Annotated in this window: 48 protein-coding genes (1 of these 48 only partly in view); 19 read left to right on the top strand and 29 right to left on the bottom strand. The window is 67.7% G+C overall.

Translation table 11 applies throughout. The features are described 5' to 3' along the window. The 3 genes in view from SNE35_RS15295 to SNE35_RS15285 are tightly spaced (at most 2 nt apart) and all read left to right on the top strand, a layout consistent with a single transcriptional unit that may run on beyond the window. Positions 1-1176 carry the 3' portion of a cation:proton antiporter gene (locus SNE35_RS15295; protein ID WP_320423777.1) on the top strand. It extends 45 nt beyond the left edge of the window, so the window shows 1176 of its 1221 coding nt (coding positions 46-1221); its start codon lies beyond the left edge, outside the window; its stop codon occupies positions 1174-1176. Further along, entirely contained in the window at positions 1173-2291 is a 1119-nt protein-coding gene (locus SNE35_RS15290) for a YbdK family carboxylate-amine ligase (RefSeq protein WP_320423776.1), read from the top strand. Before SNE35_RS15295 ends, SNE35_RS15290 begins: the two co-directional genes overlap by 4 nt. 2 nt (positions 2292-2293) lie before the next feature. Then, entirely contained in the window at positions 2294-3079 is a 786-nt protein-coding gene (locus SNE35_RS15285) for a gamma-glutamyl-gamma-aminobutyrate hydrolase family protein (protein ID WP_320423775.1), read from the top strand. Here SNE35_RS15285 and SNE35_RS15280 read toward each other — a convergent pair. From SNE35_RS15280 to SNE35_RS15245, 8 genes are all read right to left on the bottom strand, one after another. Beyond that, positions 3076-4191 carry a Fic family protein gene (locus SNE35_RS15280; protein ID WP_320423774.1) on the bottom strand — a complete coding sequence of 372 codons (1116 nt, stop codon included), beginning with the start codon at positions 4189-4191 and terminating at the stop codon, positions 3076-3078. The genes SNE35_RS15285 and SNE35_RS15280 overlap by 4 nt on opposite strands. 61 nt (positions 4192-4252) lie before the next feature. Then, positions 4253-5692: a caspase family protein gene (locus SNE35_RS15275; RefSeq protein ID WP_320423773.1), complete on the bottom strand. Its 1440-nt coding sequence runs from the start codon at positions 5690-5692 to the stop codon at positions 4253-4255. Positions 5693-5732: 40 nt separating this feature from the next. Beyond that, positions 5733-16262: a two-partner secretion domain-containing protein gene (locus tag SNE35_RS15270; protein ID WP_320423772.1), complete on the bottom strand. Its 10530-nt coding sequence runs from the start codon at positions 16260-16262 to the stop codon at positions 5733-5735. 24 nt (positions 16263-16286) lie between these two features. Then, complete coding sequence (locus tag SNE35_RS15265) at positions 16287-17957, bottom strand: ShlB/FhaC/HecB family hemolysin secretion/activation protein (protein ID WP_320423771.1); 1671 nt, start codon at positions 17955-17957, stop codon at positions 16287-16289. A 175-nt stretch (positions 17958-18132) separates the two neighbouring features. Beyond that, the gene (locus SNE35_RS15260) at positions 18133-18690 is read right to left on the bottom strand and encodes an OmpA family protein (RefSeq protein ID WP_320423770.1); all 558 of its coding nucleotides are present in this window, start codon (positions 18688-18690) and stop codon (positions 18133-18135) included. A gap of 185 nt (positions 18691-18875) precedes the next feature. Further along, complete coding sequence (locus SNE35_RS15255) at positions 18876-19757, bottom strand: DUF3667 domain-containing protein (RefSeq protein WP_320423769.1); 882 nt, start codon at positions 19755-19757, stop codon at positions 18876-18878. Further along, positions 19754-20302 (bottom strand): PAS and helix-turn-helix domain-containing protein, encoded by a 549-nt coding sequence (locus SNE35_RS15250; RefSeq protein WP_320423768.1) that lies wholly within the window; start codon positions 20300-20302, stop codon positions 19754-19756. Before SNE35_RS15250 ends, SNE35_RS15255 begins: the two co-directional genes overlap by 4 nt. Next, on the bottom strand, positions 20299-20700 hold the full coding sequence (locus SNE35_RS15245; RefSeq protein ID WP_320423767.1) for a PaaI family thioesterase: 402 nt from the start codon (positions 20698-20700) through the stop codon (positions 20299-20301). Before SNE35_RS15245 ends, SNE35_RS15250 begins: the two co-directional genes overlap by 4 nt. 97 nt (positions 20701-20797) lie before the next feature. On the opposite strand from SNE35_RS15245, the gene SNE35_RS15240 reads away from it, so the two are divergent. The 6 genes from SNE35_RS15240 (at position 20798) to zwf (ending at position 28798) form a co-directional block, all read left to right on the top strand. Next, positions 20798-21505: a CoA transferase subunit A gene (locus SNE35_RS15240; protein ID WP_320423766.1), complete on the top strand. Its 708-nt coding sequence runs from the start codon at positions 20798-20800 to the stop codon at positions 21503-21505. A gap of 3 nt (positions 21506-21508) precedes the next feature. After that, the gene (locus SNE35_RS15235) at positions 21509-22147 is read left to right on the top strand and encodes a CoA transferase subunit B (protein ID WP_320423765.1); all 639 of its coding nucleotides are present in this window, start codon (positions 21509-21511) and stop codon (positions 22145-22147) included. Positions 22148-22311: 164 nt separating this feature from the next. Next, positions 22312-24066 (top strand): DUF1800 domain-containing protein, encoded by a 1755-nt coding sequence (locus SNE35_RS15230; RefSeq protein WP_320423764.1) that lies wholly within the window; start codon positions 22312-22314, stop codon positions 24064-24066. A gap of 14 nt (positions 24067-24080) precedes the next feature. Further along, positions 24081-25457, top strand: coding sequence for a DUF1501 domain-containing protein (locus SNE35_RS15225; RefSeq protein ID WP_320423763.1), 1377 nt, complete (start codon positions 24081-24083; stop codon positions 25455-25457). A gap of 46 nt (positions 25458-25503) precedes the next feature. Further along, positions 25504-27288, top strand: a complete 1785-nt coding sequence (gene ggt / locus SNE35_RS15220) for a gamma-glutamyltransferase (RefSeq protein ID WP_320423762.1) — start codon at positions 25504-25506, stop codon at positions 27286-27288. 55 nt (positions 27289-27343) lie between these two features. Next, the gene (zwf, locus tag SNE35_RS15215; protein WP_320423761.1) at positions 27344-28798 is read left to right on the top strand and encodes a glucose-6-phosphate dehydrogenase; all 1455 of its coding nucleotides are present in this window, start codon (positions 27344-27346) and stop codon (positions 28796-28798) included. 6 nt (positions 28799-28804) lie between these two features. Here the strand turns inward: zwf and SNE35_RS15210 are convergent, their stop codons facing one another. Together SNE35_RS15210 and SNE35_RS15205 are read right to left on the bottom strand one after the other, a co-directional pair. Then, positions 28805-29296, bottom strand: coding sequence for a disulfide bond formation protein B (locus SNE35_RS15210; protein ID WP_320423760.1), 492 nt, complete (start codon positions 29294-29296; stop codon positions 28805-28807). Positions 29297-29303: 7 nt separating this feature from the next. Beyond that, positions 29304-29771: a RidA family protein gene (locus SNE35_RS15205; RefSeq protein ID WP_320423759.1), complete on the bottom strand. Its 468-nt coding sequence runs from the start codon at positions 29769-29771 to the stop codon at positions 29304-29306. A gap of 98 nt (positions 29772-29869) precedes the next feature. Here SNE35_RS15205 and SNE35_RS15200 point away from each other — a divergent pair, with 98 nt between their 5' ends. After that, positions 29870-32278 carry a DNA internalization-related competence protein ComEC/Rec2 gene (locus tag SNE35_RS15200; protein ID WP_320423758.1) on the top strand — a complete coding sequence of 803 codons (2409 nt, stop codon included), beginning with the start codon at positions 29870-29872 and terminating at the stop codon, positions 32276-32278. Here the strand turns inward: SNE35_RS15200 and SNE35_RS15195 are convergent. Beyond that, a complete protein-coding gene (locus SNE35_RS15195; RefSeq protein WP_320423757.1) occupies positions 32230-33180 on the bottom strand; it encodes an AraC family transcriptional regulator in 951 nt (316 codons plus the stop codon). The two genes, SNE35_RS15200 and SNE35_RS15195, sit on opposite strands and share 49 nt — an antisense overlap. An 83-nt stretch (positions 33181-33263) precedes the next feature. Here SNE35_RS15195 and SNE35_RS15190 point away from each other — a divergent pair, with 83 nt between their 5' ends. Both SNE35_RS15190 and SNE35_RS15185 read left to right on the top strand, forming a co-directional pair. Further along, positions 33264-33818 (top strand): RNA-binding protein, encoded by a 555-nt coding sequence (locus SNE35_RS15190; RefSeq protein WP_320423756.1) that lies wholly within the window; start codon positions 33264-33266, stop codon positions 33816-33818. A gap of 49 nt (positions 33819-33867) precedes the next feature. After that, entirely contained in the window at positions 33868-34239 is a 372-nt protein-coding gene (locus SNE35_RS15185) for a hypothetical protein (protein ID WP_320423755.1), read from the top strand. A gap of 8 nt (positions 34240-34247) precedes the next feature. On the opposite strand, the gene SNE35_RS15180 is transcribed toward SNE35_RS15185, so the two are convergent. From SNE35_RS15180 to SNE35_RS15125, 12 genes are all read right to left on the bottom strand, one after another. Continuing rightward, positions 34248-34724 carry a DUF2269 family protein gene (locus SNE35_RS15180; RefSeq protein ID WP_320423754.1) on the bottom strand — a complete coding sequence of 159 codons (477 nt, stop codon included), beginning with the start codon at positions 34722-34724 and terminating at the stop codon, positions 34248-34250. Then, a complete protein-coding gene (locus SNE35_RS15175; protein ID WP_320423753.1) occupies positions 34721-35086 on the bottom strand; it encodes a DoxX-like family protein in 366 nt (121 codons plus the stop codon). The genes SNE35_RS15180 and SNE35_RS15175 overlap by 4 nt, the downstream gene beginning before the upstream one ends. Continuing rightward, positions 35068-35934 carry an NAD-dependent epimerase/dehydratase family protein gene (locus tag SNE35_RS15170; RefSeq protein ID WP_320423752.1) on the bottom strand — a complete coding sequence of 289 codons (867 nt, stop codon included), beginning with the start codon at positions 35932-35934 and terminating at the stop codon, positions 35068-35070. Before SNE35_RS15170 ends, SNE35_RS15175 begins: the two co-directional genes overlap by 19 nt. A 5-nt stretch (positions 35935-35939) precedes the next feature. Next, positions 35940-36395: a thiol-disulfide oxidoreductase DCC family protein gene (locus tag SNE35_RS15165; RefSeq protein ID WP_320423751.1), complete on the bottom strand. Its 456-nt coding sequence runs from the start codon at positions 36393-36395 to the stop codon at positions 35940-35942. Positions 36396-36453: 58 nt separating this feature from the next. After that, positions 36454-36987 (bottom strand): GbsR/MarR family transcriptional regulator, encoded by a 534-nt coding sequence (locus tag SNE35_RS15160; protein ID WP_320423750.1) that lies wholly within the window; start codon positions 36985-36987, stop codon positions 36454-36456. A gap of 50 nt (positions 36988-37037) precedes the next feature. After that, the gene (locus SNE35_RS15155) at positions 37038-38726 is read right to left on the bottom strand and encodes a putative bifunctional diguanylate cyclase/phosphodiesterase (protein ID WP_320423749.1); all 1689 of its coding nucleotides are present in this window, start codon (positions 38724-38726) and stop codon (positions 37038-37040) included. Positions 38727-38816: 90 nt separating this feature from the next. After that, a complete protein-coding gene (acnB, locus tag SNE35_RS15150) occupies positions 38817-41408 on the bottom strand; it encodes a bifunctional aconitate hydratase 2/2-methylisocitrate dehydratase (RefSeq protein ID WP_320423748.1) in 2592 nt (863 codons plus the stop codon). A gap of 29 nt (positions 41409-41437) precedes the next feature. After that, the gene (locus tag SNE35_RS15145) at positions 41438-41863 is read right to left on the bottom strand and encodes a type II toxin-antitoxin system VapC family toxin (protein ID WP_320423747.1); all 426 of its coding nucleotides are present in this window, start codon (positions 41861-41863) and stop codon (positions 41438-41440) included. A gap of 7 nt (positions 41864-41870) precedes the next feature. Then, positions 41871-42116 carry an AbrB/MazE/SpoVT family DNA-binding domain-containing protein gene (locus tag SNE35_RS15140; RefSeq protein ID WP_077038149.1) on the bottom strand — a complete coding sequence of 82 codons (246 nt, stop codon included), beginning with the start codon at positions 42114-42116 and terminating at the stop codon, positions 41871-41873. 119 nt (positions 42117-42235) lie between these two features. Further along, the gene (locus SNE35_RS15135) at positions 42236-42976 is read right to left on the bottom strand and encodes a hypothetical protein (protein WP_320423746.1); all 741 of its coding nucleotides are present in this window, start codon (positions 42974-42976) and stop codon (positions 42236-42238) included. A gap of 109 nt (positions 42977-43085) precedes the next feature. Continuing rightward, positions 43086-44069 (bottom strand): HpcH/HpaI aldolase/citrate lyase family protein, encoded by a 984-nt coding sequence (locus SNE35_RS15130; protein WP_320423745.1) that lies wholly within the window; start codon positions 44067-44069, stop codon positions 43086-43088. 67 nt (positions 44070-44136) lie between these two features. Beyond that, a complete protein-coding gene (locus SNE35_RS15125) occupies positions 44137-45126 on the bottom strand; it encodes a malate dehydrogenase (protein ID WP_320423744.1) in 990 nt (329 codons plus the stop codon). Positions 45127-45318: 192 nt separating this feature from the next. On the opposite strand from SNE35_RS15125, the gene SNE35_RS15120 reads away from it, so the two are divergent. From SNE35_RS15120 to gltA, 7 genes are all read left to right on the top strand, one after another. Beyond that, positions 45319-46095, top strand: coding sequence for a GntR family transcriptional regulator (locus SNE35_RS15120; protein ID WP_320423743.1), 777 nt, complete (start codon positions 45319-45321; stop codon positions 46093-46095). A 123-nt stretch (positions 46096-46218) separates the two neighbouring features. Beyond that, the gene (sdhC, locus tag SNE35_RS15115; protein WP_320423742.1) at positions 46219-46665 is read left to right on the top strand and encodes a succinate dehydrogenase, cytochrome b556 subunit; all 447 of its coding nucleotides are present in this window, start codon (positions 46219-46221) and stop codon (positions 46663-46665) included. Positions 46666-46687: 22 nt separating this feature from the next. Beyond that, positions 46688-47047: a succinate dehydrogenase, hydrophobic membrane anchor protein gene (gene sdhD, locus SNE35_RS15110; protein WP_320423741.1), complete on the top strand. Its 360-nt coding sequence runs from the start codon at positions 46688-46690 to the stop codon at positions 47045-47047. 5 nt (positions 47048-47052) lie between these two features. Beyond that, complete coding sequence (sdhA, locus tag SNE35_RS15105) at positions 47053-48858, top strand: succinate dehydrogenase flavoprotein subunit (RefSeq protein ID WP_320423740.1); 1806 nt, start codon at positions 47053-47055, stop codon at positions 48856-48858. Between the two features lie 12 nt (positions 48859-48870). Then, positions 48871-49572 carry a succinate dehydrogenase iron-sulfur subunit gene (locus SNE35_RS15100; protein WP_320423739.1) on the top strand — a complete coding sequence of 234 codons (702 nt, stop codon included), beginning with the start codon at positions 48871-48873 and terminating at the stop codon, positions 49570-49572. A 23-nt stretch (positions 49573-49595) separates the two neighbouring features. Next, positions 49596-49877 (top strand): FAD assembly factor SdhE, encoded by a 282-nt coding sequence (locus SNE35_RS15095; protein WP_320423738.1) that lies wholly within the window; start codon positions 49596-49598, stop codon positions 49875-49877. Between the two features lie 34 nt (positions 49878-49911). After that, complete coding sequence (gltA, locus tag SNE35_RS15090; RefSeq protein WP_320423737.1) at positions 49912-51222, top strand: citrate synthase; 1311 nt, start codon at positions 49912-49914, stop codon at positions 51220-51222. Between the two features lie 108 nt (positions 51223-51330). On the opposite strand, the gene SNE35_RS15085 is transcribed toward gltA, so the two are convergent. The 6 genes from SNE35_RS15085 to SNE35_RS15060 form a co-directional block, all read right to left on the bottom strand. Further along, positions 51331-52548 (bottom strand): hypothetical protein, encoded by a 1218-nt coding sequence (locus SNE35_RS15085; RefSeq protein ID WP_320423736.1) that lies wholly within the window; start codon positions 52546-52548, stop codon positions 51331-51333. Next, positions 52548-53894, bottom strand: a complete 1347-nt coding sequence (locus SNE35_RS15080) for a PilX N-terminal domain-containing pilus assembly protein (protein ID WP_320423735.1) — start codon at positions 53892-53894, stop codon at positions 52548-52550. The genes SNE35_RS15085 and SNE35_RS15080 overlap by 1 nt, the downstream gene beginning before the upstream one ends. Then, entirely contained in the window at positions 53876-54595 is a 720-nt protein-coding gene (locus SNE35_RS15075) for a PilW family protein (RefSeq protein WP_431312743.1), read from the bottom strand. Before SNE35_RS15075 ends, SNE35_RS15080 begins: the two co-directional genes overlap by 19 nt. A gap of 44 nt (positions 54596-54639) precedes the next feature. Then, positions 54640-55200 carry a pilus assembly FimT family protein gene (locus tag SNE35_RS15070; protein WP_320423734.1) on the bottom strand — a complete coding sequence of 187 codons (561 nt, stop codon included), beginning with the start codon at positions 55198-55200 and terminating at the stop codon, positions 54640-54642. A gap of 41 nt (positions 55201-55241) precedes the next feature. Next, on the bottom strand, positions 55242-55715 hold the full coding sequence (locus SNE35_RS15065) for a type IV pilin protein (RefSeq protein WP_320423733.1): 474 nt from the start codon (positions 55713-55715) through the stop codon (positions 55242-55244). Positions 55716-55799: 84 nt separating this feature from the next. Next, on the bottom strand, positions 55800-56318 hold the full coding sequence (locus SNE35_RS15060) for a GspH/FimT family pseudopilin (RefSeq protein ID WP_320423732.1): 519 nt from the start codon (positions 56316-56318) through the stop codon (positions 55800-55802). Positions 56319-56343 lie beyond the last annotated feature (25 nt).

Below are 56343 nucleotides of genomic sequence, written 5' to 3'. Positions count from 1 at the left end.
CATCCTGACCTGCTGTTCTGGATCGCGCTGATCCTGCTGGCCGGTGCTTTGCTGGGCGACCTGGTGCAGCGCATGCTGCGCCTGCCGCGCATCATCGGCTACTGCGCCGTGGGCCTGCTGGTCGCGACTTTCGGCAAGGGACTCGGAGACGGCCTGCTGCTCGGCACGGACCGATTGATCGTCGACCTCGCGCTGGCGCTGCTGTTGTTCGAGCTGGGCAGCCGAGTGTCGCTGCGCTGGCTGCGCAACAACCCCCATCTGCTGCTGACCAGCGTGCTGGAATCGCTGCTGGGCTTCTGGGCGATCTTCGCGACGCTGTCCTGGTTCGGCTTTCCGCCCAAGGCGGCGCTGGCGGGCTCGGCGCTGCTGGGCGTCAGCGCCGCCGCGGTGATCGGCCGCGTCGCCACCGAGCTGAAGACGGCCGGCCAGGTCACCGAGCGCATGCTGGTGCTCAGCGCGCTGAACACGCTGTATGCGGTGCTGCTGCTCAAGCTGGTCAGCGGCTGGCTGCACCTTGATCAGCAGGGTGACTGGATCCAGGGTGTGGCGCTGCCGCTTTACACCTTTGCCGGATCGCTGGGCATGGCTGCGCTGCTGGCGGCGGCCGTCGCGGTGGTGCTAAGGCGTTTCGAGTTGCGGGACGAGAACACCGTGCTGTTGCTGCTGGGTCTGGTGCTGCTGTCGGTGACGGCCGCGCGGCTGCTGGGGCTGTCCACGCTGCTGGTGCCGCTGCTGGCGGGCGTGCTGCTGCGCAATACCAGCGAGCGGCCCTGCATCTGGCCGCGCCACTTCGGCACCGCCGGCGGCGTGCTGGTGCTGATGCTGTTCGTGATTGCCGGTGCCGCCTGGTCGTTCTCCGCACTGGGGGCCGGCGTGGCGCTGGCCGCCGCTGCGCTGCTGGCGCGTTGGCTGGTCCGCTCGGCGGTGCTGGTGGGCCTGGCGCATTTCAGCGGCATCAGCCTGCGCCAGGGCGCGGGCCTCGCGCTGACCTCATGGCCGATCTCGGCCACCTCGCTGGTGCTGCTGGCCGAGCTGCGGCTGTCGCACCCGGTGCTGGCGCAAGACCTGACCCCGGTCGTGTTGTCGGCTATCGCGCTGATGGCCCTGCCGGGGCCTGCGCTGGTGCAGGCGGGCCTGTGGATCGCACGTGAATATCGAACGGAGAAGAACCGATGAGTCTGGGCGCATTCGCCGATTCGCGCTCGCTGACGATGGGTGTGGAGCTTGAGCTGCAGATCGTCAACCACCACGATTACGACCTGGCCCCAGCCTCGGGCGACCTGCTGCGCCTGATGGAGAAGGTCAAGCTGCCGGGCGTCGTCACGCCAGAGATCACGGAAAGCATGATCGAGCTGTGCACCGGCATCTGCGTGGACCACGCGCAGGTGCTGGCCGAGCTGACCGAGACGCGCGATGCGCTGGTGGCCCGCGCGGACAAGCTCAACATCGGGCTGTGCGGCGGCGGCACGCATCCGTTCCAGCACTGGAGCGAGCGCCGCATCTACGACAAGCCGCGCTTCCATGAGATCTCGGCGCTGTACGGCTATCTCTCCAAGCAGTTCACGATCTTCGGCCAGCACGTGCACATCGGTTGCCCCGGGCCGGACCAGGCGCTGGTGCTGCTGCACGGCCTGTCGCGCTTCATTCCGCACTTCATCGCGCTGTCGGCCTCGTCGCCCTTCGTGCAGGGCACCGATACCGGCTTCGACTCGGCGCGGCTGAACTCGGTGTTCGCCTTCCCGCTGTCCGGCCGCGCGCCCTTCGTCAATCGCTGGGAAGACTTCGGCGTGTTCTTCGACAAGATGACCCGCACCGGCGTCGTCAAGAGCATGAAGGACTTCTACTGGGACATCCGGCCCAAGCCCGAGTACGGCACGATCGAGGTGCGCGTGCTGGACACGCCGCTGACGATCGAGAAGGCCGCCGCGCTGGCCGGCTACGTGCAGTGCCTGGCGCGCTGGCTGCGCATCGAGAAGCCCTTCGAGCCCGCCGAGGACGACTACCTGCCCTACACCTTCAACCGCTTCCAGGCCTGCCGTTTCGGCCTGGACGGTACCTTCGTCGACCCGAAGACCGGTGAGCACCGCACCCTGCGCGACGACATCGAGTCGACCCTGAAGGCGCTGGAGATCCACGCGATGGAGCTGAAGGCCGAGGGCGCGATCGCGCTGATCCGCAGCGAGCTGGCTGGCTTCGGCAACGACGCCGCCTGGCTGCGCAGCATCCAGGCCAAGGAGAACCTGCTGCCGGAGGTGGTGCGCCGGCAGTGCCTGCGTTGGGCGGGTCACTAGCCATGAGCGAGCCTGCGCCATTACGGATCGGGCTGTCGGCGCGGCTGATGCACAAGCCGCCCGCCGAGCTGGGCTTTCGCAACAAGACCTTGCAGTACCTCGAGCAGGCGATCGCTCACTGGATCATGGCCCACGGCGCAATGGCGCTGATGCTGCCGACGCTGGGTTTCGACGCCGAGGTGGACCGCCGCCGCGTCACCGTGCGCCACTATGTCGACGCGCTGGACGGCCTGGTGATGCAGGGCGGGGCGGACGTCAGCCCCACCAGCTACGGCCAGCAGCCGATGCGGCCCGAATGGTCGGGCGACATCGCCCGCGACCGCTACGAGATGGAACTGCTGGAAGGCTTCCTGGCCCAGGGCAAGCCGGTGCTGGGCATATGCCGCGGCTGCCAGCTGATCAACGTCGCCTACGGCGGCTCGCTGTACCAGGACATCGCCACGCAACTCGCCGAGGCCAAGGCCCACGTTGACGCCGAACTCTACGACCAGCATCACCACGACATCGTCTTCGAGCCCGGCTCGCGGCTGGGCGAGCTCTACACGGGCTATAACGGCGGCCGCGTCACCAGCATCCACCACCAGGCGGTCGACCGCCTCGGCGGCGACCTGGTCGTTGAAGCCCGCGCCACCGAGGACGGCATGGTCGAGGCGATCCGCGCCACCGGCTCCTGCTTCGTCGCCGGCGTGCAATGGCACCCGGAGTTCCACGCGATCAACCCGGAACTGCTCAGCGGGGAGCCTTTGATGAACGGCTTCCTGGACTGCGCCCGGGCCGCCGCGCGTTAGTTCAACTCGTAGCTGGTGCTGCGGCCTCCCGCCGATGACTTGCGCAGCACGCCGCGCACCAGCAGTTCGTTGATGTCCCGCAGGGCCGTGTCCGGCGAGCATTTGGCGATCTTCGCCCACCGGCTGCTGGTGAGCTTGCCGTCCAGGCCATCGAGCAACTGGTTGATCAGGTGTGTCTGCCGTTCGTTCAGCGGCGGGCCAGCCAGGCGCTGCCAGAAGCGTGACTTCGCCAGCACCACGTCAAGCGTCAATTGCGCTTGGTCGACCGCGCGATGCAGCGCGGCGAGGAACCAGGCCAGCCATTCGCTCACGTCCAGTGTTCGCTTCTGCGTGCGTTCGAGGATGTCGTAATAGCTCTTGCGTTCGCGCTGGATCTGGGCGGAGAGGCTGTAGAAGCGCTGCGGGCTGCCGTCGGCACGGGCCAGGAACAGGTCGCCGATGGCACGCGCGATGCGGCCGTTGCCGTCATCGAACGGGTGCAGCGTGACAAACCACAAGTGGGCGAGGGCAGCCTTGATCAGCGCCGGCTCGCCCGATGTCGGGTCGTTGGCCCAGGCGATGAAGCGCGCAGTCTCCTGCGGCAACTGCAGGGCGGGAGGCGCTTCGAAATGCACGCGCTGCCGTCCTTCCGGGCCGGACACCACCTGCATCGGCCCGCCCGCGTCGTCGCGCCAGCGGCCGACGCCGATCCGGGTCAGGCCGGAATATCCGGTGGGAAACAGGGCGGCATGCCAGCCGAACAGGCGTTCTTGGGTCAACGTGGCGGCGGCGCTGGCGGTGGCATCGAGCACCATCTCGACCAAGCCTTCGACGTGCCGATCGACGGGTGCCAACGCGCCGATGTCCATACCCAGCCGACGGGCGATCGATGAGCGCACCGAATCGACCTGGAGATGCTCCCCTTCGATCTCGCTGGTCTTGATCACATCTTCGGTCAAGGCCGACAGGCTGGCCTGGTCACGCAGGTTCAGGCCGACGTCGGCCAGCCGACCGATCAGCATACCCTGCGCGCGGCTGACCTCGGCCAACGGCTGTGTCAGCGCTGGGAGATCGAAGCGCCATTGCGGCCAGTCGTCGGCCTGCCAGATGTATTTGTATTCGCCGCATTCCATGCGGCGATTGTGCGGTGCAATCGCCGCACGGGCAAATCAATCACCGCATGAGCTGCGGCGACTACTTCCGCACGTTGTCCAGCGTCGGCGGTGGCGTGTAGCCCAGTTCGCGGGCGCGGCTTTCCCACTGCGTGGACAGCAGCGGCTGGTTCTGGCTGCGGTAGTGGAGGGCGAGGTCGTAGCTGGCGATGCCGTTGCCCAGGGCGGCGGCGAGTTGCAGCCAGCCCTCGTAGCGGTTCATCCAGTTCGGTGTGTCGCGGCGGGCCTTCTGCAGGTTGCCCAGGCGGGCGGCGGCGTCCTTGTCGCCGCGGCCGGCGCGGTTGAGGTCGCGCTGCAGGTCTTCGTCGTCGGCTTGCGTGCCGGGCAGGTCGAAGGCGGTCTTGAACAGGCGCACGTCGTTGCGGCGCAGCGCCTTCAGCGATTCGGCGGCGCCGCCGCGAGCGACCTTGGCCGTCGCCGCATGCGGGCTGGCCGGATGAGCCTTCAGGAAGGCGTCGGCGGCCTGGATCACATCGGCCGGCCAGACGGCCGCGGTCACCTTCTGCCAATCCTCTTCCTCGACGACTTCATCGGGCTGGGTTGGCGGAGCGGCCGGTGCGATGCCGCGCGGTGCCAGCGTGCAGGAGGTGCGGGTGCTGTCGGCGATGAACGAATCCTGCGCCAAGTTGCGGATCGCCTGCACCGGGAAGTTCAGCATGGTCTCGCGCACGTCGGTGCGCACCAACTGGAACAGGTCGCGGAACTGCGTCTGGTCGGCCGTGCTCTCCATCAGCTTGACCAGCGAGGCGGTGTAGAAAGTGCTGCGATTGGCGTCGGCCGGCGCGACTGCCGGGCGGCCGGCGCCGGTGGAGAAGGCGATCAGACAGTCCGGTGGCGCGACGACCTGGTTGAGGCCGCCGTCGGCCCCGGCCTTCAGGCTGGTGCGGCAGGCGTCGACGACGGCGACGATCGTGCCGCCCTTGCGCGGCGGGATCTTCAGGATCACGTCGTCGATCAGGCGCACGCTGCCGCCGCGCAGCGCGTCGGGCTTGCCGGAGGGGTCCAGGCCGGCGGGCAGCAGCAGGTTGGTCGCATCCACCTGGATGCCGTGGCCGGAGAAGTAGAAGAACAGCGTGGCGTCCGCTGGCGCGGCGGCGGCCTTGGCGATGAAGTCGTCCAGCGTCTTGCGCGAAGCCGGCAGGTTGCCGTTGAGCGCGTCGCTGACCTCGAAGCCGCGCTTCTCCAGCACGTAGCCCAGGTCATGGACGTTCTTCGGGATCGGCGGCAGGTCGAAGGGCGCTGGGTATTCGCTGTTGCCCATCAGCAGCGCGAGGCGCACTTCCTTCTGCGCCTGCAGCAGGTCGGTCGAAGCGGTGGCGGAATCAGCGGCGGCGAAGGCGGCGCGGCTGACGAGCGGGCCGCCGAACAGACTGCCCAGGCCGGCCAGCATCGAGCTTTGCAGGAGCTTGCGCCGGTGTGGCGCGATCGGGGAGGTCTGGGATAGCGAGGACGTGGACTTCATGAGGGTCGCCTGCAGCCTTTTGTAGAGTCTGATCCTAAACCTAGGGATTGCAAGAGGAATTCTCACAGCTCGGCGGTGCCTGGACGCCCCCCGAACCGGTGGTTGCCGCGCGACCGGGGCCGACCTCGGCAATCACGCCCGAACGCAGCCGCACGGTCACGTTTTCGGTGCGGACCGCTTCCTCGAAGCGGTCGCGCCGCGACGATTCCGACACCGCCGTCACCGAGGACAGCGCGCTGGTCAGCTGCGGCACCGCCGGCAGCACGTTGTTGTAGAAGACCGGGATCTCGCCGGACTTGCCCGCGCCGTCGTGGAACAGGCTGTAGCCGCCCGCACCCGATTCGGGGCCCAGCAGGAAGATGGCCGTGCTGCCCTGGGCGCCGGCCAGCGGCCGCACGGTCAGGAAGCCGGAATCCGGCCCGTCGGTGCGGTTGCCGATGGAACGGGCGCCGATTGACACGTGGATGCCGGCATCGCCGCCCGCGCCGAAGCTGAAGCCCTGGTCGAATGCGCCGGGCAGCAGGTTCAGCAGCAGGCCCGGCTGCGACAAGGTGGTGCCGGCGGCGACGTTGTCGTAGGGCAGGCGGGCCGCGATGACGGAACTGCCGGTGGTGGCGAGCTTGGCGGCGCTGATCTCGATCACGTCGGCCTCGATGCCGCTGCCCGCGATGTTCAGCTGCTGGCCGGCCAGCTTCACGATGCTCTGGATGCCGACGTTGCCCTGCACATTGGCCGACCAGGCGGTGTTGAACGCCGCGCCGCTGAGCACTTGCACGCCGCCGGCGATCTGATTGCTTTCCTGGTTCAGGTTGATCGACCCGAGCGCGCTGACCGTCAAGGTGGCGCCTTCGGCGATGTTCAGGATGCTGCCATCCCCCTGGGTCAGCGTGGTTTCGGCGAAGGCCAGCGACTTGTCCGTCAGCGGGATCACGGCCGTCGGGGTGGCCTCCGCCTTGGCCGCGTCAGGCGCGGCGCGGGCGACCAGCGCCAAGGTGCCGCCGGTCTGCGTCAGCGTGCCCTGCAAGGTCAGGTGCTCGGCGCTGATCTGGCCGCCGTTGGCGAGCTGGACCGTGCCCAGGGTGAGGTCCTGTGGCGCCATCAGCTGGACGCTGTCGGCGCTGATGTTCAGCGGCTGGCTGCCGAGCTGGTTGCTGCTCTGCAGTGCTTCCAGCGCGCCGCCGGCCTGCAAAGTGATCGGCGTAGCGCTGGCGATGATCAGGCCACCGCCGTAGCGCTGGCCGGCGGCCGTGGTGACGTTGCCGTTGACGGTCACCGCGCCATCGGCGGACAGCGAGGCGATCGTCTCGTTGCCGGCCAGTGTCAGCGTCGCGCCGGCCGCCACGTTGACGGCAGAGGCGTCCGGCAGCCGTTCGGCGCCGGCCGTCAGCAGCGCGCCGCCGCTGACCTGGGTCGTGCCCGCGTAGGCGTTCTGCGTGCTGCCCAGCGTCAGCTGACCCTGGGTCAGCTCGAGGCCGCCGCTGCCGGTAACGGCGTTGTCCAGGCTCACCGCATCGCTGCGGGCAAAACGCAGCAGGCCGCGGTCGTCGACCGCGCCGCTGCCGAGGCTGCCGCTGGTGGCGTTCGCGCCGCCGCTGCCGATCTGCAAGGTGCCGGCCTCGATCAGTGTGCCGCCGGCGTAGGTGTTGTCGCCGGTCAGGGTCAGCGTGCCGGCGCCTTGCTTGGTGAGGCCGCCGCTACCGATGAGGGTGCCGGCGAACAGGCTGTCGGCACCATCGCCGCCGAGCGCCAGGCGCGCGCCGTTGTCGAGCTGCGCCTGGCCCGGGCCGGTGAGGCTGGCGATCGTCTCATCGGCCAGCAGGTTCAGCCGCGCGCCGGCGGCGAGGGCGACCTGCGCCGTGTCGGCCAATGCCGCGCCGCCGCTCAGCTGCAGGGTACCGGCGTCGATGGCGACCGCGCCGGTGAAGCTGTTGGTGCCGCTCAGCAGCAGCGTGCCCGTGCCGGTCTTGGCGAGACCGCCGCTGCCGGTGATGCTGCCGGCGAAGGCGCTGTCCGCGCCGCCGGCACCGATCGTCAGCAGCGTGCTGGCGTTGCTGAGTTCCACCGTGCCGGCGCCGTTCAGCGCGCTCAGGGCGAGTGCCTGACCGGTGCTCAGCGATGCGCCGGCCGCGACGTTCAGCGTGGTGTTGACGGGCAGGGCGTTCACGCCGGCCAGCAGCAGGCGGCCGGCGTCGACGCGGGTCTCGCCGCGCCAGTCGCCGGTGCCCGACAGGGTCAGCGTGCCCGTGCCGGCCTTCGTGACGCCACCGGCCGCGCCGGTGATGCTGCCGGCGAAGGCGCCGTCCTGCACGCTCGTATCCACCGTCAGGCGGGCATCACCCAAGGTCACGGCGCCGCTGCCCAGTAGCGCGCCGATCGTTTCGTCGCCGGCCAGGTTCAGTGTGGCGCCGGTGCTGATGTCCAGCGCGGTGCCGTCCGCCTGCGCCTGGCCGCCGGCCAGCACCAGAGTGCCGGCCTGCAGCAGGGTCGTGCCGCTCTGCGTGTTGGTGCCGGACAGGGTCAGCGTTCCGCTGCCGAGCTTGGTCAGGCCACCGCTGCCGTCGATGCTGCCGGAGAAGGTCGTCGAGCTCTGATCGGCACCGGCCGCGAGGCGGAAGCTGCCCAGCGCCACCCGGCCGCTGCCGGCCAGTGAGCCGATCGTCTGGTCGGCACCCAGCTGCAGCAGCGTGCCGGTGACCAGCGTGAGGGCCGAGTTGGCCGACAGCGCGCCGTCCGCCAGCAGCGTGCCGGCGTTGACGAGCGTGGCGCCGTGGCGCGTGTCGCTGCCGGAGAGCTGCAGCAGGCCGTCGCCGGTCTTGGTGAGGCTGCGTGCGCCGCCCGTCTCGGCAACTGCGCCGGCCAGCTGCAGGCTGGCGCCGCTGCCGACTTCGAAGATCGTGTCCGCGCCCAAGGTCAGCGCGCCGTCGATGCGGCTGCTGCCGCTGGCGCCGCGGATCAGGCCGCCGTCGGCCAGCAGCGCATTGCTGAAGTCCGCGCCATCGCGCAGCTCCAGCGTGCCCGCGGGGCCCAAGGTCAGCGTGCCAGGGCCCAGATGGGCGCTGGCACCGCTGAGCACCAGCGTGCCCGATTGCAGATCCGTGCCGCCGAGGTTGCCCAGGCCCGTACCGACGATCAGCACGCCGCTGCCCTGCTTGACCAGCAGCGCCGTGCCGGTGAAATCGCCGCTGAACTGGGCCGTGCCGGGCAGGCTGACGCTCAGCGTGTCGGACACATGGGCCTCGGTCAGCGTCATGTCGTTGGCGTCGACCAGGGTCACGTGTGCGGCGGCCGGCAGGGCGATCGTGGCGAAGTCGTTGGCTACCGTGTCGAGCACGATGTCGCCGCTGCCGGCATTCAGCGTGCTGAGGCCATCGACCTGCAGTGCGCCGCTCTGGCCGATGTTGCCGCCGTCGGTCTCCACGCCCAGCGTGCCGTAATGGCCACCGGCCAGGGTGACGCCGCCCAGCGCGACGAGGCTCAACTGCGCCGCATCGCCGCTCACGACGAGGCCATCGGCCCGCGTGTCGACATCGCGCAGGCTCACGCTGCCGAAGCCAGGTCCGCCCGCTGCGAGCCGCGCGGTGTTGAGATCGTTGTCGGCAGTGCCCAGGTTCGCATCGAGCGGCGCCGAGCCGGTGGCCGTCAGCGTCAGGTCGCCGCTGACGCTGATCGCGCCGAGCTGGCTGATGCCGCGGCCGCTGGCCAAGTTCAGCGTCGTGTAGCTGCCGCCGGTCAGCACCAGCGGGCCGTCGCCACTCAGGTTCAGCAGCACGGCGTTGCCGCCGACCGTCAGCGTGCCGGTGCCCGACAGCGTGGCCGACTGGAATGGTGTCGTGCCGCTCAGCTGCACGCCGCTGCCGTACTGGTTGGCCGTATCGGTCAGAACCACCGTCGCGGCCGTGCCGGCCGAACTCAGCGTGCTCAGGCCGCCGATGGTCAGCGTGCCGCCTTGGGCGATGCTGCCCGCGGCCTGCAGGTTCAGTGCGCCACCGATCGTGGAGGCCGACAGCAGGATGTGGTCCCCGGCCAGCGTGGCATCGCCCGCTGTGTTCAGTGCGATCGTCTTGCCGTTGAGGACATTGGCCTGGTCCAGCGTGATCGAGCTGCCGGTGAAGCTGTTGCCGTCGGCATTGAGCGTCAGCGCCGCGGTCTGCGTGATCGCGCCGCTGGCGTTGACGACCAGCTTGCCGCCGATGCTGCTGGTGCCCAGCGTGATCGCATCGCCGGCCAGCGTGACGTCGCCGCCGCTGGCGAGCGCGAGGCTCTTGCCGCCGAAGACGTTGCCGACCTGGTCCAGCACGATCGCCTGCGCAGCCGAGAAGCTGCTGCCGTCCGCACCCAGTGTCAGCGCGCCGGTCTGCGTGATGCCGCCAGTGCTGGCATCGAGCACCAGCTTGCCGCCGACGCTGCTGGCGGCCAGCACGATGGCGTCGCCCGTCAGGGCCGAGTCGCCACCGCTGGAGAGGGTGACGGTCTTGCCGTTCAGCACATTGGCGGCGGTCAGCGAGATGTCTTGCGCGGCGCTGAAGCTGCTACCGTCGGCGCCCAGTGTCAGTGCGCCGGTCTGGCCGATGCTGCCGGTGCTGGCGATGGCCGTCAGCTTGCCACCGATCGTGCCGCCCGCCAGCCCGAAGGCATCGGCGGTCAGCACGGTATCGCCTCCGCTGTTCAGGGCCACCGTGTGGCCACCGAACTGGTTCGCCAAGGTCAGCGCGATGGCCTGGCTCGCCGTGAGGCTGCTGCCATCGGCACCGACCGAGAGCGTGCCGGCCTGGCCGATATTGCCTGCCGTCGCGTTGGCGACTAGCTTGCCGCCGATGGTGCTGGCGCCGAAGTACAGCACGTCGGCTTTGACACTGACGTCACCGCCGTTGGTGCTGAAGGCGATCGACTTGCCGCCGAAGAGGTTGGCCTGCGTCAGCGCGATCGCGCGGCCCGCACCGCTGGTCGTGAAGAGGCTGCCGTCGGCGCCCAGGCTCAGCGCGCCGGTCTGCGCGATGGCGCCGGAGACAGCCGTAGCGGTCAGCTTGCCACCGATCGTGCTGGCGGCGAGGGTGAGGCTGTCCGACTTGACCGCGACGTTACCGCCGCTGCTGAAGGCCACGTCGTGCGTGCCGAACTGGTTGGTGCTGGTCGATAGATCGATCGCGCCGCTGGCGCCGAAACTGCTGCCGTCGGAGCCGAGCTGGATCACGCCGGTCTCGGTGATGTCGCCGCCGGTGGCCGTGGCGGTCAGCTTGCCGCCGATGTTGCTGGCGGCGAGCTTCAGCGTGGCGGACTTGACGGCGACGTTGCCGCCGCTGGTGAACGCCAGGTCATGCGTGCCGAAGAGGTTGGTGCTGGTCGACAGGTCGATCGCGCCGCTGGCACTGAAGCTGCTGCCGTCGGCACCGAGCTGGATCGCGCCGGTCTCGGTGATGCTGCCCGCGGTGGCCGTGGCGGTCAGCTTGCCGCCGACAGTGCTGGCGGCCAGCTTGATCGCATCGGCTTTGACGGAGGTGTCGCCACTGCTGTGCAGCTCGATGGTCTTGCCGTTGAAGACGTTCGCCTGGGTCAGCAGGATGGCCTGGTTCGTGCCGGTGGTCGTGAATTTGCTGCCGTCGGCGCGGAGCGTCAGCGCGGCGGTCTGCGTGATGGCGCCGGTATTGGCGCTCAGCGTCAGCTGGCCGTCGACGTCGCTGGCGGCGAGCTTGATTGCATCGGCCGTCAGCGAGGCGTTGCCGCCGCTGGTGTTCAGCGAGACCGTATGACCGTTCAGCAGGTTGGCCTGCGTCAAGGTGATCGCCTGGTTGGCCGCGCTGGTGGTGAAGGTGCTGCCGTCGGCGCCGACCGAGAAGGCGCCGAGCTGGCTGATGCTGCCGGTGTCCGAGATCAGTACCAGCTTGCCCGGCAGGCTGGTCGCGGCGGCGGGCATCTGGATGCTGCCGACGTTGCGCAGCGCCAGATCGCCGTGGGTGGTGAACGTATCGCCGCCAGCAGCTAGGCCGGCGAGGCTGTTGGCCTGGGTGGACAGGTCGATCGACTGACCGGCGGCCACCGTGAAACTGCTGCCCGAGGCACCGGTCGTGACCCCACCGCTTTCGCTGATGCCGCCACTGGTCGTCGTCGCCTGCAGCGTCGTGCCGATCTGCGAGGTGGCGAACTTCAGCGCATCGGCGTTGATGGTGGTGGTGCGGTTGCTGGCGAAGGCTACGGCGTTGGTGCCGAAGGCGTTGTTGCCCGAGAGCGCGATCGTCGCGCCGGTGCCGTTGGCAGTGAAGCTGCTGTCGCCGTGGATCGTGATCGCGCCGGTCTGGCTGATGCCGGTCGTGCCAGTGGCCGTGGCGACGAGGCTGCCGACGTTGCTGGTGCCGAAGTTGAGCCGGTCGGCCGAGACCTTGGTGGCGCCGCTGCTGGAGAAGACGGTGTCGAAGCCGCCGAAGACATTGGTGCTCGTCGACAGGTCGATGCTGCCGCTGGCGCCGAAGGTGCTGCCGTTGGCGCCGAGCTGGATCACGCCGGTCTCGGCGATATTGCCGCCGGTGGCCGTGGCGGTCAGTTTGCCGCCGATCGTGCTGGCGTCGAAAGTGAGGCTGTCGGACTTGACGGCGACGTTGCCGCCGCTGGTGAAGGCCACGTCGTGCGTGCCGAACTGGTTGGTGCTGGTCGACAGGTCGATCGCGCCGCTGGCACCGAAGCTGCTGCTGCCGGCGCCAAGCTGGATCACACCGGTCTCGGTGATGTCGCCGCCGGTGGCGGTAGCGGTCAGCTTGCCGCCAATGTTGCTGGCGGCGAGCTTCAGCGTGGCGGACTTCACGGCGACGTTGCCGCCGCTGGTGAACGCTAGGTCATGCGTGCCGAAGAGGTTGGTGCTGGTCGACAGGTCGATCGCGCCGCTGGCGCCGAAGCTGCTACCGTCGGCGCCGAGCTGGATCGCGCCGGTCTCGGTGATGTCGCCGCCGGTGGCTGTGGCCATCAGCTTGCCGCCTATGGTGCTGGCGGCCAGCTTGATCGCATCGGCCTTGATCGTGGTATCGCCGCTGCTGTGCAGCTCGACGGTCTTGCCGTTGAAGACGTTGTCCTGGGTCAGCAGGATGGCCTGGTTCGTGCCGCTGGTCGTGAATCTGCTGCCGTCGGTGTGGAGCGTCAGCGCCGCGGTCTGGGTGATGGCGCCGGTGTTGGCCGTAAGGATCAGCGGGCCGCCGACGTTGCTGTCGGCCAGCTTGATCGCTTCGGCCGTGAGCGAGGCGCTGTCCGCGCTGTTGCTGGTGTTGGTGTTCAGCGAGACCGTGTGGCCGTTCAGCAGGTTGGCCTGCGTCAAGGTGATCGTCTGGTTGGTCGCGCTGGTGGTGAAAGTGCTGCCATCGGCGCCGACCGAGAAGGCAGCAACCTGGCTGATGCTGCCGGTGTCGGAGGTCAACACCAGCTTGCCCGGCAGGTTGGTGGCCGCGGCGGGCACCTGGATGCCGCCGACGTTGCGCAGCGCCAGGTCGCCATGGGTCGTGAACGTATCGCCGCCGCTGGCTAGGCCCGCGAGGCTGTTGGCCTGGGTGGACAGGTCGATCGACTGCCCGGCGGCCACTGAGAAGTTGCTGCCCGACGCGCCGGTCGTGACCGCGCCGCTCTCGCTGATGCCGCCGCTGGTTGTCGTGGCCTGCAGCGTCGTGCCGATCTGCGAGGTGTCGAAATTGAGCTGGTCGGCCGAGACCGTGGTGGTTCCGCTGCTTGTGAAGGCCACGGCGTTGGCGCCGAAGACGTTGGCGCCGGAGAGCGTGATCGTGGCGGCGCTGAAGCTGCTGGCACCGTGGATCGTGATCGCGCCGGTCTGGCCGATGCTGGTCGTGCCGCTCGCGGTGAGGCTGCCGACGTTGCTGGTGTCGAAATTGAGCTGGTCAGCGGAGACCGTGGTGGCACCGCCACTGGTGAAGCGCACGGCATTGGCGCCGAAAGCGTTGGCGCCGGACAGCATGATCGCGGCGGCGTCGAAGCTGCTGGCACCGTGGATCGTGATCGCGCCGGTCTGGCCGATGCCGGTCGTGCCGGTCGCGGTGGCGCTGAGGCTGCCGACGTTGGTGAGATCGAAGTTGAGTTGGTCGGCCGAGACCGAGGTGGCACCGCTGCTGCTGAAGCGCACGGCATTGGCGCCGAAGGCGTTGGTGCCGGACAGCGTGATCGCGGGGGCGTTGAAGCTGCTGGCACCGTGGATCGTGATCGCGTCGGTCTGGCCGATGCCGGTCGAGCCGGTCGCGGTGGCGGCGAGGCTGCCAACGTTGGTGAGGCCGAAGTTGAGCTGGTCGGCCGAGACCGTGGTGGCTCCGTCGCTGTTGAAGCGCACGGCATTGGCGCCGAACGCGTTCGTGCCGCCGAGCGCGATCGCCGCGCCGGTTGTAGTGTTGGCCGTGAAGCTGCTGGCGCCATGGATCGTGATCCCGGCGCCTTGGCCGATGCCGACTGCGCCGGTGGCCGTCGCGCTGAGGCTGCCGACGTCGGTGAGGCCGAAGTTGAGTTGATCGGCCCATACGGTCGTCAGGCCCGCGCTGGTGAATGAGACGGCGTTGGCGCCGAAGACATTGGCTCCGGGCAGCGTGATCGTCGCGCCGGCGGCGCTCGCGATGAAGCTGCTGGCACCGTGGATCGTGATCGCGCCGCTCTGGCCGATGCCGGTCGTGCCGGTGGCCGTCGCGCTCAGGGCGCCGACCTCGGACTGACCGATATTGAGCCGATCGGCGGATACCGTCGTCAGGCCGCCGCTGTTGAAAGCGACGGAATTGGCGCCGAAGAGGTTGGCGCCGCCCAGCGTGATCGTCGCGCCGCTACCGGTCGTCGTGAAACTGCTGTTCTGGGCACCGACCGACAGCGCGCCGGTCTGCGTGATGTTACCGGTCGTCGTCACGCTGATCGCGCCGCCCGTCGCCGTGATCGCCGGCAGCGCCATCGCACCGGTGCCCTCGAGGGTGATGTTGGCGCCGGCGAGGCTGGCGGTACCTGTGAAGCTGATGCCGCCGGTGCCGGAGGCGGCCGAGCCGCCATTCGAGGTGAACGTGTGGTTCGCTGATAGCACCAGGTCGCCTTTGACGCTGATCGGGGTGCTGACGGCGATGTTGTTACCGGCCTGCAGGGTCAGGGAGTGGCTACCGCTGGCCACGTTGATCGCTGTGCTGACCGTGATGTTGTTCGTGGCCTCGAGCAGCAGGTCTGCGTTGGCGAGGCGAGCCTGCACGGTCGCCGCGGTGATCTGGCTGTTGACTCCGTTGAAATCGAACCAGTTCACCGTGTTGCCGGTGAGGTCGTTGGCCGGCGGCGCCGTGCCGTCCAGGTTGGCTACGCTGCCGATGGTCAGATTCAGTGGGTCCAGCAGCAGGCTACCCGTGCGTCCCAGCGGCGCAAGCAGGTCCGCGTCACCTACAAAATTCAGGAACTGCCGCCCGGATACTTCCGCCGAACCGCCGTTGCCGCCCTGCGGGCCGCCTCGGGCGGAGAGCTGGCCGTAGTAGTTGGTGGCGTCTTCCGACCAGACCACCACCGTGCCGCCGTCGCCCTTGTCGAGCGCATCGGCAGTCAGGCGCGCGGTGCTGGTCACCCAGGTCTTGCTGGCGTTGTGCTCGGTGCCTTCACCGTGGAAGCCGCCGCCAAGCTCAATGCTGCCGCCGCCGGCCATTCCGTTGGCGTCGATGCTGCCGGACAGGGCTAGCTTGTCGCCCAGGATCGTGGCGCTGCCGCCGTGCTCGCCGGCGCCACTGCCAGAGACGTCGACGCGCCCAGCGATGCTGGTGACACCGTCGCTACCGCCGTCGATGACGACCTTGCCATTCTTCACCCCCAGCGAGCGAGCCTGGACGATGCCGTCCATGTTCAGCACCGTGTCGGCGAAGCCGGCGCGAGCCTGGGCGCGTAGCTCGGCCGTGCCACCGTCGGCCTTTAGCGTGCCGAGCATCTGCAGCCGTGCGGCCAGGTTGTCGTTGCGGACGTCGAAGAAGATCAGGCCGTCGCCCTCGACGTCCACCCGCACGCTGCTGGCCGCGGCCAGGCCCACGCGCTGGGCTTCGAGCGTGCCGGTCACCGTCAGCTGCGGTGAGACGAGCGCGATCGTGCCGCCGGGCGCGGAGATGGCGCCGTCGGCCTGCAGCAGGCCGGGCGTGGCCGCGCCGGCGTCGAGCTGGATGCGGCCGGCCAGGAAGTCCTCGTTGCTCAGGTTCAGCGTGCTGGCGAGGAAGCTGCCGGTGTCGATGCGCGAGCCGGCGCCCAGCAGGATGCCGCGCGGGTTCAGCAAGAAGACGCGGCCGTTGGCCTGGATCTGGCCGAGGATCGTCGAGGGGTTGTCACCGATGACGCGGTTCAGCAGCACCGCGCTGGCGCTGGGCTGATCGATGCGCACGATCTCGCCGCTGGCGACGGAGAAGCTGTTCCAGTCGATGATCGCCTTGCTCGTGCCTTGCTGGATATCCAGGCCGTTCGGGCGCGACTGCAGCGTGGCCTGGCCGTAGACGACGGTGCCGCCCTGCGGCGTGGCGAACGACAGGCCGGGTGCACCGACGAGGCAGGCCGCCAGGGCCAGGAGCTTCAGGCGCGGACGCCGCGTGGTTTGGCGGTTCATGCGGAGCTTCATCGTGAAACCTCTTCAGAAGAACCAGGTGCCCTGCAGGTACAGGCGCACCCTCGATTCGTCGGCCGCTGCGACGGCCGTGTTCTCGCTGCCCAGGCGCGAGGCGATGCTCATGCGCAGCGCGTAGGCGGCGGGCCGAGCCCAGACCAGCGAGAAGCCGGCGTCATAGAGCGAGGCGGTGTTGACGTAGCTCGGGTCGCGCGGAATGCGCGAGGCGTCCTTGCGCAAGGTGATGCGGGCGCCGTCGACGAACACGCCCAGCACCAGCTCGCGCGCAAAGCGGCCGAACCAGGCCTCGGGCGGCAGCCAGCGCAGCTCGGCAGAGACGATGGTCCCGCTGTCGCCGGTGCCGTCGCCGGGGCCGTAGCCGCGCAGGCCGTCCGGGCCGCCGGCGCGGAACTGCTCGGTCGAGTCGAGGTTGTTCATCGCCAACTGGCCGCGCAGGTTGAAGTAGCCGAGCAGCCGGCCTTCGACGATGCTCTGCAGCCGCGAGTACGCGTAGCTGAACTTGCCGAAGTTGTCGTCGTCGTCCGAGCCCGAGGGCTTCTGCTTGGCGAAGCTCAACTGGCCATGGCTGTAGTTCAGCTCGAAGGTGTTGACGGCGCCACCCAGCAGGCTGTCGCGGAAGTCGCCGGTGATGCCCAGCACGCCGTCGCGGATCGTCTTCTTGGTGTCGATCGCGGAGATCGTGTCGTCGTAGCGTTTCTCGTCCAGCGCGGTCAGCGAGAACAGGTTCAGGTTGCGCGAGCGCACCCAGGGGTAGAGCACGTAGACGTTGGCGGTGTTCCCGCTGCCGTGCAGGTCCAGCGGGAAGTCGGTCTTGTCGAGCGCGTACTTCAGTGTGGAGACCGAGATGCCGGCCTTCAGCCCGTTCGAGCCGATCGGCGTGTTGTAACCGATCAGTGCGAACTTCAGCCCGCCGCCGCCCGAGACCAGGGCCGAGGCCGAGACGCTGTCGCCGCGGCCCAGCGGGCTGTTCCAGTAGCCGGTGGCGCCGAGGCGGATGCGGCCGATGTACTTGGAGCCGTTCATGTCGCCGTCGGCCTTCAGGTCGAAGCGCGGATCGCCCGTCGGCGTGAACTCCAGGATCGCCGTGCCCGGCTGCGTGCCGGGCTTCACCTCGGCCCTCACGTTGACGCCGCGCAGGTCGTTCAGCAGGAAGACGACGCGCTCGACATCCTGCACCTTCAGGATCGAGCCCGGCTTCAGCCGGTCGATGTAGGCCTGCAGCACCTCGCGCCGGACCGGTAGCTTGTCCGCGTCCTTGAGCACGGCGCGGTCCAGCCGGCCTTCGAGGATCGCGATGCGCACACTGCCGTCCTCCGGCGTCTGTGCCGGCAGGTAGGCATAGCCCAGGTAGTAGCCCAGCTCGCTCTGCAGGAAGCGGGTGACGGCGCTGGTGGCGTTGACGAGGTCTTCGTAGTTGCGCCCCTTGCCGACGAAGGCGGCGGTCAGCCGGGGCAGGGCGGCCTTCAGCGACTCGGGCGCCGAGTCGTCGACGGTGTAGCGCTGCACGTCCAGGCTGAGCTGGTCGTTCTCGGGCCGGGGCATTTCCGGCGGCAGCGGGCGGATGTCCGGTGGCGGTGCCTCGGTCGGGCGCAGCGGCTCGAGCTGGCGGGTGAGTTCGCCGGGTGTCGGGACTACCGTGGGCGTGGTGTTGGTCTGCGCCTGGACCGTGGCGGCCATCAGCGCAAGGCTCAGCGCGGCAGGTACGCTGCGCCATCCTTCTCGAACGTACCCTGGAGCACGCAGCATGAACACTCCCGGCGCAGAGCCGGGTCAGGCCGGGTCGCGCAAATCGTCGCTGGTCAGTCGGAACGGATCCGGCGCAGCGCCGGATCGCGGGATGTCATGGCGGCAGTCAGCGCGCGCCGGGCTGCGAGTCGCGGCTGATCTCGACGCGGCGGTTCTCCGGCGCCTGGGGCGACAGGCCCGGCTTGGGCTGCGAGGAGCCGACACCGACGGCGGTCAACAGATCGGGGCTGACGCCCTTGTCCACCAGGTACTGGCGCGCCGCTTCGGCACGGCGCTGCGACAGCTCCTGGTTGCCGGTGGCGCTGCCGGAGGCGTCGGTATGGCCTTCCAGGCGCACCTTCTGCGAAGTGCCGCTGCGGCCCTTCAGCGCTTCGGCGAAGACGTCCAGCTGGCGCTTGACGGAGTCCGGCAGATCGGCGGAGCCGGCCTTGAAGGTGGCGGCGGGCAGCGAATAGCGTTGCGCGGCCTTGAAGCCCATGCACTTGAAGCCGGCGGCCTTCAGCTGCTCGCATTCGTCATCCGGGAACAGGCCATCCTGGATGTCCTTGACCTGTGGGACCGCGTCCTTGAGGTCAACGGCGGCCGCTTCGTCGGCGGCGCGGGCGGGCAGGGCGGCCAAGCAGGCCGAGGTCAGCAGGGCCATCAGGATCGAGTTGCACTTCATGGCAAATTCCCCTCTTCTTGCATCCAATGTTGCAGCATCGAACGTTTCGTTTCGATGCACCCCGAAATCATAGGCGAGCGACGCCGCCTCGATACAGGTAGATACGCGCTGATCCTCTCAATTTGGGATAGCGCCCGCCCATTGTTACGAGTGAACTTTTCCGTTGTGCGACGGCGCAATGAAGGTCAGTGAGACGTCAGCGCGGCGACGATCAGCCAGCCGATCTCCGCCATCAGCAGCAGCGTCAGGTAAAGCAGCGCCAGCAGCAGGCCGCGCCAGATGCTGCCCCACCAGCCGCGCTCGTAAACGGTGCGCAGGGCCGCGAGGCCGTGGCCGAAGGCGTAGAACTGGATGATGTCGCTGCTGCCGATAGCGTTGGCCAGCAGCAGCGCCAGGAACCAGAAGGCGTGCATGTGCAGCGAGAACACGAAGTGCTCGGCATAGGGTCGCCCGGAGCCGGCGAACATCAGCAACAGCAGCGCCGCGAAGACCGGTTGCATCAGCAGCATCGCATAGGGCTGCAGCGCGACCAGGCGCTGCCAGAGCGCGCGCATGCTGGTGTGCTTGATGCGCTCCATCGCACTGACGAACTGGTAGTCGACCCAGCCGCAGGTGCTGCGGTCCTTCAGGCAGGGCTTCATCTCGTCGGCGAGCACCTCGATGCTCTCCTTGGGCGAGTTGGGCGCGCCCTGGACGACGGCGCCGATCTCGCGATCCGGCGTCTGCTCCGCCTCGGTGCCGATGAAATGGTTGCCGGCGAAGAAGATGAAGCTGGCCGTCAGGTAGATGCGCAGCGGCAGCACGTAGCGGCGCCGCCGGCCGGCGAAGTACTCGCGCGTCAGCCGCCCGGGCAGGGCGATGAGCGCCCACAGCGTGCGCCACAGCGGACCTTCCAGCGCCACGTAGTGCCCCACGTACTCGTGCACGAATTCGTGCATCGACGGCGGATGCAGGTCCGTCTCCTGGCCGCAGTGGCCGCAATGGCGCGGCCGCGGCGCGGACAACGTGTAGTGGCAGTTCAGGCAGTAAGGAGCGGCGGCAGCGTGGGCGTCGTGGGCGGCACTCATGTGACGAGAAGCTTGTGGATCAGGTCGGGCGTGGAAGCCGCGGCGTACTTCTTCATCAACCGGGCGCGGTAGACGTCGACGGTGCGCGGGCTGATCGCAAGCCGTCGGCCGATGAGTTTACTGGTCAGCCCCTCGATCAGCAGGGCGGCGATCTCGCGCTCGCGCGGGGTCAGCTCGGCGCTCAGTTGCTGGCGCGTGGCGGACAGGTCCTGGAAGCTCCAGATGCCTTCGGCGTGCGGATCGCGCGGATCCAGCGCGCGGCCGGCCACATGGCACCAGAAGTGCTCGCCGCTGGAGAGGCGGCGCATCACGCGGTCGTCGGCGTAGTAGCCCTGCGCATCCAGCGCGGCGACGATGCGCGCGCCGGTGCGCTCGAACTCGGCCGGGCTGGGGTACATCACCTCGAAGCTCTTGCCGATCAGCTGTTCGCGCTGCGCACCGAACATCGCCAGCACCTGGCGGTTGCAGTCGACGATCAGCCGCTGGGCCGAGATGACGAGGCCCACCGGGGCCATGTCGAAGGCCGTGCGGTGGTCGATGCTCACAGCAGCGCGTAGGTGGTCGTGGCCTGAACGGCCAGCCGGCCGTCGGTGTCGAGGATGTCGATGCTGCCGAAGGCCAGGCTCTTGCCGCTGCGCAGCACGGTGGCCTTGACGATGCAGTGTGTGCCGGAGAGCGGGCGCAGGAAGCTGGTCTGCAGCTGCACCGTGGTCATGGGCCGGAATTCGCCCAGATAGGCCATCATCGCCAGCACCATCGCCGTGTCGGCTGCGGCCATCGCAGCCTGGCCGCACATCACGCCGCCGACGTGGATGTACGAGGGCTTGATCGGCATGCTCAGCGTCACCTCGCCCTTGGCGGTGGCCTGCACCCGGAAGTCCATCGCGGCGATCCAGGGTGCGAAAAGGCTCGGGATGGCGGTTTGCAGCGCGTCGATGTTCATGCGGGGATCCTGCGAGGGTGCTTAGGCAATTCTACGTAATCGACTACGTAGTGCCTTCGCCTGTACGCTCGCGGCTGCATTTGATTGGAGACACAGGATGAACAAGGTCTACCCGAGCGCCACCGCGGCGCTCCAGGGCATCGTCCGCGACGACCAGTTGCTGGCGGTCGGAGGCTTCGGCCTCTGCGGCATTCCGGAGGCACTGATCGCCGCGCTGCGCGATTCGGGTGTGAAGGGACTGACGGCGATTTCGAACAACGCCGGCGTCGACGACTTCGGCCTGGGCCTGCTGCTGCAGACGCGCCAGATCAAGAAGATGATCTCCAGCTACGTCGGCGAGAACAAGGAATTCGAGCGCCAGTACCTGGCCGGTGAATTGGAATTGGAATTCACGCCGCAAGGCACCTTGGCCGAGAAGCTGCGCGCCGGCGGAGCCGGCATCCCGGCCTTCTTCACGAAGACCGGCGTCGGCACCATCGTGGCCGAAGGCAAGGAACTGCGCGAATTCGACGGCGAGACCTACGTGATGGAGCGCTCGCTGATGCCCGACGTGGCGCTGGTGAAGGCCCACAAGGCCGACCGCAGCGGCAACCTGGTGTTCCGCCGCACCGCGCGCAACTTCAACCCGGCCTGCGCGATGGCGGGCAAGGTGACGATCGTCGAGGTGGAGGAACTGGTCGAGACCGGCGACATCGATCCGGACGACATCCACCTCGCGGGCATCTACGTCCACCGCATCGTCGTCAACGCGACGCCCGAGAAGCGCATCGAGAAGCGCACGCTGTCGGAAAAGAAGGGAGCCTGAACCATGGCCTGGACTCAAGATCAGATGGCGGCTCGCGCCGCCCAGGAACTGGAAGACGGCTTCTACGTCAACCTCGGCATCGGCATCCCGACGCTGGTGGCCAACTTCGTGCCGGCGGACAAGGAAGTCTGGCTGCAGAGCGAGAACGGCATGCTGGGCATCGGCCCGTTCCCGACCGAGGACGAGGTCGACGCGGACCTGATCAACGCCGGCAAGCAGACGGTGACGACGATCAAGGGCTCGTCGATCTTCGGCAGCCACGACAGCTTCGCGATGATCCGCGGCGGCAAGATCAACCTGTCCATCCTCGGCGCGATGCAGGTCAGCGAGCACGGCGACCTGGCCAACTGGATGATCCCCGGCAAGATGGTCAAGGGCATGGGCGGCGCGATGGACCTGGTGGCCGGCGTCAAGCGCGTGATCGTGCTGATGGAGCATGTGGCGCGCAAGAAGGACGGCAGCGAGGACCTGAAGATCCTGCCCAAGTGCACCTTGCCGCTGACCGGCGTTGGCGTCGTCAACCGCATCATCACCGACCTGGCCGTGATGGACGTGACGCCGCAAGGGCTGAAGCTCGTCGAGCTGGCCGAAGGCGTGACGCGCGAGCAAGTGCAGGCCAAGACGGGCGTGCCGCTGCTGTAGGAGCCACTCCAGCGCGAAACGAGGCCGACTTTGTCGGCCTTTTTTCATGCGCTGAAATTTGGCGTTACGTTTGATTGCAGCTCGTCGTTTTGCGTCCGATATCCAAGGAACGCTGCCGGCGATTGATCTTCAAACTCCGGCCTGCAGTACAGGGGGGTCCGGTCATGGAGACCAATCAAATAGCGCCCGCTCCGCTTGAGGAGAACGTGGGCGAAGAAGGCTCGCGAGCCGCCAGTCTGGCGGCCGCAGCGATCGCAAGCGCAGCGTTGGCGGCATGCGGCGGGGGTGGGGGCGATGACGCCAGTCCGGCTAGCGCGGCCCCGGCCGGCGCTGCATCATCCGCCGATGCGGGCGCGGCCGGCAGCGGCACCGTCACGGAAAGCCGACCGGCGGCAACGCTGATCACACTGGCCGCTGCCGCGCGCTTTCTCGGCCAGGCCGGCTTCGCGGCTTCGATGGCGGATATCGCTATCGTCGTGAAAGGCGGTTACGCCGCCTGGCTGGACCGCCAGTTCGCGATCGACCCGGACCCCGTGTCCAACTACCAGTGGGTGGTCGACAAGGGCTACGCGACGACGGCCAACCTGTTCGGCTGGTCCGGCCTGGACAACGTGCTGTGGCGCAGCCTGCTCACCGGCCCGGACCACCTGCGCCAGCGCATCGTGCTGGCGCTCAGTGAGATCTTCGTCATCGGCCTGCCGGGTATCAACGGCGCCTGGCCGGTGCCGACGGGTGCCGCCTATGTGGACATGTTGAGCGCCAACGCGTTCGGAAGCTTCCGCTCGCTGCTGGAGGGCGTGGCCCTGTCCTGCGGCATGGGCGTCTATCTGAACATGCTGGGCAGCCGCAAGGCCTCGGCCGCCGGCAATCAACCGGACGAGAACTTCGCCCGCGAGGTGATGCAGCTGATGACGATCGGCCTCGTCAAGCTGAACCTGGATGGCACGCCGGTGCTCGACGCCGCGGGCAATCCGATCCCGACCTACACGCAAACCGACATCACCAACCTAGCCGGCGTCTTCACCGGCTGGACCTACGACGGGCAGAGCAGCACCGATCCGTCCTACGTGCTCAAGCCGATGGTCAACCAGCCTGCCTATTTCTCCAGCGGCGCGAAGAAGGTGCTGGACGTGAACGTTCCCGCCAGCGCCGACGGCCCGAAAGCGATGCAGATCGCGCTGGACACGCTGGCCAACCATCCGAACGTCGGCCCGTTCATAGGCCGACAGCTGATCCAGCGGCTGGTCTGCTCGAATCCGAGCCCGGCCTACGTGAAGCGCGTGGCCCTGGCCTTCAATGACAACGGTGCCGGCCAGCGCGGCGACATGAAGGCGGTGATCCGCGCCGTACTGCTCGACGACGAGGCTCGCAACATCGGCACGACGCCCGACGCCGGCCGGCTGCGCGAGCCGGTCGTGCGCCTGCTGCAGTGGGGCCGCACGTTCAAGGCCGCATCGAGTACCGGCCTCTGGACCATCGGCGACACCTCGAGCCCGGCGAACCGCCTGGCGCAAAGCCCGCTGCGCAGCGGCTCGGTGTTCAACTTCTTCCGACCAGGCTATGTGCCGCCGAACTCGGAACTGGGCACGAGTGGCGTGACCGCGCCGGAGTTCCAGCTCTGCAACGAGAGCAGTGTCGCGGCCTACATCAACTTCATGCAGTCCGTCATCGCGAATGGGTTCGGCACCGATGTGAAGCCGGACTACACGGACGAGCTGGCGCTGGCAGGCGATTCGGCCGCGCTGGTCAACCACGTCGCACTGTTGCTGAGCGGCTCGACCCTCAGCGCCGCCACCGTGGCGGCGATCACGAATGCCGTCGAGACGATCAAGCCCAGCTCGGACGCCGCCAAGCTCAACCGCGTTTGTGCCGCCGTGCTGATGGTGATGGCGTGCCCGGAATATCTCGTCCAGAAGTAAGCGAGTCGTCTGCCATGCGTATCAATCAACTGCCGCGGCTGCAACGCCGCGAGTTCCTCCGCCGCGCGTCCGCGCTGGGCCTGGCAGGTTCGGCCGCGCCCTGGGCCCTGAGCCTAGCCTCGATGGGCGAAGCCGCCGCGGCCACCGCGCCGGGCGACTACAAGGCGCTGGTCTGCGTCTTCCTGTACGGCGGCAACGACTATGCGAACACCGTCGTGCCTTACGACGCTGCGAGCTACCAGGCCTATGCCTCGCTGCGCGCCAGCCTGGCGACGCCGCGCGAGCAGTTGCTGCCACTGGCGCTGTTGCCCGACGGCCGCCAGATGGCGCTGGCGCCGCAGATGGGCCGGCTGCAGTCGCTGTTCAACGCGGGGCAGCTTGGCGTGCAACTGAACGTCGGCACGCTGGTGCAGCCGACGACGCTGGCGCAGTACAAGGCGCAGAGCGTGCCCTTGCCCCCGAAGCTGTTCTCGCACAACGACCAGCAGAGCTACTGGCAGTCGAGCGCCGCCGAGGGCGCGCCGTCCGGTTGGGGCGGACGCATCGGCGACCGCTTCCTGTCCAGCAACGGGCAGTCGGTGTTCACCTGCGTCAACGTCTCCGGCAATGCGGTATTCATGGCCGGCCAGCAGGTGGTGCAGTACCAGGTGGCGCCCAGCGGCGCCGTGCCGATCAACTTCGTCGGCAAGCCGCTGTATGGCTCGCAGGCCTGCTCGGACGTCTTGCGCGGCCTGATCACGGCGACGGACCGCACGCACTGGATGGAGCGCGAGCTGAACCGCGTGGTCACCCGTTCGATCGGCGCGCAGGGTCAGGTCGCCTCGGCGCTTTCCGGCCTGCCGGCGCTGGGTACGGCCTTCGATGCGAGCAACGGCCTGGCCACGCAGCTGCAGATGGTGGCGAAGATGATCGGCGTGCGCGCTGCGCTCGGTGCGAGCCGGCAGGTGTTCTTCGTCTCGCTGGGCGGCTTCGACCTGCATTCGGGCCTGGCCGCGGCGCATCCGGCCCTGCTGTCCAACCTGTCCGAGGCGCTGGCGAGCTTCCATGCTGCCACCGTCGAGCTGGGCGTGTCGAACCAGGTGACCGCGTTCACCGCCTCCGACTTCGGCCGCACGCTGAGCAGCAACGGCGACGGCTCGGACCATGGCTGGGGCAGCCATCACTTCGTGCTCGGCGGCGCGGTGAAGGGCGGCCGCTACTGGGGGCAGGCGCCGGTGGTGGTGTCCAACGGGCCGGACGATGTCGGCCAGGGGCGGCTCTTGCCGACGACCTCGGTTGACCAGTTGGCCGCCACACTGGCGGCCTGGATGGGCGTGCCGGCCAGCGAGCTGCCGGCGGTGCTGCCCCACGTCGGCAACTTTACTTTGCAGAATCTCGGCTACTTCGGCTGAAGGCGAGGGTCCGATGCGGTCCCCTGTGGCTCCTATGATGAGCCGCATGAAGTACACCCTTGCCACGCTGCTGTTCGGTCTCTCGTTCTCGCTGTCGGCTTCGGCCGCCGATACCGCCATCCCCGCGCAGCCCGAAGCCGCCTCCGGCCTGCAGGCCAAGCCCGGCTGGGCGACCAAGCACTTCGCCGTCGCCGCCGCGAACCCGCTCGCCGTCGAGGCCGGCTACAAGATCCTGAAGGCCGGCGGCAGCGCCATCGACGCTGCGATCGCCGTGCAGATGGTGCTGAACCTGGTCGAGCCGCAATCCAGCGGCATCGGCGGCGGCGCCTTCCTGATGATGTTCGACGGCAAGGGCAAGGTGAGCGCGTGGGACGGCCGCGAGAGCGCCCCGGCAGGCGCCACGCCCCGCATGTTCCTCAAGGCCGACGGCACGCCGATGTCGGTGGGCGAGGCGATTCCGGGCGGTCTCTCGGTCGCGGTGCCGGGCGTCATCGCGATGCTGGCTGCCGCGCAGCGCGAGCAGGGGCAACTGCCCTGGGCGCGCCTGTTCGAGCCGGCGATCGAGCTGGCCGACCAGGGCTTCGCCGTCAGCCTGCGCCTGAATTCGCTGTTGCGGGACGAACGGCGGCTGAAGAACGATCCGCAGGCCGGGCCGTTGTTCTACGACGCCCACGGCGAGCCTCGCCCCGTGGGCTACCTCCTCAAGAACCCGGCGCTGGCGGCTGTGCTGCGCTCGATTGCCGAGCAGGGGCCGGATGCCTTCTACCGCGGCAAGGTCGCCGAGGACATCGCCCACCGCATCCAGGCCAGCGCAAGACCCGGCCCCATGGCGGCGGACGACCTGGCTGCCTACAAGCCGGTGCAACGAGAGGCGCTGTGCGCCGTCTGGCTGGAGCGCTACCGCGTCTGTGGCTTTCCGCCGCCCTCGTCGGGGCAGCTGACGATGATGCAGATCCTGAAGCTCGTCGAGGCGCGTGGTGAACCCAAGCGCCCCTTGAGCGACGGCAAGCCCAGCGTGCCCTGGCTGCACCTGTACACCGAGGCCTCGCGCCTGGCCTTCGCCGACCGCGCGCAATACATCGCCGACCCGGCCTTCGTGACCCCGCCCGGCGGTGACTGGCAGCGCATGCTCGACCCGGCCTACCTGAAGCAGCGCGCCGCGCTGATCGGCCCGCGCAGCATGAAGACCGCTGCGCCGGGCCAGCCCGGCGATGTGGCGACCGCCTACGCCGCCCAGGCCGAGCAGCCCGAGCACGGCACCAGCCACATCAGCATCGTCGATGCCCAAGGCCGCGCGGTGGCGATGACCACCAGCATCGAATCCGCCTTCGGCGACAAGATCATGAGTGACGGCGGCACCGGCCTGTCTGGTGGCTTCATGCTGAACAACACGATGACCGACTTCTCGCTGGCGCCCGAAGGCGCCGACGGCCGGCCGGTCGCCAACCGCGTGGAACCCGGCAAGCGCCCGCGCTCCAGCATGAGCCCGACCTTGGTCTTCGATGCCCGCAGCGGCCGGCTGCTGATGACCGTGGGCGCGCCGGGCGGCCCGGCCATCATCCACTTTGTCGCCAAGACCCTGGTCGGCGCACTCGACTGGGGAATGGACCTGCAGCGCGCCGTCGACCTGCCGAACTACGGCAGTTTCAACGGCCCGACCGTTCTGGAAGACGGCGGCTTCCCGAAAGCAACGCTCGAAGGCCTGCGCGCGCTGGGGCACGACGTCGTCGAATACGAGCTGACCAGCGGGCTGCAGGGCATCCAGCGCACGAAGACCGGCTGGTTCGGCGCCGCCGATCCGCGGCGTGAGGGGATCGTGAAGGGCGATTGACCACAAGCAAGGCACCGTTCTTGCAAGACCGAGGTATCACGAGGAGACGATGGATATGGCAAAGATTCCGCAGGGCGTGGGCCCACGCTTCCCGCAGGTGGTGGTGCTGTTCGGCGCCACCGGCGACCTGGCGAAACGCAAGCTGCTGCCGGGGCTGTTCCACCTGGCGACGGCGGGCTTCATTCCGGGCTGCCGCATCGTCGGCGTGTCGCTGGACGAGATCGACGCGGAGCAGTTCCGCGCGCTGGCGCGCCGTGCGCTGGACGAGTTCGGCACGCGGCCGGTGGTGGCCAAGGACTGGGAGGCCTTCTCCGCCACGCTGGACTACGTGAAGCTGTCGGACGGCCCGGCGGCACTGCGCGCGGCGGTGGAGGCGGCCGAGGCGGCGCTGGGCAGCGAATGCCGGCGCCTGCACTACCTCAGTGTGCCGCCCAGCGCGGCGCTGCCGGCGGTGCGGATGCTGGGCGAGGCGGGGCTGGTGGAGGCTTCGCGCATCGTGATGGAAAAGCCCTTCGGCACCGATCTCGCCAGTGCGGTCGCGCTGAACGCGAAGCTGCACGAGGTCTTCGCCGAAGAGCAGATCTTCCGCATCGACCATTTCCTGGGCAAGGAACCGGCGCAGAACATCCTCGCCTTCCGCTTTGCCAACGGCCTGTTCGAGCCGATCTGGAACCGCAACTTCATCGACCACGTGCAGATCGACGTGCCGGAGACCCTGGGCCTGGGCCAGCGCGCGGGCTTCTACGAGCAGACCGGCGCCTATCGAGACATGGTCGTCACCCACCTGTTCCAGATCCTCGCTTTCGTCGCGATGGAGCCGCCCACCGCGCTGGAGCCCACGCCGATCAGCGAGGAGAAGAACAAGGTCTTCCGCAGCATGCTGGAGATCCAGCCGCACGACGTCGTGCGCGGCCAGTACGCCGGCTACCGCGCCGAGGCCGGCGTCGACCCGGAATCGGAGACCGAGACCTTCATCGCGCTGAAGTGCTTCATCGACAACTGGCGCTGGGCCGGCGTGCCCTTCTTCCTGCGCACCGGCAAGCGGATGGCGGAGGGCCAGCGCATCATCTCGATCGCGTTCCGCGAGCCGCCCAAGAGCATGTTCCCGGCGAGCTCGGGCGTCGGCGCCCAGGGGCCCAACCACCTGACCTTCGACCTGGCCGATGCCTCGAAGATGTCTTTGAGCTTCTACGGCAAGCGGCCCGGGCCGGGCATGCGGCTGGACAAGCTGAGCCTGCAGTTTGCGATGAACGACACGGGCCTGATCGGCGACGTGCTGGAAGCCTACGAGCGGCTGATCCTCGACGCGATGCGCGGCGACCGTACGCTGTTCACGACGGCCGAGGGCATCGAGCGGCTGTGGGCAATCTCGCAGCCCTTGCTGGATGCACCGCCACCGGTGCGCCTGTATCCGGTGGATTCATGGGGACCCAAGTCCGTTCATCAACTGATCGCACCCCATGCGTGGCGCCTCCCTTTCGAGAGGGCCTGGCGGGACCAGCGGAAATAGCTGAGATCAGCGCTTGAGGATCGTGCGGAGGCTGGCGCCGCCGATCAGCAGGAACAGCAGGCCACTCCAGATGTCGTAGCTGAGGCCCAGCAGCCGGTAGGCGGCGGCTTCGGCGCAGGACGCCGTCACCATGAACATGAAGGGCCAGCGGTCTTCCAGTTCGAGCGCGGTGTTGATGCGATCGGCCAGCGTCATCGCGCAGCTTTCCATGTTCGCGGCGACCTGATGCTGGAACACGGCGGCGGCCACGCCGCAGACGGCCAGCACCACGACCAGGCCCAGTACTGCCTTGCGCGAACCATTGCTCGGCGCGACCAGGGCGGCCAGCCCGGACACGATGCCGATGACGAGGAAGATGCCCCGCTGCATCACGCACCAGGGGCAGGGCTTGACCTCGAACACGTGCTGGGCGATCAGGGCGAAGGCGAGGGCCGCGAAGCAGGCGATGGCCACGCCGGCCAGCGTGCGCGCCGGCAGCTTGGAAACAGGCAGGAACATTGCGGGGTCAGTCCTGGACTTCGACGATCGCTTCGATTTCCACGCAGGCACCCATCGGGATCTGCGCGACACCAAAGGCGCTGCGGGCATGGGCACCGACCTCGGCGCCGAAGACCTCGCCGAACAGCTCCGACGCGCCGTTGGTCACCAGGTGCTGCTCGGTGTAGTCGCCGGTGCTGTTGACCAGGCTCATCAGCTTGACGATGCGGGTGATCTTGCCCAGGTCGCCGGTGGCGGCGTGCAGGGTGCCCATCAGGTCGATCGCGATGGCGCGGGCAGCGGCCTTGCCGGTGGCGGTGTCCACGTCGCGGCCCAGTTGGCCGACCCAGGCCTTGCCGTCCTTCTTCGCGATGTGGCCGGAGACGAAGATCAGGTTGCCGGTGCGCACGAAGGGCACGTAGGCAGCAGCCGGAACGGCCAGCGGCGGCAGTTCGATGGCGAGGGCTTTCAGGCGGTCGTAGACGGGGCTGCTCATGGTGTTCTGGGGGCGCGCGGCGCGGGCCCGATGGCTAGGATGGGTCGGCGCGCATCCTACACCGAGCAGGGAGACCCTATTTGCCGCTCACGCCACCCATGACGACCGGCCGTCGCCCCGGTGTAGGGCCTGCGCTCGGCTGGCTGATCGGGCTGGCGCTGCTGCAGCGCTGCGAGCGTTTGCCGGGGCCGCTCGAATGGGCTCTGCTCCTCGCGGCACTGGCAGCCGCGCTGGCGACCTGGCGCCGGGCGCTACCGCTGGCGGCGCTGCTGCTGGCCCTCGCGCTTGGCGCAGGGCGCGCGCAGCTTCGCATCGATGAGGCGCTGCCCGAGGCCTGGGAGGGCCGCGACGTCCTGCTGATCGGCCGCATCGATTCACTGCCCAGCGCCACCCTGGGCCAGGGCGGCGCGCCGGGCTGGCGCTTCGCCTTCGAGGTGCTGGACGCGCGGGCCGGCCCGTCCGCGCAGGACCCGCCGCTGGCGCTGCCGCGACACATGATGCTCAGCGCCTTCGGCGAACCCGGTGGCACCGCGCCGCCGATCCGCGCCGGCGAGAGCTGGCAGGCCGTGGCGCGGCTGAAGCGCCCGCACGGGTTGATGAACCCGTTCGCCTTCGACTACGAGCTGTGGATGTTCGAGCAGGACCTGCGCGCCACCGGCGTGCTGCGGCCGGGCACGCTGCAGCGCCTGACGCCGGCACCGTTCTGGTCGCTCGACGCCTGGCGCCAGCGGCTGCGCGACGCGCTGGGCCGGCGCATCGGCGATCCGGCCCATGCCGGTGTGCTGGCGGCGCTGAGTCTGGGCGACCAAGATGCCATTGCCAAGTCCGACTGGACCTTGTTCCGCAATACAGGCGTGGCTCATCTTTTAGCGGTCAGTGGCACCCACGTGACCATGTTCGCCTGGGCTGCTCAGTGGCTCGTCGGCCGCTTGTGGCGTCGCAGCGCGCGGCTGTGCCTGCTGGCGCCGGCACCACGGGTGGCCTTGTGGGCCGGCGTGGCTGCGGCCTTCGTCTATGCGCTGTTCTCCGGCTGGGGCGTACCCTCGCAGCGCACGGTCTGGATGCTGGCGAGCCTGGCGCTGCTGCGCTCGCTGGGCCTGCGCTGGCCCTGGCCGCTTCTCCTGCTGGCCTCGGCCGTGGTCGTTACGGCGATCGATCCCTGGGCGATCTCGCAGGCGGGCTTCTGGCTGTCCTTTGCCGCCGTGGGGCTGCTGATGGCCAGCGGCGGTGCGCCCGCGGGCACCGGCTGGCGGGCGGCGCTGCGCGAGGGCCTGCGCAGCCAGTGGGTCGCGACCTTGGGCCTGACGCCGCTGTCGCTGCTGTTCTTTCAGCAGATCTCGGTCGTGGGCCTGGCGGCGAACCTGCTGGCGATTCCGCTGGTGACCTTCGTCGTCGCGCCGCTGTCGCTGCTGGGGGCGCTGGTGCCGGGCGCCTGGTGGCTGGCGGAGCAGGGCGTAGCGGCGCTGATGGCCTGGCTGCGCTGGCTCGATGCGCTGCCCGGTGCGGTCTGGCAATTGCCGGTGGCGCCGCTGTGGGCGCAGGTGTCAGGTCTTGCGGGTGGCGTGCTGATGGCCCTGCCGCTACCGTGGCGGCTGCGCACTTGCGGCCTCGCATTGCTGCTGCCGCTGCTGTGGCCGGCGCCGTTGCGGCCGGCGGTCGGTACGTTCGAGCTGCTGGCTGCTGACATCGGCCAGGGCACGGCCGTGCTGCTGCGCACGCAGGGCCACGACCTGATGTTCGACACCGGCCCGCAGTTCGGGCCGCAGGCCGATGCGGGTCAGCGGGTGCTGGTGCCGCTGGCGCGCGCGCTCGGCACGATGCGGCTGGATCGGCTGGTGCTGAGCCATCGGGATGTGGACCACGTCGGCGGTGCCGCCTCGGTGATGGCCGGCCTGCCGGTGGCGGAACTGCTGAGCTCGCTGGAAGACAGTCACCCTTTGCTCCGCATGGCGCCGCACCGGCGTTGCGAGCAGGGCCAGCGTTGGGCCTGGGACGGCGTGCGCTTCGAGGTGCTGTGGCCGCCCGCGGCGCAGTACGAGGACGCGAAGGTCAAGAGCAACGCGATGTCCTGCGTGCTGCGCGTGATCGATGCGACAGGCCGTGCGGTGCTGCTGACCGGCGACATCGAGGCAGCGCAGGAAACGGCGCTGGTGCAGGCCAGCGCGCCCGATGCGCTGCGCGCGGATCTGCTGCTCGTGCCGCACCACGGCAGCAAGACCTCGTCGACCGATGCGCTGCTCGACGCCGTCTCGCCGCGGCTGGCCCTGGTGCAGGCCGGCTACCGCAATCGATTCGGCCACCCGGCGCTGCCGGTTCTGGCGCGCTATCAGCGGCATGGCATTCGCGTGCTGAGTTCGCCGGACTGCGGTGCGCTTCATTGGCAGGCCGGCGAATGGAACTGTCAGCGGGTGCTGGCGCGGCGCTACTGGCATGCGCTGCCGCGGGCGGACGACGCGGCTCAGGGGCCGCCGATTCCCATAAGCGAGGACGAGCCGGCCGGCCCCTGATCCGGCGCGCGGCGCGTCTGTGACGGCAACTCGCCGAACAGCGCCTTGTAGCGCGCGCCGAAATGGCTCATCTGCTCGAAGCCTTGCGCGGCGGCGGCCGTCGCGATGTTCAGCTGCGCCGCCGGGGTCTCGACGAGCCGCTGGCGCACCAGGTTCAGCCGCAGGCCGCGCAGGTACTCGACCGGGCTCAGGCCGGTGACCTGTTGGAAGGCGTTCTGCAGGCTGCGCCGGCTGGTGCGCAGGCTCGCGCACAGCGCGTCGATGCCGGGCGCCACGGCGCCGCTCTCGACGACGATGCGATGGCATTGCGCGACCAGGTAGCTCGCGGAGGCGCTGCCCAGCGCCTGGCGTGTCGTGCCAGCCTCGTCCAGCAAGGCCTGCACTGTGGCGAAGAGGGCCAATGGCGACGCTGGAGATCCCGCGTCAAGCGCGGCACGCAGGCGCCGGCGCAAATGCTCCAGGCGATCGGGTGCGACCTGCAGCACCGGCGACGTCCAGGCCTGACGCGAGCCACCGGCGGCATCGAGCAGACCATCGAAGGCCGTGCGCTCAAAGCTGATGGACAGCAGCTCCATGCCGGGTGGGCGCTGCAGATGGAACTCCTCGCCGGCGTGCAGGACCAGCAGCGCGTTGGTCGGCAGCTCACGCCCCTGCGCGCGGGGCGGCGGGGTGCTGTTGCCGCCCTGACCCAGCAGCGCGATGCAGAGCCGCCCCGGTGGCACGCAGCCCTGCTGCACGACGCGCTCGCTCATCCACTTGCCGTAGAGGCGCAGCCGCCCGGTGCCGGCCTGCTGCAGCCGACTGCTCATGCGGCCGGGAGAGAGCTGCCGGTAGCGCTGCTGCCAGACCGGCTCCGGCGCGCCGCCGAGGTGGAAGTCTTCGAGGACGGAAAGGAGTGTCATGCGAGCGATTTGCCGATTCGGGTTACCGTCGCCGCGTCCGTCAAGCCCACACTGGCGCGATCTTCAACGAAGCAAGCTGCCCGATGAACACCGATGACCTGCTGGGAAGCTGGACCAGCCTCGCGCCCGAGTTGCGCCCCAGCGCTGCGCGCAATGCCGACGGCAGCAGCAAACCGTTCTACCTGACCCGCCATTTCCGCTACCTGCCCGACGATGTCTTCGAACTGAGCATTGTCAACGCGGCCGACCCGTTCGGGAAAGTGCCGCTGGCGCGCATCTTCATCCGCGGCCACATGCGCTGGCGCGGGCCGCATCCGATCGCCGAGGGTGCGCAGAAGGTGGATTTCGAGGCCGACGAGGCCTACGAGGTGACGCCACTGCACCAGGGCTTCGCCGACCTGCTGAACCAGGTGGCCTCGGCCGGCTATGAGCGCTGGGCGGTCGGCGGCATGCAGAGCGTGTTCGGCCGCGCATTCGCGCCGTTCGGCCTCGCCGAGGGCAGGAACTTCAAGGAGTTCGATCTCGTGCACCTGCGTGGCGACCTGCTGTTCTGGGGCGCCCGCCATGTCGACGGCCGCGGCTTCGATACCGAGGAAAACCGGCCGACGAATCTGCAAATCCCCCTGGCGCGCGCCTGACCGCATCCCGCGGCGCACGCGCCGATGCCAGTTCGAAGAGAATCGGCGGATGGCAGAGGGTCGGACGCTTCGGACAGGAATTCGCACGGTCGCCGTGGGCGCGGCGCTGGCCGCCGTCGTGCTGGGCGCGGTGGCGGGCCGGCAAGGCTACATGCTGCTGAAGTTCAAGCTGCCACAACTGGTCAGCGGTGCGGCCTCGGTGCCCGATTTCATGGTCGAGCGCCGTTTCGAGCGCTTCGACGACGAAGCCACGCTCGCACTGCAGCGCGGCGACTGCCGCGGTGACGCCGTCCAGATCACGCGCCTGCACGACGGCTCGGCCATCGCGATCTGCGGACATCCGGGTTCCGAAGGGCCAGTGCGCGTGTACACCGCGGGCTCGGCAGATGTGCTGGCGTTCAAGGGCTTGCTGGGTACTTGATCGCGGGCTCAGCCCCAGAGCATTGGCTTGTTCACCATCAGCCAGAAGACCAGCAGCATCGCCAGGAAGGCCGGGTAGCCGAGGGCTTCCCAGCGGCGTGCGTAGCGGTCGTAGGCGGGTGCAAGCGGCGCGCCCCTGCGTTGAGCCTCGGCGGCCATCTGCGCCATCCGCCATTGCAACCAGACCACCGGCAACCAGCAGGCACCAGCCAGTGCGTAGAGGGCCAGTGCTGCAACGATCCAGGGCGTCGTCCACGGCCATCCCGCCTGCGCGGCCAGCCACAGGCCGCTGAGCGGCTGGAAGATCACCGCGGGCGTGGTGAACCAGGTGTCGGCACGCACGACGAGGCGGGCCACGACCGCTTGCGCGGCCAGTTGCCCGCTGCGGTTCGCGAAGAAGAAGTAGAAGGCCGAGCCGAAGCCGGTGCCGACCATCAGCACGCTGGAGAGGATGTGCAGGGTCTTGACGAGCAGATAGAGGTTCATGCGGGCGCATCCTCGTGCAGGAGATAGAGCAGGGTGGCGATTGGGAGGTTCTTCAGCAGCCGCCCGAGCGGATCGAGCCACAGATCGGGCAGAAGCACCGTGGCGACCAGCGTCATGACGATCATGTTCAGCGCGCACAGGATGTAGATCCAGCGCCGGTGCCAGCGCCACAGCGCCAGGCCCAGCACAGCGTCCAGCGCGTCGCCAGCGGCGATCAACGGGGCATGCCAGCCGGCCGCAACACCTGCCCTCGCGAGCAGGGCCTCACCCTCGCCGCCGATCATGCTGACCACCGCCGTGGCCAGCCAGACGACGACGAGGCTGGCGAGCGCCAGGTGAAGTTTCAGCGGCAGCGCGGCCATGCGAGCCTCACGAAGTGATGGGGTGATACCGGCGGGCGGCCGAGCAGGGAGCCGAGCACTGCTGCATCGCCGACGTTGTCCTGCTGCAGCAAGGCCAGCGTCTCGCTGCACCAGGTCTGCCAGGGCAGGTGATCGCCGAGGCGGGCGCTCCAGCGGCTCGGGGCTTCGGGCAGCGGCAGCAGGCGGGCCGGCCTTTGCTGGCCGTGCTGCGTGCGCAAGGTGGCGATGAAGGCGGCCAGCGTCAGCGCCTCGGGGCCGACGGCATCGACACGGGCCGGCGGCACCTCCGCCTGGATCAGCGCGAGGCAAGCTTCGGCCAGGTCCGTCACCGCGATCGGTTGCACGCGGGTACGCAACGCGGCGGCGGGCAGCGGTAGCAAGGGCAGGCGGGCCATCGTCATGAACAGCCTCGAACTGGCGCCGCCCGGACCGAAGACGATGCTGGGCCGCACGACGGTGGCATGGGGCAACCGGCCGGCCGCGCGGTGCGCTTCGAGTGCGCGTTCGGCCAGCAGCTTGGTCTGCGCATAGCGCGTCGCATTGCCGTCTATGCCCAGCGCGGAGATGTGGATTACGCGGCGCGAGCCTTGTGCGGCACAGGCCTCGAACAGCGCGCGGGGTGCGTCGGCATGGACGGCCTGCATCGGGCGTTGATGGCTGTCGCGCAGCACGCCGACGGCGTTGACGACGATGTCCACACCTTCGAGATGCGGCTGCCAGGCCTCGGGCGTCAACAGGCGCGCGAAGTCGAGCCGCGGCGTGCGCACCGGATGACCGGCCGCCTTGGCGAAATCGGCGATGGCGCTGCCGATGAAGCCGCGAGCGCCGAGGACGAGGATGGTGGACATGGTGCTCATCTCCGGGGCAGGGCGCAGTTGCCGTTCGCACAGTTCGCTCGCGCGGCCCGCTCGGCGGCGCGGCGCAGGACGGTGCCGAAGATCAGGTTCGACAGCCAGCGCGGTACGAGGTAGCGGTGGCGGGCAATGCGCGCATAGATCGCCTCGCTGAGCGGCGCGACCAGGGGCAGGCCGGTGATGGCGGCCACCTGCGGAATGCCGACGGCGCCATAGGCCAGTCGAAACACCTCGACGCCGCGCAGCACGCGGCCGTCGGTGGTGAGGCCGTGCATCAAGGTCATCAACTGCTCGCGATTCGTATTCGGCGGCGGTGCATCGAAGGCGGGATCGGCGATGTCCACGAAATTCAGCAGGCCCGCCGTGTTGCGCAGCATCAGGTTGCGCATCTCGCCGTCGCACAGCGGGCAGGCCGAGTCGTAGTACAGGGTCAGCGGAAATGTGGTGTTTCGCATGATCATCTCGATATTTCAGTAAAAACAGAAATTGAAGATCAAAAAAAGGCGGTGACCTTCAGGCGCCGCTATCGCCCCGGACGAACTTCTGCACGCTGGCCCCCATCTTCAGCACCTTCTGCAAGGTGCTTGGCGACAGGCGCAGCATTTCGTCGGACCAGGAGCCCAGCGTGGCCATGAAGGCAAGCGTCTCCCGCACGCGGTCTTGCGCGTCGGGGGCTTCGCGCGCGAAGTCGTCGCCTTGCGTGAGCTCGTTCAGCAGCCGCACGGTGGGTTCGAACTCGCGCTCGCGCCGCTCACGGACGATGGTGCGGAACAGCTCCCAGACATCCAGCGAGGTTTCGAAGTAGTCGCGCCGGTCGCCCAACTGATGGGTGACGCGGATCAGGTTCCAGTTCTGCAACTCCTTCAGGCTGTTGCTGACGTTGGAGCGCGCCACCGAGAGCGTCTCGGAGATCTCCTCGGCATGCAGCGGCTTGCCGTGGAAGTAGAGCAGGGCATGAATCTGCGCGACGGTGCGGTTGACGCCCCAGGCCGAGCCCATCTCGCCCCAGTGAATGACGAAGCGGTGGGCGGTGTTGCTGAGTTCCATGGTGCTCAGTTTATGTTTTTCGATATTTCTGTCAATAGAGAAATTCAAGCCTATGGACGCGCCATCCGGGCGAGCAGATAGGCTGTGGCTTCAGCGGCCGGCAGCGGTCGGCTGAACAGATAACCCTGGCAGACATCGCAGTCGCGTTCGCGCAGTGCCTGGGCCTGAGACTCCGTCTCGACGCCCTCGGCCACCACCTGCAGGCCCAGCTTGTGGGCCAGCGCGATGATGCCGGCGCAGAGGTCGGCGTCGCGGGCATCGTGGGCGATTCCGGTGACGAAATGGCGGTCCAGCTTCAGCGTGTCGACCGGCAATCGCTTGAGGTAGGCCATCGAGGAGTAGCCGGTGCCGAAATCGTCGATGGACAGGTGTACGCCTTCGCTGGCCAGCTCCTGCAGGATGGCGATGGCTGCTTCGGGCTCTTCCATCATCATCGATTCGGTGACCTCCATTTCGAGCTGACCGGGCTCGATGCCGTGGCGCTGCACGCTGCCGCAGACGCTGTCCATCAGCTGCGCGCTTCTCAGCTCGCTGGGCGACAGGTTGACGGCCACGCCCACGCGGCCAAGGCCGTCGGCGCGCCACCGGGCCATCTGACGGCAGGCTTCCTCGACGACCCAGGGGCCAATCTGCACGAGCAGCCCCAGTTGCTCAGCCAGGGGGATGAAGTCGCTTGGCGGCACGAGGCCAAGGCCCGGGCGCCGCCAGCGCAGCAGCGCTTCCAGGCCGACGACGCTGCCGTCGCGGGCGCTCAGTTTCGGCTGGTAGTGCAGTTCGAACTGGCCGGCGGCGAGCGCGCCGCGCAGGTCGTGCTCCAGGTCGACCCGGCGCGACGTGGCCGCGGCTAGCTCCGGGCTGTAGCGCTGGCAGCGGTCGCGGCCGCGTTCCTTGGCGTGGTACATCGCGGCCTCGGCATGCGCGATCAACTCGCCGGGCTGCTCCGCATCCTGCGGATACAGGGCCAGGCCCGCGCTGCTGCTGAGGCGGAACGGCTTGCCCAGCAATATGAAGGGCTCGGCCAGGCAGTGGCGCAGCGCTTCGGCGCGAGCCGCCGCGTCGCGGTACGGCAGGATGGCCGCGAACTCGTCGCCGCCGGTGCGCGCCATGCTCGCGCCGGGCGGCAGCGCGTGGCGCAGGCGCTGCGCGGCCTCACGCAGCATGTGGTCACCCGCCTCCTGTCCCAGGTGCGAATTGATCAGCTTGAACTGGTCGAAGTCGATCAGCACCACGGCCAGTTCCAGGCCGTCGCGGGCTGCCAGACGTATCTCCAGTGCGAGTTCGTCCTGCAGCTGAAGGCGGTTGGGGAGGCCCGTCAGCGGATCGGTGAGGCGCTGGCGCTCCAGCGTCTGGCGCAGGCGCAGCAGCTCGGTCGTTTCAGTGGAGAAACCGATCACGCACAGCGAGCCGTCCTCGCGCCGCAGCGGCAGCTTGACGGACCAGTAGTGCCGGGTGTTGCCGTCCTTGTCGATGATCTGCTCCTCGCAGGCGAGGCGGCTCATGGTGTCGAGGACCTGGCGGTCGATGGCCATCAGGTTGTCGGCGATTTGCGAGGGGAGCAGGTCGGCATCGGTGCGGCCGAGCACTTCGGCGGCAGCTCGATCGTAGAGCCGCAGCACCCGGTCGTTGGCGTACAGATAGCGGCCCTCGGCATCCTTCAGGTAGACGTGGGCGTCGACATTGGCCAGTACCGTGCGCAGCAGGCCGAGTTGCTCGGCCGGGGAGGAGAGCAGCGTGTCCATGGAACGTGGGAGTTAGGCCCCGCCGCGAGGATACGCAAAAAAACGGCCCGCCGAGGGCGGGCCGTTTCAGGGCTGGAAGTGCCAGAGTACTCAGGCAGCCACGCTCTTCGCCGCGTCCGCATACTCCTCGATCTGGTCGAAGTTCATGTAGCGGTACACGCTCGCCTTGTCGGCATCGATGATGCCCATTTCCTTCAGGTACTCGGCGGCCGTGGGCAGCTTGCCCAGGCGCGATGCGATGGCGGCCAGTTCGGCCGAGCCCAGGAACACGTTGGTGTTCTTGCCCAGGCGGTTCGGGAAGTTGCGGGTGGAGGTGGAGATCACCGTCGCGCCTTCGCGGACCTGCGCCTGGTTGCCCATGCACAGCGAGCAGCCGGGCATCTCGGTGCGCGCACCGGCGGTGCCGAAGGCGGCGTAGTGGCCTTCCTTGATCAGCTCGCTCTGGTCCATCTTGGTCGGCGGGGCGACCCACAGCTTGACCGGGATGTCGCGCTGGCCGCCCAGCAGCTTGGCCGCGGCGCGGAAGTGACCGATGTTGGTCATGCAGGAGCCGATGAAGGCTTCGTCGATCTTGGTGCCGGCGACGTCGGACAGGAACTTGGCATCGTCCGGGTCGTTCGGGCAGCAGACGATCGGCTCCTTGATGTCGGCCAGGTCGATCTCGATGACGGCGGCGTACTCGGCGTCCTTGTCGGCTTCCAGCAGTTCCGGGTTGGCCAGCCAGGCTTCGACCTTCTCGATGCGGCGCTGCAGCGTCTTCGAGTCGGCATAGCCGTCGGCGATCATGTTCTTCATCAGCACGACGTTGCTGGTGAGGTATTCCTTGATCGGCGCCGGGTTCAGCTTGATCGTGCAGCCGGCGGCGGAGCGCTCGGCCGAGGCATCGCTCAGCTCGAAAGCCTGTTCGACCTTCAGGTCCGGCAGGCCTTCGATCTCGAGGATGCGGCCCGAGAAGACGTTCTTCTTGCCGGCCTTGGCGACGGTCAGCAGGCCGGCCTTGATCGCGTACAGCGGGATCGCATGGACCAGGTCACGCAGCGTGACGCCCGGCTGCATCTCGCCCTTGAAGCGGACCAGCACCGATTCCGGCATGTCCAGCGGCATCACGCCGGTGGCAGCGCCGAAGGCGACGAGGCCGGAGCCCGCGGGGAAGGAGATGCCGATCGGGAAGCGGGTGTGCGAGTCGCCGCCGGTGCCGACGGTGTCGGGCAGCAGCAGGCGGTTCAGCCACGAGTGGATCACGCCGTCGCCCGGGCGCAGGGAGACGCCGCCGCGGTTGCTGATGAAGGCGGGCAGCTCGCGGTGCGTCTTCACGTCCACCGGCTTCGGGTAGGCGGCGGTGTGGCAGAAGCTCTGCATGACCAGGTCGGCCGAGAAGCCCAGGCAGGCCAGGTCCTTCAGCTCGTCGCGGGTCATCGGGCCGGTGGTGTCCTGCGAACCCACGGTGGTCATCTTCGGCTCGCAGTAGGTGCCCGGGCGCACGCCCTGGCCCTCGGGCAGGCCGACGGCGCGGCCGACCATCTTCTGCGCCAGCGTGAAGCCGGCCTTGGTTTCGGCCGGGGCTTGCGGCAGGCGGAACTGGGTGGAGGCGGGCAGGCCCAGGAACTCGCGGGCCTTGGCGGTCAGCGAGCGGCCGATGATCAGGTTGATGCGGCCACCGGCGCGCACTTCGTCGAACAGCACGTCGCTCTTCAGCTTGAACTCGGCGACGGTTTCGCCGTTCTTCACCAGCTTGCCGTCATAGGGCAGCACCTGGATGACGTCGCCCATCTCCAGCTTGGAAACGTCGACCTCGATCGGCAGCGAGCCGGAGTCTTCCTGCGTGTTGAAGAAGATCGGCGCGATCTTGCCGCCCAGCGTGACGCCGCCGAAGCGCTTGTTCGGCACGAAGGGGATGTCGTCGCCGGTGGCCCAGATCACGCTGTTCGTCGCGCTCTTGCGCGAGGAGCCGGTGCCGACCACGTCGCCGACGTAGGCCACGACGTGGCCCTTCTTCTTCAGGTCGTCGATGAACTGCATCGGGCCGCGCTTGCCGTCTTCCTCGGGCTTGAACGCCGCGTCGCTGCGGGTGTTCTTCAGCATCGCCAGGTAGTGCAGCGGGATGTCCGGGCGGCTCCAGGCGTCGGGGGCGGGGGACAGGTCGTCGGTGTTGGTCTCGCCGGGCACCTTGAAGACGGTGACGGTGATTTCCTTCTGGACTTCCGGGCGGCTGGTGAACCACTCGGCGTCGGCCCAGCTCTGCATCACGGCCTTGGCGTGCGCGTTGCCGGCCTTGGCCAGCGTGGCGACGTCGTTGAAGTAGTCGAACATCAGCAGCGTCTTCTTCAGCGCGGCGGCGGCGACTTCGGCCACTTCGGCGTCGGACAGCAGCTCGATCAGCGGATGGACGTTGTAGCCGCCCACCATCGTGCCCAGCAGCTCGGTGGCCTTGGCCTTGGAGATGAGCGCGACCTGGATGTCGCCGTGCGCGACGGCGGCCAGGAACGAGGCCTTGACCTTGGCCGCGTCGTCCACGCCCGGGGGCACGCGGTGGGTCAGCAGGTCCAGCAGGAACGCGTCTTCGCCGGCCGGCGGGGCCTTGATCAGCTCGATCAGCTCGGCCACTTGCTTGGCATCGAGGGGCAGCGGCGGGATGCCGAGCGCGGCGCGTTCGGCGACATGTTGGCGATAGGCTTGAAGCATGGAGGTACTCCGGTTGAATCGGGGAGGGGTCAGGTGGGAGCGGCCGGGACGATGATCCGCAGGCCTTTGAAGTAGTCGCGATAGAAGCCCTGGTCGCGGGTGATCAGCGCCTCGCATTGCAGAAGCGCGTGGGCGCCGACGAGGAAATCGGGGATCGCGCGTGGCATGGGCACGGTGTTGCCGGATTCGAGCCGGCGCAGCTTGTACTTGCGCTGCATCTCGCCGGCACGCACGGCGGCGCGGGCGTCGATCGGGGCGTAGCTGAGGCCCATGTCTTCCAGTGCGTCCATCACCTCGCCGCCGTGGCCGAGGCCGGCGGTGACTTCGGCGATGACTACCTCGCAGGCCACCACCGGGCCGCTGGTCAGCGCCAGGCGCAACGCGGCCTCGGCGGCATCGGCGCGCGGGTCGTCGCCGAGCAGGTCGATCAGGATGTTGGTGTCGACGGCGATCATGGTCGGCTTAGACGTCCACCGGATCGCCGGGTGCGCGGCCACGCAGCTCGCGCATGATGTCGTCGGTGGTCACGCCCTCGGGCAGCTTGAAGCGGCCGCGGGCGCGGGAGATCGCGTCGTCGACGTTCTTCCGAAGGATGATGCGGCCGCCATCGAGCTCGACCTTCAGCGTCGTGCCCTTGGTCAAACCCAGTGCATCGCGCACCGCCTTGGGCAGCGTGATCTGCCCGCGTTCGGCAACCGTGGCTTCCATGACCGTCCTTCAGCAAGAACCATTCCGGTATGGAATGGAAAGTATGTACGAATTCTACATACTTTCCATATCCGACAGAAGTAGTCGACGGAAGGGCGGGAGGACGGTGGGCGGCTCGATCAGGGTTGCTTGACGGCGCTGGCTGCGGGCGCCGCTTCGACGGCGGAGGCGGCCGAAGCGGCGACTTCTGCCGCGCTGGCCGCCACTGCGGCTGCCTTCACGGCAGCCGATGCGGCCGACGCGGCTGCATTCGCCGCGGCGGAGGCTGCGGCAGCGGCTGCTGCCGTCTTCTGCGGATCGATGCCCAAGCCGACGTCGGGCGCGACGCCCGATGCGGCCGCGGCTGCCTTGGCGGCGGCCATCGCGGCGATCAGCTCGCGCTGTTGCGGGCTGATGCAGTCGTCCACCAGTCGCTGGCCGAGCTTGACGTCCAGCAGCATCGACTTGTTGGCGATCTGGATCATCAGCGTCTTGCCGGTCACATCCTCCAGGCGCAGCGCGCCGGTCGAGGACAGCACGGGCTTCATCACGAAGGTCTGCTTGCCCAGCGCGACGTCGATGTAGCCGACGTCCTTGGTGTCCTTGCTGATGTGGATCGTCTGCTTGAACTCGCAGTCGTAGGTGCCCAGGTAGGCACGCTCGGCGGCGGCCAGTTGGGCCTCGTCGGCTTCCGGCAGGGGCGGCGGCGGAGGCGGCACGGGCTTGGTGGCTTTCGGCTTGGCCTTGGCTGCGGGTTTGGCGGCAGCAGGCTTGGTCGCGGCCGGCTTGGCGGCGGTCTGTGCATGGGTAGCGCCGTGCGCGGCGGTGGCCACGACGATGGCCAGTGCGGCTGCGAAAGAGGGGTGCTTGAACTTCTTCATCGAACTCCGGGGGGAACGGTGCAAACGGATGGCGCTGAAATGTAGCGTCATCGCATGAAGGGGCGGCAATGCCGCCGGCGGGTCTTTTGTGAGTCTTTGTGCGCTGCGCTCAAGGGGTGAACCAGGCTTGCAACACCTCGGCCGGCAGCGGCTGGCCGGTGCGGTGGGCGCGCTCCAGCACCTGCCAGAAGTAGCGGTAGCTGGCGCGGTCGTGCAAGGTGTCGCGGTGCTGGATCGGCGCCCATTGCTGGGCCTGGGCGGCCTGGATGATCTCGATCGCCTCGTCGATCTCGGCGACGCTGGGCGCGAAGGCATCGATGATCGGCTGGATCTGGTTCGGGTGGATGCTCCACATGCGGGTGTAGCCGAACTCGCGGGCCGCGCGCGTGGCCGCGGCCTGGATCGCGCGGGCGCTCTTGAATTCGGTGACGACGCAGTGCGACGGCGTCTTGCCGTGCGCGTGCGCGGCGGCCGCGATCTCGAGCTTGGCGCGCACGACCAGCGGGTGTGTGAACTGGCCCTCGGCGCTCATGCCGGCGCGCGGAATCGCCCCGCGGTGCGCGGAGACGAAATCCATCAGGCCGAAGGACAGGCTCTCGATGCGCGGATGGGCGGCGATGCGATGCGCGTCGTGCAGGGCGCCGTGCGTCTCGATCAGCACATGCACCGGCAGTGGCTTGGCGATGCCGTGCTTCAGCAATGCGGCGTCGATGAACTCGCAGGCGCTTTCCACATCGGCCAGGCCGCGCGGCTTGGGCACCATCAGGTAGGCGAGCCGCTCGCCGCCGCGCTTGATCAACTCATCGACGTCGGCCTCGAAGGCGGGGTGGCCCAGCGGATGCACGCGCGCGCCGACGCGGCCATGGCGGTTGTTCGCGCTGTGCAGCTGCGAGAGCGCCAACTGCACGTGTTCGGCCTCGCCGCCGATCGGCGCGCCGTCCTCGCAATCGAGCGTGATGTCGAAGACCGGGCCCATCTGCGCCTGCAACTCCAGACTCTTGACCATGCGCGCCTCGACACCGCAATAGTGGTCGACGACGGGCAGGGCGGTGGCGGCATCGCCTTCTTCGAACAGGGCTTGATTCGGATGCATGGAAGCAGGAGGCAAAAAGAAAAGGGCCGGTAAAACCGGCCCCCGAGTGTCGCTGATGAAGCAGTGCTTACAGCAGGTGCTTGACGCCGTCCTGCTCGTCGGTCAGTTCCTTCAGCGTCTTGTTGATGCATTCCTGCGAGAAGGCATCGATCTCCAGGCCCTGGACGATCTTGTACTCGCCGTTCTCGGTGGTCACCGGGAAGCCGAACATGACGTCCTTCGGGATGCCGTAGGAGCCGTCGGACGGGATGCCCATCGTGACCCACTTGCCGTTGGTGCCCAGGGCCCAGTCGCGCATGTGGTCGATGGCGGCGTTGGCGGCCGAGGCGGCCGACGAGAGACCGCGCGCTTCGATGATGGCGGCGCCGCGCTTGCCGACGGTGGGCAGGAACACGTCCTTGTTCCAGACCTGGTCGTTGATCATGGTCTTCACCGATTCGCCGTTGATCGTGGCGAAGCGGTAGTCGGCGTACATCGTCGGCGAGTGGTTGCCCCACACGGCCAGCTTCTCGATGGCGGCCACGGGCTTGCCCGTCTTGGCGGCGATCTGCGAGAGGGCGCGGTTGTGGTCCAGGCGCAGCATGGCAGTGAAGTTCTTGGCCGGCAGGTCCGGGGCCGACTTCATCGCGATGTAGGCGTTGGTGTTGGCCGGGTTGCCGACGACGAGCACCTTGACGTTGCGCGAGGCGACGGCGTTCAGCGCCTTGCCCTGGGCGGTGAAGATCTGGCCGTTGATGGCCAGCAGCTCCGAGCGCTCCATGCCGGCCTTGCGGGGCATCGAGCCGACCAGCAGGGCGTAGTCGGTGTCCTTGAAGGCGGTCATCGGATCGCTGTGCGCTTCCATGCCCACCAGCAGCGGGAAGGCGCAGTCTTCCAGTTCCATCATCACGCCCTTGAGCGCCTTCTGCGGGCCTTCGACCGGCACTTCCAGCAGCTGCAGGATGACGGGCTGATCCTTGCCCAGCATTTCGCCGGAGGCGATGCGGAACAGCAGGGCATAACCGATCTGGCCGGCGGCGCCGGTGACGGCGACGCGAACGGGTTTCTTGAGGCTCATGTGAAAGCTCCGGTGATGTGAGGAATTCGGTGAGGAATGCGTGGGTCCGACGAGCGGTGCGCGGCAAGTTTAGACCAGGGCTAACCCCTAAACCGGCCGGCATGGCGCGGGATTATGCGACGAAATCGCAATGCAGCATTGGCATCTTATGTCTTATAGAAGACCTAGGGTAAGTTTGGTAGACTGCCGCCCATGCCAGCCAGCCCGCCCGCCATTGCCGACGATTCATCCGTGCGTTCGGATGGTGCGGTGGGCGGTCCGTCGTTCAGCCCGCTGTACCGGCAGATCAAGGGTCTCTTGATCACGCGGCTGCAGGCGGGCGAATGGCGCGCAGGCGAGGCGATCCCGAGCGAACAGGAGCTTGCCGCACGCTTCGGCGTCAGCCAGGGCACGGTGCGCAAGGCGGTCGACGAACTCGCCGCCGACAACCTGCTGGTGCGCCGGCAGGGCAAGGGCACCTTCGTTGCCACCCACGCCGAAGAAAAGATCCAGTACCGTTTCCTGCGCCTGACGCCCGACAAGGGTGCCGAGGCCTTGGGCCGCCAACTGCTGGACTGCAAGCGCCAGCGCGCGCCAGCCTGGATCGCCAAGCTGCTGCAGATGCGCGCGGGCGACCCGATGGTGGAAGTGCGCCGCCTGCTGCACAGTGGCGGCCAGCCGGTGGTGCTGGACGAGATCTGGCTGCCCGGCGACCTGTTCAAGGGCCTGACGGCCGAGAAGCTGAACCAGCACCGCGGGCCGTTCTATGGCCTGTTCGAAGCTGAATTTGGCGTGCACATGATCCGCGCCGAGGAGAAGATCCGCGCGGTGGCGGCCGATGCCGACAGCGCCGGACACCTGCAAGTGCCGCTGGGAACGCCGTTGCTGAGCGTCGAGCGGCTGTCCTTTACTTACGGAGACAAGCCGGTGGAACTGCGCCGCGGCCTCTACAACACATCGAACCATTTCTATCGCAACGAGCTGAATTAACAACCCGTTAGCCCGGCGCCGCGAAGATGCGCTGGCCGCACGTGCTCTCCCCGAGAGCATGCTGCATTGCAATAAAATCTTTTGGTTTCACCCTAGTTACAAACAACAAACGCAAGGCTGCCTATGTCAGACACAGCGACCAAGACGGTGACAAAGAGTCGACCGGTATTCCGCAACATCAACGCCTTCACTGATCTGCCGAGCTATCGCCTGCCGGTCGCGGGCTGGATCTCGATCCTGCACCGGATCAGCGGCTTCGTGATGTTCCTGCTGCTGCCCTTCGTCGTCTGGATGTTCGACAAGAGCCTGACCAGCGAAATCTCCTACGACGAGTTCACCAACGTCTTCGTTGCCGGCTGCGGCTATGCGCCGGCCTGGTTTGTGAAGCTGGTGACGCTGGGCCTGCTGTGGTCTTACCTGCACCACTTCACCGCCGGCGTGCGCCACCTGTGGATGGACGCGACGCACAGCGTCAGCAAGGAGCAGGGCCGCAGCAGCGCCGTCGCCACGCTGGCGATCAGCCTGCTGCTGACCGTGCTGCTGGGCGCCAAGCTGTTCGGCCTGTACTGATTCCCTACGGAGAACACAAACAATGAGCACATTCGGCTCCAAGCGCATCGTCACCGGTGCGCATTACGGCCTGCGGGACTGGCTGGTCCAGCGCATCACGGCCGTCCTGATGGCCCTGTTCACCGTCGCACTGCTGGTGCAGTTCCTGATGCCCGGCGCGCTGGGCTATGAGCACTGGGCGGGCATCTTCGCCTCGCAGTGGATGAAGACGCTGACCTTCGTGTTGATCGTCTCGCTCGCCTGGCACGCCTGGGTTGGCATGCGCGACATCTGGATGGATTACGTGCAGCCGGTTGGCGTGCGCCTGGCTCTGCAGGTGTTCACGCTGGTGTGGTTGGTGGGTTGCGCCGGCTGGGCGATCCAGGTGCTTTGGAGGCTTTGAAGAACATGCAAATTGGAACGACGCTTGCAAAGCGCAAGTTTGATGTGGTGATCGTCGGAGCGGGCGGCTCCGGCATGCGCGCCTCGCTGCAGCTGTCCCTGGCGGGCCTGAACGTGGCCGTGCTGTCGAAGGTGTTCCCGACGCGCTCGCACACGGTGGCGGCGCAGGGCGGCATCGGTGCCTCGCTCGGCAATATGAGCGAGGACAACTGGCACTACCACTTCTACGACACGGTGAAGGGTTCCGACTGGCTCGGCGACCAGGACGCGATCGAGTTCATGTGCCGCGAGGCGCCGAAGGTCGTGTACGAGCTCGAGCACTTCGGCATGCCTTTCGACCGCAATGCCGACGGCACGATCTACCAGCGCCCCTTCGGCGGCCACACGGCCAACTACGGCGAGAAGCCGGTCCAGCGCGCCTGCGCCGCGGCCGACCGTACCGGCCATGCGCTGCTGCACACGCTGTACCAGCAGAACGTCAAGGCGCGCACGCAGTTCTTCGTCGAATGGATGGCACTGGACATCATCCGTGACGCTGAAGGCGACACCGTCGGCGTGACCGCGCTCGAGATGGAGACCGGCGAGGTCCACATCCTGGAAGCCAAGACTGTGCTGCTGGCCACCGGCGGTGCGGGCCGCATCTTCGCGGCCTCGACGAACGCCTTCATCAACACCGGCGATGGCCTGGGCATGGCGGCGCGCGCCGGCATCCCGCTGCAGGACATGGAGTTCTGGCAGTTCCACCCGACCGGCGTGGCCGGCGCGGGCGTGCTGCTGACCGAAGGCTGCCGCGGCGAGGGCGCGATCCTGCGCAACGTCAACGGCGAGCGCTTCATGGAGCGCTACGCCCCGACGCTGAAGGACCTGGCCCCGCGCGACTTCGTCTCGCGCTCGATGGACCAGGAGATTAAGGAAGGTCGAGGCTGCGGTCCCAACAAGGACTACATCCTGCTGGACATGACCCACCTTGGCGCCGACACGATCGCCAAGCGTCTGCCTTCGGTGCTGGAGATCGGCCACAACTTTGCCAACGTGGACATCACGAAGGAGCCGATTCCGGTCGTCCCGACGATCCACTACCAGATGGGCGGCATCCCGACGAACATCAACGGCCAGGTGGTGGTGCCCAACAATGGCATCCACAACGAAGTCATCAACGGCCTCTACGCCGTGGGCGAGTGCTCCTGCGTGAGCGTGCACGGCGCGAACCGCCTGGGCACCAACTCGCTGCTGGACCTGCTGGTGTTCGGCCGCGCGGCCGGCAACCACATCGTCGACTTCAATCTGAAGAACAAGACGCACAAGCCCCTGCCCAAGGACGCTGCGGACCGCACGCTGGCCCGCCTGGCGCGCCTGGATTCGAACAGCGGCGGCGAGTACTCGCAGCGCGTGGCGGGCGACATCCGCTCGGCGATGCAGCAGCACGCCGGCGTGTTCCGCACGCAGGCCGGCATGGACGAAGGCGTCACCAAGATCGCCGCGCTGCGCGATCGCGTGAGCAACCTGGCGCTCAAGGACAAGTCCAAGGTCTTCAACACTGCTCGCGTGGAAGCGCTGGAAGTGGAGAACCTGATGGAAGCCGCCCAGGCCACGATGGTTTCCGCCGCCGCCCGCCGCGAATGCCGCGGCGCCCACACGGTGGACGACTACGAACATCCGGCCGACCATCCGACCGCCCCGCTGGGCCGCGACGATGCCAACTGGATGAAGCACACGCTGTGGTACGCCGAAGGCAACCGCCTCGAGTACAAGCCGGTGAACCTGAAGCCGCTGACGGTGGATTCGGTGCCGCCGAAGGTCCGTACTTTCTGACGAGAACAAGACATGAAGCGCACTTTCAAGATCTACCGCTACGACCCGGACAAGGACGCCAAGCCCTACATGCAGACCCTCGAGGTTGAACTCGACGGTCACGAACGCATGCTGCTGGACGCGCTGGTCAAGCTGAAGGAAGTAGATCCGAGCCTGTCCTTCCGCCGCTCCTGCCGCGAGGGCGTCTGCGGTTCGGATGCGATGAACATCAATGGCAAGAACGGCCTGGCCTGCCTGACGAACATGCGCACGTTGTCTGGCGACATCGTGCTCAAACCGCTGCCGGGCCTGCCCGTCGTGCGCGACCTGATCGTCGACATGACGCAGTTCTTCAAGCAGTACAACTCGATCAAGCCGTACCTCGTCAACGACAACCCGCCGCCCGAGAAGGAACGCCTGCAGTCGCCTGTCGAGCGCGAAGAGCTCGATGGCCTGTACGAGTGCATCCTGTGCGCGAGCTGCTCGACGAGCTGCCCGAGCTTCTGGTGGAACCCGGACAAGTTCGTCGGCCCGGCCGGCCTGCTGCAGGCTTACCGCTTCATTGCCGACAGCCGCGACGAAGACACTGCTGCGCGTCTGGACAATCTGGAAGACCCGTACCGCTTGTTCCGTTGCCACACGATCATGAACTGCGTGGACGTCTGCCCGAAGGGGCTGAACCCCACGAAGGCAATCGGCAAGATCAAGGAACTGATGGTCCGCCGGGCCGTCTGATTGCCCGCAGCGGGACTGCTCCAGTGAACCAAAGCAAGACCTCGGACCTGATCGACGAACGCTCGCTCTCCAAACTGCGCTGGCGCTGCCGGCGCGGCCTGTTGGAGAACGATCTGTTCATCGAACGGTTCTTCGAGCGCAACGAGAGCACGCTCACCCAAGGCCAGGCCGAGGGGATGCGCGTGCTGATGGATCTGTCGGACAACGATCTGATGGACCTGTTGCTGCGCCGCAAGGAACCCGAGGGCGAGCTGGATCGTCCCGACGTGAAAGAGGTTCTGGGCCTGCTCAGAACCGCACCCTGAACCCGTACCCCCAAGCAAGTAGAAGGAAGCGACCATGACCCCGTCAGACGTCAAAGCCACGCTATCGTTTTCCGATGGCAGCCCCTCGATGGACCTGCCCCTGTACAAGGGCAGCATCGGCCCGGATGTGATCGACATCCGCAAGCTCTACGCCCAGACCGGCAAGTTCACCTACGACCCCGGCTTCCTGTCGACCGCCTCGTGCAACTCGTCGATCACCTACATCGACGGCGACAAGGGCGAGCTGCTGTATCGCGGCTACCCGATCGAGCAACTGGCCACCAGCTGCGACTACCTCGAGACCTGCTACCTGCTGCTACACGGGGAACTGCCCAATGCGGACGAGAAGGCCAAGTTCGTCAAGACGGTGACCAACCACACGATGGTCAACGAGCAGATGCAGTTCTTCCTGCGCGGCTTCCGTCGTGATGCCCACCCGATGGCGGTGATGACCGGCCTGGTGGGCGCGCTGTCGGCCTTCTATCACGACAGCACGGACATTAATAACCCGGAGCATCGCGAGATCTCGGCTATCCGCCTGATCGCCAAGATGCCGACGCTGGTGGCGATGGCCTACAAGTACACGATCGGCCAGCCCTACATCTATCCGAAGAACGACCTGTCCTACACGGGTAACTTCATGCGGATGATGTTCGGCACGCCCTGCGAGGAGTACGAGCCCAACGACGTGCTGGTGCGCGCGATGGACCGCATCTTCATCTTGCACGCCGATCACGAGCAGAACGCGTCCACCTCCACGGTGCGCCTGTGCGGCTCCTCCGGCACTAACCCGTTCGCAGCCATCGCCGCCGGCGTGGCATGTCTGTGGGGCCCGGCGCACGGCGGCGCCAACGAGGCGGCACTGAACATGCTGCACGACATCCAGAAGCAGGGTGGCGTAGCCAAGATCGGCGAGTTCATCAAGCAGGTGAAGGACAAGAACAGCAGCGTCAAGCTGATGGGCTTCGGACACCGCGTCTACAAGAACTACGACCCGCGCGCCAAGCTGATGCGCGAGACCTGCCACGAAGTGCTCGACGCGCTGGGCCTGCACAACGACCCGCTGTTCAAGCTGGCGATGGAGTTGGAAAAGATCGCGCTGGAAGACGAATACTTCGTCGCCCGCAAGCTCTACCCGAACGTCGACTTCTACTCGGGCATCGTCCAGCGCGCCATCGGCATCCCCGTGCCGCTGTTCACCGCGATCTTCGCGCTGGCCCGCACGGTCGGCTGGATCGCCCAGCTGAACGAGATGATCGGCGATCCGGAGTACAAGATCGGCCGTCCGCGTCAGCTGTTCGTCGGCGCCACGCCGCGGAATGTGAAGCCGATCGGCGAGCGTTGATAGCCAGCTCCCAGGCGGATGCCGTCTGGGAGCTGCGCGCCTACGCCGGTGCTGGTCGACCGACAAAGAGAACCCGCCGGGGCCATACAGGCTCGGCGGGTTTCTCGTTCACGGCTGGTGCTGGACCGTGACGGTATTCGAGTAGATGCCGTTGGCGACGTCGACGCTGTGGCCGGCCGGACAGGTCTGCGCGGCCTTGACGACCAGGAAGTTCTGGTTCAGTAGCGGCGTGTACACGTTCGAATAGTTCAGCGGGTGCTCGCTGTTGCCGGTCGTGCCGTTTCCGTCGTAGTCGGCGCTGTAGCGGCAGACCTTCCAATCATTGCCACCGAGCGTGATGTCGGCGATGTCCAGTTGAGCCGACCAGACCGGTGTGTTGACGACGCCGTTGATCGTCGCGGTGCCGCTGGGGTAGACGATACAGCTGTAGTTGACGAAGCTCTGGGTCGTCACCGCCGCGGCCGGCGCGTCGTCGAAGCACTGATAGGTGGGTAGCGAGGTCGTGGCGCCACTATATGTGGCCAGCACCATATGGAGCGGCAACGCCGTGCTGTTGGGGGTATCCGACACCGGCGGCACCGTGGCGGAGAAACGTATGTAGCCACCCAGGTAGGTCGCGCTGGTCACTGTGCAACTGGACAAGTCGCTCAGTTGGAGCGCCGACGTTGCCGTACCGGCCGGTACCGTGCAGACGCCGGTGATCATGCCGCTGAGGTTGTTGAACACCCAAGCTATCGTGCCGCCAATCTGCGGTTTCAGCGCGCTGGTGCCATTGCTGAGATCGCGCGCGCCGGGCGGCAACAGGGTCTTGCCATTCGGTGGGCGTTGCGTCGCCGTGTACACCGGAGCAATGGAAAGCGCCGCGCTGAGGCCGGGGTCGGCGCGGCTGATGAAGCTGTCGATGCTGACGAACTGCGACTCGTTGGCGCGGTCCAGCCACTGGATCGTGATATTGACGGCGCGGGCCGGCGCGTCGGGCAGCGCAGTGACCTGCTGCGTTACGGTGTAACTGGTGTTGCCGTGGTCGAGCATCTGGGTCGGCAGCGCTGTGGGGGCATCGGGGCTCAGTGGAATGTCGGTCGCGTAGTCGCGCTGGCCCGTGTAGTCGGGCGTCGCAGGCAGCATCAGGACCCCATAGTCGCGGAGCTGCTCCATCTGCTGCTGCGCCATCCGCAACGCATCGCCGCGCTGTTTGGCGAGGTCGGCGCCGCGCCGCATCGTGCCCATCAGGCCGGCAACCGCCACCATGCCGAAGGCCATCACCAGCAGGGCGACGAGCGCCTCGATCAGCGCGACGCCTCGTACGCCGGGCTTGTTCGCCGGCATCACGACTTGGCCTCGCCTTCATACCAGCTGCCAGGCACCCGCACGAAGCTGCCCACGCCGTTGCTGATCGCGTTGATGATCGTGGACTGGTAGTTGATGTCCAGCCGCCCGCCGGTGATCGTCAGATTGCCGCCGCCGATGACCGCGCCGTTCACGATCGCTTGCGAGGATCCAGTGGACACGTTGATGTCGCCTTTGGCGTAGAGCACGCCGTTGATCGTCGTCGTGCCGCTGATCGTGACGTTGCCGTTGACGACAATGACGACCGGCAGGCTGGCAGTGCCAAGGCTGCCGTTGCCGGACAGGCTCAGGTCGCCGTCCACCCACACCATCTGCGCGCCTGTGGCGACGACAGCAGCGAGTGCCGTGGCGTCGCAGCCGCTCGCGCAGCCGGCGTCGCGGATGGCCGGCTGTTGCTGGTACTGCGCCGGTGTCATGCCGAAGAAGCGCGCGAACATGCCCTCCGGCGTGGCACCCGCGGCTGTCAGCGCCGCGTCATTGGTAATCAGCGCCTTCTGACCGGGCGTGCCGGGCAGGCTCTCGAGACGGCCGTCGTCCAGCGTCGTGGCCGCGCCGCCGGCCAGCAACAGCAAGCCGCTGCCGGCCGGATCGGCATTGTGCAGGCCTAGCCCCGCCCCGCCGTCATTGACGTTCTGCAGCACCGTCAATGGCGTCGTCGGCGGCGACTTCAACGCGCTGACCAGTGCGGCCTTGACGGTGGCGTAGGAACTGGCCAGTTGCTGCTGCGTCGCGGCTTCCAGGTTGGGCAAGCTCTTGACGGTGCAAGTGGATGGATTGCTGCCGGAGCAGCCTACCGATACGATCCACACCAAGTTGCTGGCAGCCGGCGTTGCCGTGGGGCCACCGTAGAGGCCGACCTGGAAGCTTGGCTGCAACTGGTTCGTGGGCACCGCGGCGGGTACCGTCGGGGCCCACGGCGCTGCAGTGGGGCAGTTGCAGTCCCAGCCCAAGCCACGGCCGGCCCTGCGCACGCAGGCGGCGAACGGCTTCTCGTAGGAACTGGAGGCGACCGGTTTGAACAGGCCCTGGTTGTCGGTGCCGAGGTAGCGTTGCCGGAAGGTGTTGGTGGCGACGCCAGTGGCTGCCTTGCAGTCGTTTCCGACGTTGACGCCGTTGAGCATTGCCAGCGTCCATTCGAGCCCTGCGTCGGCTGCCTCGACCGCGACGCCGCTGCGGTAGTAGTTGCTAGCGATCCGCTGCTCGAAAATCAGCCCGCGATTGGCGTAAGCGGCCATCATCGCCATGATGAAGAAGAGGATCATCACGACGACCAGCGTCGCTGCGCCGCGCTGCCGATGGGGCAGGCTCATGAAGGGAGGTCGCATGTCGGCAGTACCTGGTCGTTGCGCAGTCGGCTACTGACCTGCAGCGTGCGCTGGACCTTTTCATCACCCTTTGCTTGGCCGGTGATCGTGATGTCGACGCGCCGCACGACCAGGCAGGGGCAGCCCGACGCGCCGGCAGCGCAGTTCTTGTAAGGATTGGCGTAGCTGCCCACTGACATCGGCTGGTCGACCAGCGTGACTTTGAAGTCGGTGATCTTGACGGTATTCGGATCGGTCAGTGGCTGTCGGATGGTGCTTCCATCCGTCGGGACAAACTCGTCCGGCACTTTGCTGACGTCAAAGCTGGCCCGACTATATGCATAGAGGATGCTGGTCGATTGGTCGAGGATGAAGCCAAACGATTCGTTGGTAGCCGGCACCGTCGCCGCTGCCACGTTGGAGGTGGCGTATGCGTAATAGACGAGGTTGTCGTTGATCTTGCTCTTCGACATTGGTGCATAGGCGTTGGTCGGGATGGCGGTATTGGTGGGCGTCCAGACGGCGGTGCCGGATGCCGGTGTGTAGCCGGCGCGACGAAGGTCGCGCAGCATTAGGTCTGCCGCCGCCCGCAGGTCCTGCTGCAACTGCGTTTCCAGCAGCAGACGGCTGTTCTCACTGACCTGGTTGGTCATCATCAGCGAAGCGGCCGCGACAACGATCAGGCCGATCGTGATGCCGACCATCAGTTCAACCAGGCTCAAGCCTCGCTGCCGCAAGCGGCGGGATGGCCGGCGCGTGTCCGTGTTTATGTGGGACATTGCGGTTCCGTCGCGATCGTGCATGTGCCGTAGCCGCTCATCGAGCCGTTCGGCGAGCAGACACTGGCTCGCCCAAGGCTGCTGAGTTCGACCCGCAGGACCGCACGCGGGCTGGAGCGCGACGAGCCGCAGACGTCGAAGAAGATATTGTTGATAGTGGGGACCAAGCGCGGCTGCGCAAACTTGAAGTTGGGCACCGCACCATCGGGGCTCCAGACCCTGAACGAGACCTGGCTGCTGGCCGGTACTCGTTCGGCCCGGACCAGTGTCTTGTCGTCGTCGCAGACGCCGGTGGTGTTCCAGCACTTGTCGCAAGAGGATGTCGTGCTCTTGATGCCGATTGCATAGCAGCTTACCTGTGTGCCGACCGGGTCACCATTTACCCACATAATCAAATCGGCTGGCCGCACGCTCTGCTCAGCCCGCAGGTAGGCCAGATCGGTGCTGATGCCGGTGGCCACAGCCTGCACGCGCCGGCGGTTGAGCATGTCGGTGAACGCCGGGGCGGCCACCGCTGCGATGATGCCGAGTACGACGATGCCGATCATCACCTCAACCAGGCCGAGTCCGTGGAGGCGCCGACTCGTCTTCATTGTGGCCAGCACGGTGAGACGAGCGCCGTGTCGGTCATGTTGCCGTCCCGGTAGCTGAGATTGCCACTGGAGACGCGAATGAAGATGTCCGCGCAGTCGGTGTCCCGTGTCTGTGGGTCGCCATTCGGTCTGGCATGAAGCTCGTAGCCGGAGACGAAGGCGACCGGAGGCGTGAGATCCTTCACCGATAGGTTGTAGTAGCCCTTCGAGGAAACCGCGGTGCCGATCAGTGTTACCGGATCGGACGCGTAGGTGGCTTGGTTGCTGCGATAGCGTTCCTGCGCCTGCAGCATCGCCGACAGCGCCACGCGGGCGTCCTGACGTCGGGACTTCATGATGTACTGCTGATAACTGGGAATCGCCACCGCGGCCAGGATGCCGGCCACAACGACGACGATCATCAGTTCGATCAGCGTGAACCCACGTGGCGATCGGAGCGGCCGGAGCGGACTGTGGAATGGCTCACGCATGGCGCGATTATGTAAAGCTTGTTTGCAATCGTTGTCTCGCTATCGTGCCGCCTGTCTGCCGGGCTTGACCGTTCATCGGTTCGACTATTGCGCCTTCTTGCCGTCGCAGCGCGGCAGTGACCCTGAGCCCGGCGCGCGGGTGCAAGTGCGAATGCGACCCATGCTGCTGACCACTTGGCTGATGTCCTCGCCTTCATCGTTGGCGATGCTGATCGTGGGGGCAGGAGTGACAGTGCCCAGCCGTGGGTCAAAGGTGATGCTGGACCAGTTCGACTGCACGGTGACGCCACGCAAGCGCGGCAGCCACACGAGCTTCAGCGGGTGGGTGCCGTTGGTGCAGACGGCTGTCCCGGCCATTTCCGCCACGCTTCCCCGGCATTCGCACCTGCCCTTGTCGCCGACTTCGAGTAGGTAGCAACTGCCTAGCATGCTGTCGCTGAAGCGTAGTCGCACTGGCACGCTGAGCCGCGCGGCCTCGCTGCGACCGAATCGGATGTCGGTCAGCACCGCGTCGGCGATCGACTTCAGTTGCTGGTGCCTTTTCATGCCGGTCAGCGTGGGCAGAGCGATGGCGACGATGATGCCGATGACCGCCAGCGTCACGAGAAGTTCGATGGCGCCGATGCCG

This window comes from Roseateles agri (assembly GCF_034043675.1).
Taxonomy (GTDB): domain Bacteria; phylum Pseudomonadota; class Gammaproteobacteria; order Burkholderiales; family Burkholderiaceae_C; genus KK5.
The sequence above is the reverse complement of the archived record's forward strand: the minus strand, read 5'-3'. Positions and strand labels throughout refer to the sequence as shown.

Excerpts from the sequence above, each read along its gene's own strand:
- SNE35_RS15195 (WP_320423757.1), bottom strand. The coding sequence starts at position 33,180 with ATGACACTCCTTTCCGTCCTCGAAGACTTCCACCTCGGCGGCGCGCCG.
- SNE35_RS15290 (WP_320423776.1), top strand. The coding sequence starts at position 1,173 with ATGAGTCTGGGCGCATTCGCCGATTCGCGCTCGCTGACGATGGGTGTG.
- sdhC (WP_320423742.1), top strand. The coding sequence starts at position 46,219 with ATGTCAGACACAGCGACCAAGACGGTGACAAAGAGTCGACCGGTATTC.
- zwf (WP_320423761.1), top strand. The coding sequence starts at position 27,344 with ATGGCAAAGATTCCGCAGGGCGTGGGCCCACGCTTCCCGCAGGTGGTG.
- SNE35_RS15175 (WP_320423753.1), bottom strand. The coding sequence starts at position 35,086 with ATGGCCGCGCTGCCGCTGAAACTTCACCTGGCGCTCGCCAGCCTCGTC.
- SNE35_RS15135 (WP_320423746.1), bottom strand. The coding sequence starts at position 42,976 with ATGAAGAAGTTCAAGCACCCCTCTTTCGCAGCCGCACTGGCCATCGTC.
- SNE35_RS15145 (WP_320423747.1), bottom strand. The coding sequence starts at position 41,863 with ATGATCGCCGTCGACACCAACATCCTGATCGACCTGCTCGGCGACGAC.
- sdhA (WP_320423740.1), top strand. The coding sequence starts at position 47,053 with ATGCAAATTGGAACGACGCTTGCAAAGCGCAAGTTTGATGTGGTGATC.
- SNE35_RS15140 (WP_077038149.1), bottom strand. The coding sequence starts at position 42,116 with ATGGAAGCCACGGTTGCCGAACGCGGGCAGATCACGCTGCCCAAGGCG.
- SNE35_RS15210 (WP_320423760.1), bottom strand. The coding sequence starts at position 29,296 with ATGTTCCTGCCTGTTTCCAAGCTGCCGGCGCGCACGCTGGCCGGCGTG.
- SNE35_RS15185 (WP_320423755.1), top strand. The coding sequence starts at position 33,868 with ATGGCAGAGGGTCGGACGCTTCGGACAGGAATTCGCACGGTCGCCGTG.
- SNE35_RS15260 (WP_320423770.1), bottom strand. The coding sequence starts at position 18,690 with ATGAAGTGCAACTCGATCCTGATGGCCCTGCTGACCTCGGCCTGCTTG.
- SNE35_RS15100 (WP_320423739.1), top strand. The coding sequence starts at position 48,871 with ATGAAGCGCACTTTCAAGATCTACCGCTACGACCCGGACAAGGACGCC.
- acnB (WP_320423748.1), bottom strand. The coding sequence starts at position 41,408 with ATGCTTCAAGCCTATCGCCAACATGTCGCCGAACGCGCCGCGCTCGGC.
- SNE35_RS15080 (WP_320423735.1), bottom strand. The coding sequence starts at position 53,894 with ATGCGACCTCCCTTCATGAGCCTGCCCCATCGGCAGCGCGGCGCAGCG.
- SNE35_RS15180 (WP_320423754.1), bottom strand. The coding sequence starts at position 34,724 with ATGAACCTCTATCTGCTCGTCAAGACCCTGCACATCCTCTCCAGCGTG.
- SNE35_RS15265 (WP_320423771.1), bottom strand. The coding sequence starts at position 17,957 with ATGGCCGCCACGGTCCAGGCGCAGACCAACACCACGCCCACGGTAGTC.
- SNE35_RS15275 (WP_320423773.1), bottom strand. The coding sequence starts at position 5,692 with ATGAAGTCCACGTCCTCGCTATCCCAGACCTCCCCGATCGCGCCACAC.
- SNE35_RS15085 (WP_320423736.1), bottom strand. The coding sequence starts at position 52,548 with ATGCCGGCGAACAAGCCCGGCGTACGAGGCGTCGCGCTGATCGAGGCG.
- SNE35_RS15125 (WP_320423744.1), bottom strand. The coding sequence starts at position 45,126 with ATGAGCCTCAAGAAACCCGTTCGCGTCGCCGTCACCGGCGCCGCCGGC.
- SNE35_RS15190 (WP_320423756.1), top strand. The coding sequence starts at position 33,264 with ATGAACACCGATGACCTGCTGGGAAGCTGGACCAGCCTCGCGCCCGAG.
- SNE35_RS15155 (WP_320423749.1), bottom strand. The coding sequence starts at position 38,726 with ATGGACACGCTGCTCTCCTCCCCGGCCGAGCAACTCGGCCTGCTGCGC.
- SNE35_RS15235 (WP_320423765.1), top strand. The coding sequence starts at position 21,509 with ATGGCCTGGACTCAAGATCAGATGGCGGCTCGCGCCGCCCAGGAACTG.
- SNE35_RS15285 (WP_320423775.1), top strand. The coding sequence starts at position 2,294 with ATGAGCGAGCCTGCGCCATTACGGATCGGGCTGTCGGCGCGGCTGATG.
- gltA (WP_320423737.1), top strand. The coding sequence starts at position 49,912 with ATGACCCCGTCAGACGTCAAAGCCACGCTATCGTTTTCCGATGGCAGC.
- SNE35_RS15280 (WP_320423774.1), bottom strand. The coding sequence starts at position 4,191 with ATGGAATGCGGCGAATACAAATACATCTGGCAGGCCGACGACTGGCCG.
- SNE35_RS15255 (WP_320423769.1), bottom strand. The coding sequence starts at position 19,757 with ATGAGTGCCGCCCACGACGCCCACGCTGCCGCCGCTCCTTACTGCCTG.
- SNE35_RS15200 (WP_320423758.1), top strand. The coding sequence starts at position 29,870 with ATGACGACCGGCCGTCGCCCCGGTGTAGGGCCTGCGCTCGGCTGGCTG.
- SNE35_RS15070 (WP_320423734.1), bottom strand. The coding sequence starts at position 55,200 with ATGATCGGCATCGTCGTACTCGGCATCATCGCAGCGGTGGCCGCCCCG.
- SNE35_RS15130 (WP_320423745.1), bottom strand. The coding sequence starts at position 44,069 with ATGCATCCGAATCAAGCCCTGTTCGAAGAAGGCGATGCCGCCACCGCC.
- SNE35_RS15165 (WP_320423751.1), bottom strand. The coding sequence starts at position 36,395 with ATGCGAAACACCACATTTCCGCTGACCCTGTACTACGACTCGGCCTGC.
- SNE35_RS15205 (WP_320423759.1), bottom strand. The coding sequence starts at position 29,771 with ATGAGCAGCCCCGTCTACGACCGCCTGAAAGCCCTCGCCATCGAACTG.
- SNE35_RS15225 (WP_320423763.1), top strand. The coding sequence starts at position 24,081 with ATGCGTATCAATCAACTGCCGCGGCTGCAACGCCGCGAGTTCCTCCGC.
- SNE35_RS15240 (WP_320423766.1), top strand. The coding sequence starts at position 20,798 with ATGAACAAGGTCTACCCGAGCGCCACCGCGGCGCTCCAGGGCATCGTC.
- SNE35_RS15270 (WP_320423772.1), bottom strand. The coding sequence starts at position 16,262 with ATGAACCGCCAAACCACGCGGCGTCCGCGCCTGAAGCTCCTGGCCCTG.
- SNE35_RS15065 (WP_320423733.1), bottom strand. The coding sequence starts at position 55,715 with ATGCGTGAGCCATTCCACAGTCCGCTCCGGCCGCTCCGATCGCCACGT.
- SNE35_RS15230 (WP_320423764.1), top strand. The coding sequence starts at position 22,312 with ATGGAGACCAATCAAATAGCGCCCGCTCCGCTTGAGGAGAACGTGGGC.
- SNE35_RS15160 (WP_320423750.1), bottom strand. The coding sequence starts at position 36,987 with ATGGAACTCAGCAACACCGCCCACCGCTTCGTCATTCACTGGGGCGAG.
- ggt (WP_320423762.1), top strand. The coding sequence starts at position 25,504 with ATGAAGTACACCCTTGCCACGCTGCTGTTCGGTCTCTCGTTCTCGCTG.
- sdhD (WP_320423741.1), top strand. The coding sequence starts at position 46,688 with ATGAGCACATTCGGCTCCAAGCGCATCGTCACCGGTGCGCATTACGGC.
- SNE35_RS15170 (WP_320423752.1), bottom strand. The coding sequence starts at position 35,934 with ATGTCCACCATCCTCGTCCTCGGCGCTCGCGGCTTCATCGGCAGCGCC.
- SNE35_RS15120 (WP_320423743.1), top strand. The coding sequence starts at position 45,319 with ATGCCAGCCAGCCCGCCCGCCATTGCCGACGATTCATCCGTGCGTTCG.
- SNE35_RS15245 (WP_320423767.1), bottom strand. The coding sequence starts at position 20,700 with ATGAACATCGACGCGCTGCAAACCGCCATCCCGAGCCTTTTCGCACCC.